The organism is Paraburkholderia sp. RL17-373-BIF-A (genome assembly GCF_046030175.1).
In the GTDB taxonomy this organism is placed as follows: Bacteria; Pseudomonadota; Gammaproteobacteria; order Burkholderiales; family Burkholderiaceae; genus Paraburkholderia.
In genome coordinates this window covers 1-56,380 of record NZ_JARESO010000001.1, presented here as the reverse complement: position 1 = coordinate 56,380, position 56,380 = coordinate 1, and the positions used below count along the sequence as shown (strand labels likewise).

The following is a 56,380-nucleotide window of genomic DNA, read 5'->3' as shown; positions in this document are numbered from 1 at the left end:
GGCACTCGCCGCGTCGAGCTTCGCCACCTGCTCGGGCGTCAGATTCCAGCCCACCGCGCCGAGGTTCTGCCGCAGTTGTTCCTCGTTACGCGCACCGATCAGCACCGTCGATACCGTCGGCCGCTGCAGCAGCCAGTTCAGCGCGATCTGCGGCACGGTCTTGCCGGTTTCGGCCGCGATCTCGTCGATCGCATCGAGCACACGGAACAGATACTCGTCCGGCACCGGCGGCCCCATGTCGGCGGTTTTATGCAGGCGGCTCGAATCGGGCAGCGGCTGGCCGCGCTTGATCTTGCCCGTGAGACGCCCCCACCCGAGCGGACTCCACACCACCGCGCCCACGCCCTGATCGACGCCGAGCGGCATCAACTCCCACTCGTAATCGCGTCCGACCAGCGAGTAGTAGGTCTGATTCGCGACGTAGCGCGGATAGCCGTAGCGATCCGCCACGTCCTGCGACTTCATCAGGTGCCAGCCGGAGAAATTCGACACGCCGGTGTAGCGGATCTTGCCGGCGCGCACGAGATCGTCGAGCGTGGACATGACTTCGGCGATCGGCGTTCTGGCGTCGAAGCCGTGCAACTGGAACAGATCGATGTAATCGGTTTGCAAGCGCTTGAGCGCCGCGTCCACGGCCTGAATCAGATGGAAGCGCGACGAGCCGACGCTGTTCGGTCCATCGTCGAAACGGAAGGTCGCCTTGGTCGAGATGATCGCTTTGTCGCGCTTGCCCTTGAGCGCTTCGCCGAGCACCGATTCGGACGCGCCGCTCGAATAGATGTCCGCGCTGTCGAACATGGTGACGCCCGAATCGAAGCAGATGTCGAGCAGACGCCGCGCCTCGGCGACGTCGGTCGCGCCCCACGCCTGGAAAAACTCGCCCTTGCCGCCGAATGTGCCCGTGCCGAAACTCAGCACCGGCACCTTGAAACCGGATGCACCCAGATGTCTGTATTCCATTGATCAATCTCCGTGGCTTAGCCGTCCATAAACGGACATTCAGTCTACGCGCGTCCGCGCAAACGCGTCGGCCAGCGCGCAGGGAACGTGGCGGGTGCGAACGGGATCGTTATCGTGAATGCGCCACGTCCGTAGCCAATGCGCTCAGCGCGTCACGCGCGGCTTGCATCACACTGTCCCAATCGCCGAGCGCCGGTTGCCGGAACAAGCGGGCGCGCGGATACCACGGCGTATCGGTACGCTCTAGCATCCAGCGCCAACAGGTGTCGAAGCGGTTCAAAATCCAGACCGGCTTGTCGAGCGCGCCGGCCAGATGCGCGGTGGACGTGTCCACGGAAATCACCAGATCGAGGTTCGCCACCAACGCTGCGGTGTCGGCGAAGTCGCTGAGTTCTTCTGTGTAATCGATCACGCGTTCGCCCCACTCGCTGCTTTCGAATTGCTGTGCCGCCGGTCCTTTTTGCAGGCTGAAGAACTGCACGTCCGATACCTCGAGAAGCGGCGCGAGTTGTGCGAAAGCGATCGAACGGCGTGCATCGTTCTTGCGAAGCTCCGCGACATGCGGCCGGTTTCCGCCCGCCCACACGAGTCCGACTTTCAGGCGGCCGTCTGCTTGCGCGTGAATCCGATCGTGCCATTGGCGAGCCACTTCGGCGCTTGCGATGAGATAAGGCGTTGTCGATGGAATGCTGTCGAGGCCAGTCTTGAATGCGAGCGGCAGACTCAGCAACGGACAGTGGCAATCGAACGGCGGCAGCGTTTGGCCGGCTTCGATCAATTGGTCCACGCCATCGAGCGTGGCCATGAGACGCATCAACTCGGGCGGCACTTCGAGCGCGACCTTGGCGCCGAGTTTCGACACCAGCGCGGCGTAGCGGCAAAACTGCAGCGTGTCGCCGAGGCCCTGCTCCGCGTGCAACAGAATGGTCTTGCCGTCGATCGAAAAATCGCCCAACCAAAGGGGTTGCGCAAAACTGCGCCGACTTGCCTTGATGCGGCTGCGCTCCCAGCGCCATTCATATTTTTGCCAGCCGGCCTCGAGCTGTCCCATTTGCAGCAGGCACAGCGATTCATTCCAATGTGTTTCCGCAGCATCTGGATTCACGGCCAACGCGCGTTCGTAACTCGACAGCGCTTGCGCGTGCTGATTGAGGTCGATCTGCGTCAGGCCGAGATTGTTCCAGGCATCGGCGAATGCCGGGGCCAATTCGAGCGCGCGACGGTAGCAGCGTTCCGCTTCTTCCGGCTGGTTCAGGTCACTAAACGCGTTGCCGCGATTGCTCCACGCATCCGGATAATTCGGTTGCAGCGCGAGCGCGTGGTCGCAGCTTGCGAGCGCATCAGCGGGACGGCCCAGATCGCGCAGCACACACGCGCGGTTGTTCCAGGCCGGCGCGAAATCCGGCATCAGGGCAATCGCGCGATCGAAACTGCCGAGCGCATCGAGCGGCCGATTCAGGCCGGCTTGCGCATTGCCGCGATTGTTCAGTGCGTCGGGAAATTTGGGCTGCAAGGCCAGCGCGCGCTCGGCACACGCGAGGGCTTCGTCGAATCGCTGCAAGGCGTTCAACGCATAGGCCAGATTCGAATGAAGCGGCGCCTGTTTCCCGTTGATGGCAAGCGCTTTTCTGAGTAACTCGACGCCCTCTTGCAGGCGGCCCGCTTGCAGCGTCAGCGCGCCCAGCAATTGCAGCGCGTCGAAATGACGGGGCTTGAGTTCGAGAATCTCGCGATAGAGTTCCTCGGCCTCGGCGAATGCGCCGTTGCGTTGAAGCGCGACGGCTTGCTGAAGCATAGAGTCCAACTGTTGCGGCAGATTGGCAGGCTTGCTCATGCGGAGAGCTTTGGTCGAATGCGAGTGAAAGTGGTGGGAGCTTTCGAGGTTCGCGCATCACGCAAGATGAATCGCAAACGATGTATCGCGCGAGACCCTGCGCGTAGCGGACTCGAAAGAGCGAAGCCGATTATCGCCGAAAACCACGCATTCGAACGGCCGCGCGCCACGCCGCAACGTGACGCGCGTTAAACCGCTTACTGCGCGGTCGGCAGATGCTTACGCTTGGCGAGATCCTGCGCCATCGCGTAGTGTTCCTGGATGGTCGGCAATGCCCTCTTCGCCGCGTCCTTCAACTGTTCGTCGCGGCCCGAAGCGATTTCCGCCTGGAACGCCGACAGCGCTTTCTGTTCGCCGGCGAGCGCGACCTGCTCGATATAGGCCTTGTCGAAGTCGGCGCCACGCAGGTTGTTGATGCTCGCGAGCACCGCTGCGTCGGGGTCGTTCTTCGGCACGTCGACGCCGCGCGGGCTCGCCGCGCGCAGCGAATCGGATATTTTCGCGTTGTCGGCGGAGACGCGCTCGGCGAACGCCTTGACGTCGCGATCGGTCGAGCGCGAGGTCGCGATGCGGGCGGCGTCGCGTTGCGTGGCGACGGCCTTGGTGCCGTCCGCGATGAACGTCTGGTCGGCGGCATGCAGACGGCCGGCGTCGGCCGTAGCCGCTGCCGGTGCTGCCGGCGTTGTTTGAGCGTTGGCCGCGCCGGCGACGACGAGCAGGCCAGCCATGCAGGCGCTGGTGATAGTGGCGAGAGGCAAGCGGATCATACGTTCTCCTTGAGGTGGAAGCGAAACAACAGCGATGCGTGTGCGCCTCAGGCTCCTGCCGACTGTGCGGTTACCTTGCGGTCAGCTTGCGAGCCACTGACGGCGCCACGCTTTTATCGCTGTGAATTCTAGAAGGCGCGCTGTGCGCCATGTGATACGACGCTGTCGCTTCTGTAACCTTAGGTAACCTTCATATGAATGCCTTGACAGGGCTGGATTGCGGCCGTTGCGCTTACACCCCTTCCCGCCCTCAATATCGGCTGCGCGTTAACCAGAGCATGCGAGGAAAACGGCGTCGAATCGCTGAACTTTCCGTCCGCCGCGCCGATAACAGAAAGGTAGGGCGCGCGCCAGAATCGAACGCAACGGTTGCATGGCGCATCACACGCAATCCTGGAGAGATTCGATGGCAGTAGAAAACCGCGCGAACGATGAACGCAGCAACCTGACGAGCTCCAACAAGTTCGAGTTGTTGCTGTACCGCTTGGGCGCCGTGCCCGGCAGCGACGCGCATGAGCTTTATGGCATCAACGTCTTCAAGGTGCGGGAAATCTCGACCATGCCGACGGTTACGCCGATCGCCGGTTCGTCGCCGTTTGTGATGGGCGCGGTGGATATTCGCGGGCAGATCATTCCCGTGATCGATTTGCCGCGGCTGATGGGGTGTCAGCCGACGCGCGGGCTGAATATTTTGCTGGTGACGGAGTTTGCTCGGTCGACGCAGGCGTTCGCGGTTGAAGAGGTCGACGATATCGTGCGGCTGGAGTGGAATCAGGTTTTGTCCGCCGAAGGTGCGGCTGGGGGCAATCTGGTTACTAGCATTGCGCGGATCGATGGGAATACAGGTGATTCGCGCTTGGCCCAGGTGATCGATGTCGAGCAGGTGTTGCGGGATGTGTTTCCGTCACAGCATCCTAGTGTGGATCCGACTTCCGTTGGGGAAGCGTTGGGGATTCGGCGTGGGGCGAAGATTCTTGCTGCTGATGATTCGGGGTTTGCTCGGAAGCTCATTGAGCAGGCTTTGAGTGCTATTGGCGCGGATTATGTCATGACCAAGACTGGGGAAGAGGCCTGGAATACGTTGCAGCAGGTTGCGCGCGAGGCGCAGGCTAATGGGACTCGTGTCAAGGATAGTATCGCCCTTGTTTTGACTGATCTTGAGATGCCTGAGATGGATGGGTTTATGCTCACTCGGCAAATTAAGGCTGATGAGCGGACTCGCGATATTCCGGTCATTATTCATTCTTCTCTTACCGGGGCGGCTAATGAGGCGCATGTGAAGAATGCCGGGGCTAATGGGTATGTGGCGAAGTTCGCTGCATCGGAGTTGGCGGATGCTATTCGGAATGCTATTGGGGTTGTGCCTTCTGTTGTTGCTGCTTGAGTTGGGGTTTTTTTCTGTTGCTTCTTGTTGGTTTGTTGGCCTTTCCTTGAATTCGCGGTGGTCTATTAGTGTTGCCCCTGTGCGGGGCGGCACCTACTTTCTTTGCTTGCCGCAAAGAAAGTAGGCAAAGAAAGCGGCTTCACACCGCTAGCCTTTAAGCGGATCCCCCGCGCAGCTACGGTAGTGGCGCATCTGGAATCTGTGCTCTCGCCCAGTCCGCGTTCGTGACACAGCAGTCATTCTTCCGGCGGCGCTGCGCGCGCCGTTGCGGTCGTTCATCGAGTGGCGGCTTCCGGTGCGCGTTGGAGCGCGACCGAATAGGTTATTCGGCTCGTTGGGATGCCCATTGTGTTCAACATCTTCGGTGCGTGAAACGACGCGAGTTTCGCTCGTTGTTCCAGTGTTCCGATGTCTAGCAACGCAAGCAGTTCCGCGACCACCGCGTACAGTATGCCGACGTTGCCGTCCTCGATTTTTACGGCGATGCCCAGTGCGCCTTGCGCGCCCGCCCTCTTCGTCTGCTCCGATGTTCGTACGCCTATCGCGTAGCTGCCGTCCGCGCCCACCTTGCCGACCAGCGCGCCGTCGAAGGCTTGCATCAACTGCGTGCAGAAGCGCCCCTCGCCCGCTACCCATTCCGGATACGTTGTCATCGCGCGGTAGATTCGGGCGAGCGCCGTCGTGCGCGATGTGATGGACTGCGCTTGCGACGATACCTCGTCCTCCGCGGCGGCTAGCTTCGCGAACAGGCGTGCGAGGCGGTCTAGCGGAAACGCAGGGGTCGGTAGATTGCAGCCGTCTGTCGCCCATTGCACCGCGTCGTCGGGCAAATCGCAGACGTCCGCGACCGTGTGTTTTACTCGCACCTGCAACGGATGGTCGGGTCGCTCGTAGCCCGCTATCGCTGCCCCAATCGATTGCGCGCCGGCCAGCATGCCCGCGTGTTTGCCGGAGCAGTTGCTGCATACGGCGCCCGGCTTGAAGTCGCGTTTGAGCCAGTCGATGTAGACGGCGTCGGATAGCGGTGGGTGGCCGCCGCAGCGCAAGTCGGCTTCGCTCGCCTGCGCCTTGGCCAACATCTGTCGCGTGCGTTCGATGTGGCGCGCCTCACTGCTGTGCGAGCCGCACATCAGCGCAAGGTCAGCTTCGTCGAAGCCGAAACGGTCCAGCGCGCCGGTTTCCAACACCGCCAACGCTTGTGCGGGCTTCGCTGCGGAACGTGCGAGCGTCATACGCGATGGATCGCCGAACGATGCCAACAGGCGGCCGCTCGCGTCGACCACCGCGACGTGCGCCAGATGCGTGTTCTCAATCGAAGCGCCGCGATAGACAGTCGCCGCAATCGGTCCGGTTTCGCGCAAGCTCATGCTGTTCTCCTCGTGATCGATCGAATCGCTGGGACTGCATTGAATCATGGATTACGCGGGCGATTCTACTTTCGTCTCGCGTGCGGTGGCTCTCAGGCGGTATCGAGCGTGTCGTGAAGATGCTCGACGAGGTAGTCGATCAATGCCCTCACCTTCGGCGGCAAGAAACGATTCGGCGGATAGAGCAGCCACACCGAGCCGACGTAGGCGCGTGCTTCGAGATTCCAGTCCGGCAGGACCTGCACGAGTTCGCCGCTCTGCAGTGATTCCGAGGCCGCGAATTCCGGTACACACGCAATGCCGAAGTCCTGCAGCGCGGCTTCGAGCCGCGCGCCGGCATGATTGGCGATGTAGCGGCCCTTCACGTCGACGCTCTGTGTCTCCGTGCCGCGGCGAAAGCGCCAGCGGTTGTCGTCGGTAGTCTCGCCGAGGTAGATGCAGGCGTGCTTCTGCAATTCGCGTGGCTGCGCCGGTGTGCCGCGTTCGCGCAAATATGCTGGCGACGCCACCAGCAGCCAGCGCACCGCGCCCAACCGGCGCCCCGCGAGTCCCTGCGGCGGATGCTCGGTCAGGCGGATCACCAGATCGACATCGTCCGCGAGTGGGTCGACGTCGTGGTCGGTGAAGAGGAGTTGCAGGTCGACTTCGTCGTAAGCGTGCAGGAAGCCGGGAATGAGCGGGTGTATCACGGACTTCGCGAACTGGGTCGGCGCGCTCACGCTCACCTTGCCTTGCGGTCTGCCGGCCAATTGCCCGGCGGCGTCCACCGCGCCCGACGCTGCGCTCACCATGTCGCGACAGAATCGCGCCACCTGGGCACCCGATTCCGTCACCCGTACCGTGCGCGTGGAACGCTCCAGCAGACGGGTCGCCAGGGCGTCTTCGAGACGCTTGATCTGACGGCTGACCGTGGACGGCGTGCTGCCGAGTTGCCGCGCCGCCACCGAGAAATTGCCGGCGTCGACGACGCGCGCGAAAACCGCCATGTCCGGTAGCAACGCGAAAAGCTCGGTTGGGGTCATCGTTCCGGGTCCGTGAGTGCGGGCAGGCTATTAATGCATTTGCGACATAAGCGCTGTGCGCCAAGACCCGATTATCACGCCTGGCGCAAAGTTCGACAATACGGTCTCGTTAGCTCGAGGTCCGGCCATGTCGAAACAAGAACGCCTGCTCATGTTGTCCGATCTGATGCTGCTCGCCGTCGCCGTCGTGTGGGGCACCAGCTACGGCGTGGTCAAAAGCGCCTTGGTGTTTTATCCGGTGCTCGGTTTGCTCGCGCTGCGCTTCGGTATCACTTTCGTGATCCTGTCGCCCGCCCTGCGCCACCTGCGCGCCGCCGATGGTCGCACGCTGCGCGGCGTGCTGATCGCCGGCGCGCTGCTTCTCGGCATCTTCCTGTGCGAAACCTTCGGCATCCTGATGACGCGCGCCGCCAACGCCGCGTTTCTAATCAGCTTGTGCGTGGTGCTGACGCCCATCGTCGAATGGTTGTTGCTCAAGCGCAAGCCGAGCCGTGTCGAATGGCTGGCGGTGGCGCTTTCACTGCTGGGCGCATGGCTGCTCGCCGGCGACGGCGCGCTGAGCCTCAATCCCGGCGACGCGCTGATTCTGCTCGCCGCCCTGCTGCGCGCGTTGACGGTGTGCGTGACCAAACGCGTGATGCGTGATTCGGCCCTGCCGCCGCTCTCGGTGACAGCGGTTCAGTCAGGCGTGGTGGCATTCGGCAGCGCGGCGGCCGCCTGGCTGTTTGCGCCACAGCAGTGGCAGCCCTTGCCCTCGATTGCGGGACATGCGGCGTTCTGGGGCTATGTCGGCTATCTGGTGATCGCTTGCACGCTGTTCGCGTTCTTCGCGCAGAACTTCGCGATCAAACGCAGCAGCCCGACACGCGTCTCGCTGCTGATGGGCAGCGAACCGGCGTTCGGGGCGTTGTTTGCCTGCATCTGGCTGGGTGAACGGATTTCGGTGACCGCGTGGGTCGGCGGCGCATTGATCGTCGCGGCATCGATTCTGGCGACGGTGCGATGGACCGCGCTGCGTGTGAGTGCCGCGCAGGCCTGACGCAACGTCTTGCGTCGATCAATGGCTCGGCGCCAGTTCCTCTTCGCGCTCCAGCGAGCGCGTGCGCCGGAGTTCGGGGAAGAAGCGCATCCATAGCAAGGCGACCGCGATGGTCGCTACGCCGCCCACCAGCACGGCGGGTCGCGCGCCCCACCACCCCGCCGACACGCCGGATTCGAATTCGCCCAATTGATTCGACGTCCCGATGAAAAGCGAATTGACTGCACTGACGCGCCCCAGCATTTCATCCGGCGTGCGCAGTTGCACGAGCGACAGACGCACGACCACGCTGATGGTGTCGGAAGCACCGAGCACCATCAGCGCGAGAAGCGACACGAGAAATTGATGCGACAGACCGAACACGACCGTGGCCGCGCCGAACGCGATCACGCCGCCGAACATCGCCGCACCGGGCCGGTTGCGCAGCGGGAAATGCGCGAGCCAGATGGTGCCCGCGAGCGCGCCGATGGCGGTGCCGGAGCGCAACAGTCCGAGACCGAGCGGGCCCGTGTGCAGCATATCGCGTGCGAAGACCGGCAATAGCGCGGTCGTGCCGCCGAATAGCACGGCGAACAGATCGAGCGACAACGCGCCGAGAATCACCGGTTCCTTGCGAATGAAGGCAATGCCCGAGAACACCGATTCAAGCGTGACGGGCGCGCGGTTCGCCGGCTTCGTCTGTAGCGAGATGCCCCACACGGCCGTTGCCGCGGCCGCGAACGACAGCGTGCAGGCGAGATAGGTCGCGCCGGGGCCGATGCCATAGAGCAGACCGCCCAACGCCGGGCCTGCGATCTGCGCGGTCTGATTCGCGGAAGTGGCCCATGCGGTTGCTTTGGGCAACTGCCCGCGCGGCACGACGCCCGGCAACAGCGAAGCCACCGCGGGCGATTCGAAGGCGCGCGCCGCGCCGACGCATGCGGCCAGCACATAGATCACGGGCGCGCTGATCCATCCGCCGAAGGTGCCGAAAGCGAATAACAATGCAGCGACGCTTTCGAGGCTTTGGCAGATGGCCGCGATGCGGCGGCGGTCGTAGCGGTCGGCGACGTGTCCAACGACGAGCGTTAGCACGAACATCGGTAGAAATTGCGCGAGGCCGACGAGGCCGAGCGCGAAGGCGCTATGCGTGAGCGCGTAGATGTGCCAGCCCATTGCCACCGCGAGCATCTGGAACGACAGCGAGGAGAGGATGCGGGTGCACCAGAAACGCTGAAATGCGGGGTGTTTCGGCAAACTAACGGATGAGGAACCGGGTGGCTCGGCGGGCGCTGGAGGCATGGAGTTCTTGCTCTTGACTGGGGGGCTTGGGCGGCCGCTAGTTTAGAGCAAGATGATTTGTTTTGGTTTACCGCCTCGTGCGGCCGGTCTCGCCGCCATACATCAAGTGGCACCCCGCCTTCACGCCAGCACCGCTGGACGCGCCCGGGTGAATCGGGATTCGACGAGCAGATAAGAAAGGCTGCCGAGCACCGCCGTCATCACGACGCCGGCCAATACCGCGACAAGATAGGCAAGCCTGATGTCCGTGAAGTTGTGTTGCGCCACCAGCACGATGGTGGGATAAAAAGGCACGTGCCAGATGTATAGGCTATAGCTTGCGCGTCCTATTGCAGTAAGCGGCTTGAATTCCAGCGCACGCACGATTACCGAGCGCGGCGGGGAATGAATGACCCGGTAAATCATCAACGCGACGGACACCGCTAACAGCGTGTATCCGAACGTCTGAAGCCACGCCAAGGTCTTGAACGGGACATCCGAACAGGCCAACGCAATCCAGACCGCCATGAAAATCACCGCGCCGAGCACGCCCGCCGCTGCGGACTGCCTGGAACGAAGATGGGCAGGCACCAGTGCCAACAAACAACCTACTGCAATCGAGTCGATCCGGCAAAGCGTGAAAGTATAGATACCGTTGTCGGAAACCCCGGCAAAATGGCACACCACCCTGAACGCTATCGCCACCAGCAACAGCGCCACAGCCGGGCGAAAGTACGAATGGAAACGGGCAACGAGAATCGGGAAGACGAGATAAAAATGCCATTCCACAGCGAGCGTCCAGAAATGCGCCATGGTGAAGTGTTGATCGGCCAGCGCAACCCGGTCGCCGAACAGCGATTGCAGACTGGCCGTGAATGTCCATAGCAAATACTCGTTTCTCAGGACTTTGGTATGCGGATCGATGAGCAGCGCGACAAGCGTGAATATCAGCAGGCTCGCGACGTAGGCCGGCAGCAACCGAATTGCCCGGCGCCGAATGAACTTGGAATATGACGCGATTGAATTGACGGGCCGCTTCAATAGCGTTGTGGTGATGAGAAAGCCCGAGATCACGAAAAACACGTCCACGCCTATCCAGCCGGTCGACGCAATACGCACGATGACGGACCAAACGCCGCCCAGTCCGGAAAGGCGACTGGAAAAATAGCTCGTGTAATGAAACAGGACGACCAGCATCATCGAAATGGCACGGAGTCCATCGAGGCCGGTTACGTAGCGCAAAGAACTTGCGTCGCGGATGCTGTGTGTTTCCATCCGCGCATTTTACAGATTACAGAATACCCGCGGCTGCAAGATTCAGAAACGAGCGTAGTCGAGTCGAAATCGAGCCAGACAGGCGAGCGCCGCAAGCGGACGAAACTGAAGCGCTGGTCCTCTGCTTCGCACTACGACAGCAGACGTCCCACGCGCCGCACCACACGATGCAGCCGCGAAGGCACGGCGCGAACCTGAAGCAATGCCGCAGGCTGGTCCGGCGGCAACGGTGCGGCGGCCGCTTCCATGCGCGCCCAACTGGCGCATGCGAATTCGACATCGGCGCACTGCTGCATGTGAACCAGAAACTCGAGTTCGTTTCTTGCGGTGTCGAAGAAGTTCGCGCACGACATGCTCAGCAGGCCGTTTTCGACGAGCAGGCGGCAAATCCGCGCAAACGTGGCTGGCGTGAACACCCAGACGTGCACGTCATGATAATTGCCGTTGGCAAAAGCATCCTGGGCAGCGGCCATGCCCTCCGCGAACGTATGCGCCGGCCGTCCACCGGACGCGAGGCCGGCCCAGATCGCCCCTGCATTCACGTCGTAACGCACATTCACGACATGGTCGAGGATGGCCTGCGGCTGAGGAATGCGTGCCTGCACGATATGAGCGCTCAATACGTCGCTGATGCGCGACTCCTCCCGCATCAGATCGAAAGTAAAGCGCTTGTCGGGCACCGCGAGACGCAGTTGGCCATCCGGTCTGAGGATCGCGCCGATCTCGGCAAACCAGCCGACCAGATCGGGCACATGTTCGACCACATGGGATGCGATCACGTAGTCGACGGATTTGCCACCTAGCGCTTCGGAGAGCGATTGCTTGCCCCAGACGGCGTCGACGTCGACGAGCGCGCCGATGTCGACGTTCGGATCATGTTTATATTTTTCGCGCAGAGCGTCGGTGCTGGCGTGGTCGATGTAATAGACCGTACCGTCCGATCGTGTCACCACCGGCCGGCAGAGTGCGCCGATTTCCGCACCAATTGCAGTAGACAGATTCAGTCCAGATAGCAGATTGACCTTGCGATCCATTGCGCGATCTCCGGGGTGGTTCCGCGGAAGTCTACCGCATCGAAGGTCCGTTGGATTGCGCGTTGCGCTATTGGGTTCGACGTGCGGATACGGCGCGAAGAGCCCAGTTTGACGCTCGGGCGGCAAGCCAAAACAAAAAGCCGCTGAATCCTTACGGATTCAACGGCTTATCATTCGTTCCTGGCGGAGAGAGGGGGATTCTCCGAATTCACCCTCCAATCCCCTGTCAGACTTGATAAGTATGGGAAAGGTGGTAACGTATGGTTCTCATGGAGGAACCGAAAGTTTACGCGCTCAGGTAAACCGCTGTCACGCCTTGTCACTCCGCTCAGCTATTTGCTCCCCTCGAAATACTCCCGATATTGTGCCAGCACCGTCCAGAAAGCATCGCGAAGCCACACCTCTGTTCCATCGACGTCCAGAATGAGAAATTCGGTTCCCAGTGAATCGCCCGCCCTAGCCACTCCAGCGAAAAGGCCTCTCCTACGCTTTTTCGTGTAGGCGGGGCGTTTCTTATTGTTCAGCTCGTGATGTTTTGCGTTGTTTGCTGCGCTGATGACAGCTTGAAATTCCTCCAACGCGTATATCTTCAGCACCAGCTCTTCTTCAGGAGAGCGGTCCTCAGCCCCCTTCGCCTCAATGTCCTTCTTCCCCCGGTCTGAGCTGCCATCCTTCGAGAGCCAATCCAAGAGATGAAACAGTGTGACCGAAACCAAATACGCATTTACTGGCGTCTGGGCGTGGTAGAACTGGTCGTATTGTTGGCATGCGAGCTGAAAAAGATCACGGGCTGTGAGGTCAAAGAAGCCCTCCACTGGATATGTCTGCTCCATCGCTCAAGCCTCCGTGGTCGCAACTTTTTCGCGCAGCCGCATGATGGTCTGGCGGCTCGTATCGAAGTCACGCGCCAGCGCCGCCACGGCATCCCCCTGGGCCAGCCTACGGGATACTTCCACCTGTTGTTCGCTGCTCAGCGCTGATGGCCTACCAAACTGCTTGCCCTCTGCCTTGGCTCGGCTGATGCCTGCGTTGGTCCGCTCAATCAGCAGGTCCCGTTCAAATTCAGCCACTGCGTTAAGAACCTGCATGGTCATCCGCCCAGCCGCGCTGGTCAGGTCAACACCGCCCAATGCAAGGCAGTGCACCTTCACGCCCAGTTCACTCAGCGCCTCAATTGTTGCGCGCACATCCCTTGCATTGCGGCCCAGCCGGTCAAGCTTAGTCACCACAAGGATGTCTCCCGATTCCATGCGGTCCATCAGGCGGGTAAAGCCAGGGCGCTCAGAAGCAGCCACCGAACCACTGAAAGACTCCTCAACAATGCGGCGCTTGTCGATGGAGAAGCCAGCCCGCTCAATCTCCAGGCGTTGGTTCTCAGTGGTCTGGTCCATTGTGGACACGCGGCAGTAGGCAAAGACACGGGACATATCGGACACCTGTACGAAATAGATGTACGAATCTTAGAGCATGTCCGAAAAGTTTACAAGCATATTTTCGTACACCCGCTCCAAGCCCTGTACGAAACCGAACGCTTTTGGACATTCAAGTTGACGCAGAGCCTACCGACAACCAATTACCGGGTGGATGAGCGCAGTGTGCCCCGCCCTATACGAAAACAAACAGACTCCACTTGGGGATAGCGATGCGGAGAGTAGCTGCAATAACGGCGATGGCGCTGTTCATCGCGTGTGGCACGGCCAAAGCACAAGAGTTGCCTAGCGATACAGACCTCAGAGCAGCCTATTGCCTGACGCTCGCCAACACCGATATCGTTATGTATCGGCAAGCCCTGAGCGATGACCAGGCAAAGCCCACGATGGCCGTACAGGGTGTGCGGATGGTTCAACAGCTACTCGCTAGCAGCCAAGAGCGGGCTGGGAGGCTTCAGCGATATCTACTGCCCCGCCTAGGCCATCTGGACCCGCTCCCGATTGCCACGGCTAATTCCCAAGCGAAGCAGGACCAAACAAGCGTCATAGCCTCGACTGATAGATGCATTGCAGCCTGTAATGGAGCTCCTGATGTCTCAGCATGTATGCGAACTTGCGGAGGCGATGCACTCATTCATGTCCAGAGATGCAACCAGCTTGATTGGCTGCCGTACTGATTCCGCTAACAAGATGCGCGCGCCCACGTAAGGGTATCGCGCGTGTTACCTGATGCGCGTCTAAGGGGCTGCACGTAATGGTGGCAGCGTGTGGAAACGGGAGGGCCACTGGGGGAATTCCGCTGCGGGACTTTATCAGATACCCTCTGACAAATTTTTCCAGCACATTTCAGGCCCTCAAACCTGCACTAAACATCGGAACTCCGTCATGCATCGCTCAGTCACAGAAACTCTGAACGCCTCACAGGGAAGCGAGCTTGAATTGCTATGCCCCACGTGCCTGCGCGAGACCGCTCACGAAGTCTGCGTGTCAGTCGAGGTCGCTACTGACTGGGAAGATCATGACTACACCGTGAGCAGCCACGTGCAATATCAGATAGTCAAGTGCAAGGGATGCAAACGGATAAGCTTCAGGCAGGCGGCATCCGACTCTGAGAACATCGTTTATGACGAAAGGGGCGAATCGTTCTACCCAGAAACGGTCCTGCTGTTTCCCGCACGAATAGGCGGTTGGAAAGGCATAGGCGAGGATGCGTGGCACTTACCTCTGACCGTTAAGCGGATATATGAAGAGACAAGTACGGCTCTTGCCAATGACCTCCCTGTCCTCACGGGTATCGGACTACGCGCTTTAATCGAAACCGTTTGCCAAACCGAGGCAGCCAAAGGAGACAACCTGTTCGCCAAGATTGACAACCTTCGGGACAAAGGTGTCTTAACCAAGCATGGCGCTGCCGTCCTCCACAATATAAGGAACTTGGGGAACGCGGCTGCCCATGAGGTCAAGCCTCACAGCACCGCTCAGCTCATGCTTGCGATGGAGGTGGTAGAGCACCTGCTAATGGATGTCTACATCCTGCCCGCAAAAGCTCAGCTTGAATTTGGGAAAGGCAAAGCCGCTGGGTAAGTGATACTCAGCAGAGCAAGAAACAACTGTCTGCCTCGGCCTTGTCAGCCGGAAGAAGCTTGGCCATTGACGTCTAGTGTGGCCAACAAGTAAAGCGCTAGCGCTCCCGAAAATTCACTGCGAGTTCAGCATGCCTTGCCGCAGGCTTTATCGCGCGCTTGCCTGTGCCGTGCGCATCGCTGAGTTTGTTCCGGAGGGCACCCAGCCCTTCCACCACCGATTGGCAGCCGCCCAAGATTTGCTTGAAGACTCCCTCAGTATGCTGACTCGGAGCGAGATTCAATGCCTTGGATGTATGCCTGTAAAGTTCCGGAAGATCAGGAGAGTCCCCGTAAGCCACGCAGCGCTCATCGAGAATATGTTTGCACACAGTCTCCAGAAGGGTTCGTGCCATCGTTATTGCGCCTTCCGGGTCAGCCTGCTTCCTCTCCAATGCTTTGTGCCAAGCTGCTAGAACGTGTTCGCTATCGAACTTCTCAATAGCCGCCGTGACTGCGGGATCAGCAGGGCTCAACCCGCGCCCTTCGATTCGCTCCAAGAGTGGCCGGAACTCATCCCAGATGTATGAGCGCCGCTCTGCGTAAGTCGGAAACTTGTGCTTTATGAATTGCCAGAACTGGCTAAGGTCGCGGCATGTGCGCACGAATCTTGGGACGAGCGGCGCATACTCCGGGCGCGCCAGCAGAGAAGCTCTCAACGCCGCATAGTCGCCATCATAGGCCGGGCCGTTAGTCGCGTGCGATACGAGGATGTTTTGCAGCAGCTCAACTTCATCCAGAAAGGACGCTGATTGGCTCACGCACCGTCTCCTGACGATAGCCTACGTATGGTGGGGATGTGTGGTAAATATGTGTGGTAAGCGAGAATTCGCCAACACAATAAAGCCTTATAAATCAGCTATTTATAGGCAAAGGTGATTCCTGGCGGAGAGAGGGGGATTCGAACCCCCGATAGGCTATTAACCTATACACGCTTTCCAGGCGTGCGACTTAAACCGCTCATCCATCTCTCCGGCGGGGAGCCGAATTATAGCAAACTTCGCGCCCTGCGCCAGACCCACGCGCAAACCGGCCTAAGGATGCCGGATATAGTCCACCAACGCCCGCGTGTAAGCGTCCGGTTTGCGGTCAACCAGACTCACGCCGATCGCCACCAGAAAGCCCGCCGGCACGCCGAATACGCCTGAGCTGATCGGCTCGATCCCGAACCACCGCGCGCCGGCGAAGCCCGTCATCTGCGTGAAGAATGGATACGTGGAGACGATGTAGTAGATGCACACCACCAGCCCCGCCACCATACCCGCCACCGCGCCGAGCCGCGTGGTGCGCTTCCAGAACACGCCCAGCACCAGCACCGGAAACAGGCTCGAAGCCGCCAGCGAAAACGCCGCGCCCACCAGAAACAGAATGTTCCCCGTATTCAGCGACGCTACATACGAGGCAAACAGCGCGACCCCCAGCAACAGAATCTTCGAGATCGTCACGCGCCGCTGGCTCGACGCGTTCGGATCGACCATGTGGTAGTACACATCGTGCGACAACGCATTGGCGATAGTGAGCAGCAAACCATCCGCGGTGGAAAGCGCCGCGGCCAGCGCGCCCGCCGCGATCAGCCCCGACATCACATACGGCAGCCCCGCGATCTCCGGCGCGGCAAGCACGACCATGTCGGGCTGCATCTGAATCTCGCTCCAACGCACGATGCCGTCGCCGTTCGTATCGGCGAGGCTGATCAGGCTCGGCTCCACCTTGCGCCATTGCATGAGCCACTGCGGCAAATCCGAGAAATGATGGCCAACGAGATTGGTCAATATCTCGTACTTGATCAGCACCGCCAGCACCGGCACTGTCAGATAGAACAGCGCGACGAAAAAGAGCGTCCATCCGACAGAACGTCTCGCCGAGGCCACCGAGGTGGTCGTGTTATAGCGCGTCAGGATATGTGGCAGGCTCGCCGTGCCGAGCGACAGGCACAGCAGCAGCGAAAGAAAATTGCGTTCATGGGTGCGCCGGTCTTCATCGTTCACGGCGGGGAACGGCTCATGCATCGGCACGGGTGCGGCGGCGCGCATCAGCATTTCATCGCGTCGCTGGGTCCAGACGATCTGCGCGGCGGCGGCATCGCGTGGAAACTGTTCGAGCGCCCGCTCGCGCTCGTTGATCTCGCGCAGCGGGCCGTTATGGCGGCGTAGATCGGCGACCTCTTGCGTGAGACGCAGCTTCTCGTCGACGAACGATTGCGGCAACGTGTCGAGCCGCATCTGCATCAACGCGGCACGGCGTCGATAATCGTCGCGCACGGTCTGCTCGAGCGGCGCGTCGCGCACCTGCTTCTCGAGGCCTTCGACACGCTCCATCAAACGGCCGTAGTTGAATTGCGGCACCCAGCCCAAGCCGTCCTTGTGCGCGATCATCGACACGGGGATCAGAATCGCCGCGATCAGGATGATGTACTGCGCGACCTGCGTCCACGTCACGGCACGCATGCCGCCGAGAAACGAACACACGAGAATGCCAGCGAGTCCGCAGAAGATGCCGACGGCGAAATCCACGCCGATAAAGCGCGTCGCGATCAGCCCAACGCCCTGGATCTGCGCGACCAGATAAACGAACGAGCACAGGATCGCCGCCAGCGCCGCAAGGCCGCGCACGGCGTTGCTCGAAAAACGCGTGCCGAGAAAATCGGGAATCGTGTAGCGCGCGAGCTTGCGCACATACGGCGCGAGCAGGAACGCGACGAGGCAATAGCCGCCGGTCCAGCCCATCAGATACGCGAGACCGTCATATCCGGTCGCATAGATCGACCCGGCAAGGCCGATGAACGAGGCCGCCGAAAGCCAGTCGGCCGCCGTCGCCATGCCGTTGAAGGCGGACGGCACGCGCCGCCCCGCCACGTAGTATTCGACCAGGTCGGAAGTCCGCGATAGTAGACCGATCACCGCATACACCGCGATTGGCACGAACAGAAACACATAGCCGATCCACACACCGGGACCGGTGGTGCGCTCGATGCGCCACATCACGTAGATGAAAAGCAGAAAGCCGAGTGTGTAAAGGGCGTAGTAGCGGATCAGCCGGTTCGTGAGCTTCATCGGCTCAGTTTCCGAGCGCGGTGAGCGCGTCGGCACCGGCGCTGGCGTCCGCTTCCAAAGCGCGTTGCAGCCGGCGGTCGGCGCGCTGCATCAGCACGATATAGACGACGATGAGCGCCAGATAGATCAGGATCGCGCCCTGCGCGCCGAAATAGAACGGCAGCCTGAAGCCGCCGGCCCGCACCTGCGCCAAAGCCGGCGCCATCAGCGGCAGGACGAACGACACGATGAAGCCCAAGGTCATCAACGTCGCAATCAACGCGAGGTTGAAACGCCAGTACTTTTGATGCGCGCGCGCCATCGCTGCCGAGACCGCGGGCGGTTCGGGCGGCGGATTGAGCGTAGCGTGAGAGGAGTGGTGCGGCGCGGCCATGCGCCTATGTATCAAAAAGCCACCGGGCAGGCAATCGGGATTGACCGCGCGGTGGCTTCAACAACGTGGCTTCTGTAGTGAAGATCTGCGTCGAAGCAAGAGTGTGTCGTTCGACACGCTCTTGCCGTTCACACGGACAAACCCAGGCTCAGAGCGACTCGCCGAGCTGATCGAGAATCGCCGGGTTCTCCAGCGTCGACACGTCCTGCGTGATTTCCTCGCCCTTCGCGAGCGAGCGCAACAGGCGCCGCATGATCTTGCCCGAGCGCGTCTTCGGCAGGTTCTCGCCGAAGCGGATGTCCTTCGGCTTGGCGATCGGACCGATCTCCTTGCCGACCCAGTTGCGCAGTTCGTTGGCGAGCTTCACCGCTTCCTCGCCTTCCGGACGCGCGCGTTTCAGCACGACGAACGCGCACACGGCTTCGCCGGTGGTCGCATCGGGGCGTCCCACCACAGCGGCTTCCGCGACGAGCGGGTTCGACACCAGCGCCGACTCGATCTCCATCGTGCCGAGCCGGTGACCCGACACGTTCAGCACGTCGTCGATACGGCCCATGATCGTGAAGTAGCCGGTGTCCTTGTCGCGCACGGCGCCGTCGCCTGCAAGGTACAACCTGCCGCCGAGTTCTTCGGGGAAGTAGCTCTTCTTGTAGCGGTCCGGATCGCCCCACACGTTACGCAGCATCGACGGCCACGGACGCTTCATCACCAGAATGCCGCCCTGCCCGTTCGGCACGTCCTGGCCGGTTTCGTCGACGACCGCGGCCATGATGCCCGGCAGCGGCAGCGTGCACGACCCCGGTACCAAAGGCGTCGCGCCCGGCAGCGGCGTGATCATGTGGCCGCCGGTTTCGGTTTGCCACCACGTATCGACGATCGGGCAACGGCTGCCGCCGACGTTCTCGTAATACCAGATCCACGCTTCCGGATTGATCGGCTCGCCGACCGTGCCGATGATGCGCAGCGTCGACAGATCGTAACTCTTCGGGTGCACCTTCTCGTCGGCGTCGGCAGCCTTGATCAGCGAGCGGATCGCGGTCGGCGCCGTATAGAACAGCGAGACCTTGTGCTTGGCGATCATGTCCCAGAAGCGGCCGGCGTTCGGGTAGGTCGGCACGCCTTCGAACACGACCTGCGTGCCGCCAAGCGTCAACGGACCATACGTGATGTAGCTATGGCCGGTGATCCAGCCGATGTCGGCGGTACACCAGAACACGTCGGAGGGCTTCCAGTCGAAGGTCCACTTCAGGGTCTGCGCCGCCCACAGCAGATAGCCGCCGGTGCTGTGCTGCACGCCCTTCGGCTTACCCGTCGAACCCGACGTGTACAGGATGAACAAAGGATGCTCGGCGCCGACCCACTCGGGCGCGCATTGATCCGATTCGCCTTGCGTGACCTCGTGCATCCACAGATCGCGGCCTTCGTTCCAGGCGACCTTGCCGCCGGTGCGCTGGTACACGATCACGCTCGTGACTGCTTCGCAGCCGCCCATCGCAAGCGCTTCGTCGGCGATGTTTTTCAGCGGCAATGCTTTGCCGCCGCGCATCTGTTCGTCGGACGTGACGAGCGCGACCGCGCCCACGTCCACCAGCCGCTCATTGAGCGACTTCGACGAGAAGCCGCCGAACACCACCGAATGCGTCGCGCCGATCCGCGCACAAGCCTGCATCGCGACGATGCCTTCGATCGACATCGGCATATAGATCACCACGCGGTCGCCCTTCTTCACGCCGCGCTTCTTCAACGCGTTCGCAAAGCGCGAGACACGTTGCAGCAGATCCTGATAGGTGACGTTGGTGACGGTGCCGTCGTCGGCTTCGAAGATGATCGCGACGCGCTCGCCGTTGCCGGCTTCGACATGACGGTCGATGCTGTTATACGAGGCGTTGATCTGGCCGTCTTCGAACCACGTGTAGAACGGCGCATTCGACTCGTCGAGCACCTTGGTGAAGGGTGTGTTCCAGCTTAGCGTCTCGCGAGCGAGGCGCCCCCAGAAGCCTTCGTAATCGCGTTCCGCCTCGGCGGCCAGCGCCCGGTACGCGTCCATGCCGGAGATCGCGGCGCCTGCCGCTGCTTCAGCGGAGGGCGGGAAAACACGGCGTTCGTGAAGAACCGATTCAATCGCAGACATCGACAACCCCTTGGTGAAGATGAAACGTAAAACCTGGCCGGCGCGCGTCTGGCGCGCCATGTCTTGTTGACGCCGCAACGAGCGGCGCGCTGCCTCCAATCCTCGCGCGTCGTTTCACCGATCATCGCGCCGCGGCCCGTCACTCTGCATCGACCACTCATGCGGCACTGCAACATGAGTGTGTGCCGGACGACGTTCCGCTCTCACGCTCAAACATAAGCGCTGCAACTTACCGGCCACTTACGCGCATGGCGCCGGACTGCCAGCGAAAACCCTAACGCGGCTCATGTGACGCCAGCGTCGTATGAAGATGCAGCGCGAAGCAACGCATGCTACGCGCTCCGTGACGAACATGTGCTTGACCCGCCACCTATATCGTCGAGCTTCCTGCATGCCGCGACACCAGGCGCGCCGTTACGCTGGCTCGCACGGCCTCTTACAATGCTAACTGAACTCGCCGCCTGGATTCCAGCCTGAATCGTTACTCCTGCTTCTCATTACCTCGATGCTGCTGGTCGGCAGCAATGTCGGAATTGGTAAATCGATCGTCGACTTTGTCCCCGTCCCTCTGCTCGCGCTGCTGCACTTCGTGATCGCGATGGCAGTACTGTGGCCGCTTGTGCGCGTGTCAAGACTGCGCCACGTGAAGCGCGATGAATGGTTCAATCTGTTCCTACAGGCACTGTTCGGCACCTTCGGGTTTACGCTGCTGATGCTGGGCGGCGTGCAACGCACGAGCGCGGTCGCGGCCGGTGGCATCACGAGCACGATCCCCGCGGTCGTCGCGCTGCTCTCGTGGCTCATCCTCAAAGAGCGTCCGAACGGTCGGGCACTCGCGTCGATCGCGCTGGCAATCGTCGGCGTGGTTGTCATCCATCTCGCTCACGTGGATCAGAGCGCGGCCGGCGAGACATCGTTCACGGGCAATGCCGCCGGTGGCGTCGTGAGCCCTGAAGCCTGAACGCGCGAGCCGCAATTCGCCACGCGCGCCGCGTGTCGGGCGCCGCCAACCTGCCCGCCGCAACGCAGCAAATTCACCCGACGCTGTACAATAGCGCGCCTGACGCGAGCTTTTCCGGCCTCCCTTGGCCGTGCACCGCGCCGTCTGCGCCTGGTTTGCGTGCCTGATTCGCGTGCGTGCTGAGGAGTATTGCGCGTGCCGGGTCGGCGCATTTGGTCCATGTTCCGTCACCTGCGTTTCATCTGACTCTTGCCCATGTCCGCTCCGCGATCCGACTCCGCCCATCAGCGCCGCCCGATGCGCCCGGTCCCTGCCATCATTTTCATGAGCCGCTGGCTGCAGTTGCCGCTCTATCTGGGCCTGATCGTCGCCCAGGGCGTCTACGTCGTGCTGTTCCTCAAGGAAGTCTGGCATCTCGTCACGGCCTCCATGACGCTCGACGAAACCAACATCATGCTGGTCGTGCTCGGCCTGATCGACGTGGTCATGATCTCGAACCTGCTGATCATGGTGATCATCGGCGGGTATGAAACGTTCGTGTCGCGCCTGGGCGTCGAGGGTCACCCGGACGAACCGGAATGGCTCGACCACGTGAACGCGGGCGTGCTCAAAGTCAAATTGTCGATGGCGCTGATCAGCATCTCGTCGATCCATCTGCTGAAGACCTTCATAAGCCCCGATCAGAACACGACGCATACGATCATGTGGCAAGTGATCATCCACGTCGCGTTCCTCGTCTCGGCGCTCGTGATGGCACTGGTCGACCGCCTCACTACGCATACGCATCCCAAGCATTTCGAAGAGCCCACGGTGCTGCACGCCGTGGGTGCCGTTAAAGGTTCCACTCCCCTGAAGGCGCACGACTGACCCGCACTGCCCCGCGTGTCTGAAAACAAGCGCCACTGTCCCCACTGAGCTAGCCATGACCGTCATCAAACAGGAAGATCTGATTCAGAGCATTGCTGATTCGCTTCAGTACATCAGCTACTACCACCCGCTCGATTACATCCAGGCCTTGGGCCGCGCCTACGAGCTCGAACAGAGCCCGGCCGCGAAGGATGCCATCGCGCAGATTCTCACCAACAGCCGCATGTGCGCCGAAGGCAAGCGCCCGATCTGCCAGGACACCGGCATCGTCACGGTGTTCGTGAAGGTCGGTATGGACGTGCGTTGGGACGGTGCGACGATGGGCGTCACCGACATGATCAACGAAGGCGTGCGCCGTGGTTACCTGAACCCGGACAACGTGCTGCGCGCGTCGATCGTGAGCCCGCCGGAAGGCGGCCGCAAGAACACCAAAGACAACACGCCGGCCGTGATCCACTACGAGATCGTGCCGGGCAATACGGTCGACGTGCAGGTCGCCGCCAAGGGCGGCGGCTCGGAAAACAAGTCGAAGTTCGCGATGCTGAATCCGTCGGATTCGATCGTCGACTGGATTCTGAAGACCGTGCCGACCATGGGTGCGGGCTGGTGCCCGCCGGGCATGCTCGGCATCGGCATCGGCGGCACCGCTGAGAAAGCGATGGTGATGGCGAAGGAATCGCTGATGGATCCGATCGACATTCAGGACGTGATCGCACGCGGCCCGAAAGACTGGATCGAAGAACTGCGCGTTGAATTGCACGAGAAGGTCAATGCGCTCGGGATCGGCGCGCAAGGTCTCGGCGGTCTCGCCACCGTGCTCGACGTGAAGATCATGGCCGCGCCGACGCACGCCGCGTCCAAGCCGATCGCGATCATCCCGAACTGCGCGGCTACGCGTCACGCGCACTTCACGCTGGACGGTTCCGGCGTCGCCAAGCTCGAAGCGCCGTCGCTCGACGCATGGCCGAAGGTGCAGTGGGAGCCGGACACCGAGAAGAGCAAGCGCGTCGATCTGAACACGCTCACGCCGGAAGAAGTCGCTGCGTGGACGCCGGGCCAGACGCTGCTGCTGTCGGGCAAGATGTTGACGGGCCGGGACGCGGCCCACAAGCGCATCGCTGACATGCTCGCCAAGGGCGAGAAGCTGCCGGTCGACTTCACGAACCGCGTGATCTACTACGTCGGCCCGGTCGATCCGGTGCGCGATGAAGCCGTCGGCCCCGCAGGCCCGACCACGGCAACGCGCATGGACAAGTTCACCGAGACGATGCTGTCGCAGACCGGCCTGATCTCGATGATCGGCAAAGCGGAGCGCGGCCCCGTCGCCATCGAGGCGATCAAGAAGCACAAGGCCGCGTATCTGATGGCCGTGGGTGGCGCGGCGTATCTCGTCTCGAAGGCGATTCGCAGCGCGAAGGTTCTCGCGTTCGAAGACCTCGGCATGGAAGCGATCTACGAGTTCGACGTGCAGGACATGCCGGTGACGGTGGCTGTCGATTCGAACGGCACTTCCGTTCATCAGACCGGCCCGAAAGAATGGCAAGCAAAGATCGGCAAGATTCCGGTCGCGACGGTTTGATTGGTATTGACATCCGCTGAGTAATTCAAAGCCGGGGCCTGAAACCCCGGCTTTTTTTATGATGAAATGAGAACGGTACGCATCACGCGAAAAACCCTCTAAAATCAGGCGAAAAACTGATTTTTTGCCTTGGCTTTTTGCGTTTCGCCGTTTATTGTTCTGGGAAATTCAAAGCCCCTACAAGGACACACCATGCAAGGCGACAAAAAGGTCATCGAATATCTCAACTCGCAGTTGAAAAACGAACTGACCGCCATCAATCAGTACTTCCTGCATGCGCGGATGTATAAACACTGGGGCCTCGAGAAACTCGGCAAGCATGAATACGATGAATCGATCGGCGAAATGAAGCACGCCGACTGGCTCATCGAACGTATTTTCATGCTCGACGGTCTGCCGAATCTGCAAGACCTGCACAAGCTGCTGATCGGTGAGGAAACGAAAGAAATCCTCGAATGCGATTTGAAGCTCGAACAGATTTCGCAGAGCACCTGTAAAGAAGCCATCGCATATTGCGAAACGGTTCGCGATTTCATCTCGCGTGAAATCTTCACGAAGATTCTCGACGACACCGAAGAGCATATCGACTGGCTCGAAACGCAAATCGACCTGATCGGCAAGGTCGGCATCCAGAACTACCAGCAATCCGCAATGGGCTCGGTCGAGTCCTGATCGAACCAGGTTGCAACCGTCCGCGCGCCCGTTCATGGGTCAGCTTATTTGCGATGGCCCTGGCCGCGCGGACGATATACTTGCGCACTTTCCTGTTTTTCCGAGTTTCCCTTGAGTGCTGTGCCGCACGCGTCCTCTTCGCCTATGCCCGCAGAATCACCGTCCATGAATGCAAGAATGTTCACGTCTGGCGCCGGATCGCGCGCACCGGTCGGCATTTTCGATTCGGGGCTCGGCGGTTTGTCGGTGTTGCGGGCGGTCCGGGCACAACTGCCTGACGAAGCGATTCTGTACGTCGCCGACTCGCTCTACGCCCCGTACGGCGAGCGCGACGACGACTTCATCGCCGACCGCACGCTTGCGATCGGCGAATGGCTGGTCAAACAAGGCGCAAAGGCGCTGGTGGTCGCCTGCAATACAGCAACCGCGCAGTCGATCGCGCTGGTTCGCGAAAAGCTGCCTATTCCGCTGGTCGGCGTCGAACCTGGCGTCAAACCCGCCGCGCTCCAGTCGAAAACGCGTGTCGCCGGCGTGCTCGCCACGCAAGTGACGCTGCGCAGCGCCCGCTTCCAGGCGCTGCTCGAACGCTACGCCGCGGATTGCCGCTTTCTTTGCCAGCCTGGCCACGGGCTCGTGCAGGCCGTGGAACGCTGCGACGTCGGCTCCGCCGAATTGCGGGCGCTGCTGCGCGGCTACCTGCAACCCATGCTCGACGCCGGCGCGGATACGCTGGTGCTCGGCTGCACGCACTACCCGTTTCTGGATGCGGCGATTCGCGACATCGTCGGCGAACGGCTGATGCTGATCGACACGAGCGTCGCTATCGCGCGCCAACTGGAACGAGTGCTCGACCAGCACGGTTTGCGCGCGGCGCCCGAAAACACGACCACTGTTCTGCCCCGCTTTTATTCGACCGGCGACGGCTCGCATCAGCAGCAGCTGGCCGCGACCCTGTTGCATATCGACGCCACCGTCGAACAGGTGTCGATCCCCTCGCGCCGCACGGCAGCGCCGGACTCCCAAGCCGCATAAACTGCCACCCAAGCGCCGTTTTTGGCCCGTTGCGCGGCCTTCTGTGCGCTTTTTAGGCGCTTTTCCGCGCCGCCCGCCGCTGGCACCAGATTCCGTCTCATAGACGAAACCCTTCTAAGAGTCTGGTTTTGTTACAAAAAATCAAGCAGGACGCTTGCCAAACGGACCAAACAAAATGATAATAATTCGCATTAACGTTAGCTATGACGCCCGCCATGATTGTCTGTGTCTGCAAGTCTGTTTCTGACCGAAAGATCCGTGCTTCGATCGAGGAAGGCATGGATTCGTTTGACGAGCTTCAGTTCGAGCTCGGCGTTGCATCCTGCTGTGGCAAGTGCGCCGACTCCGTGCGCGACGTCATGATGAAAAGCGGCGTCTGCGCGAGCCGCTGTGGTTTCGAGCATCACCCGCAAGCCGTACCGCTGACATTTTACGAACGCAAGGCCGCCTGAGCCAGGTTCCAGGGCGCGGTTCACGCCGCGCCTCGAGCGCTCTTACCGCTCCTGCCGTTTTCGCTGTTCAAGCGTTATCCCACTGCCGTCAGCAAGCCAGTATTCGTACCAGCCAGCTACCCGCTCACCCGTCACAGGAGTTCGAGATGGAATTGCTGATTGGTTTCGTGACTACTTTGTTCATTTCGCTGCTGATTTTTCGAACATGACGATGTCTTGTCTGACGCGCTGCATCGACAGCGCGCCACCACGCTAACATGCAGGCTTCGCATACCGCTTCAGCCGGCGCCATGCCGGCTTCGTCCACTCGCACGAACTCCCGCGTCCTGACCGCAACCGCCGTGGTTGCAGCGATTCACGTCGCGTTGCTTGCCGTCGTGATGACCTTGCGTCACGACCCCGTGCAGCCGGCCCTCGAATCGCACGTCATGACCGCGCAGTTGCTGCCGCCGGCGCCGGTTGCCGCGCCGGTCGCGATGCAGTCGATCGCGCCGCCGCCACCCACGCCGACGCCGCCGGTCCATACCAAGCCGAAGGTCCAGCCGAAGCCGACTCCGACGCCCAAGCCAACGCCTACGCCTCTACCGGTGGCCGCCGCGCCGTCGCCGACGCCCGTGGCGGCGCCCGATCCGACGCCGCCCGCGCCGGCTGCACCCGTTGCGCCGCCCGCGCCTGCCGCGCCGGCGATCGGCCATCAGACGATGGAGATCAGCGCGCCCAAGAACGTCTCGCACCTCGACTGCAACATCGCCAAGCCCGAGTACCCGTCGCTCTCGAAGCGCCGCGGCGAAACCGGCACCGCGTACGTGAAGTTCGTGGTCGGCCTGACCGGCAAGCTCGAAAACATCGAATTGAAGAAAAGCAGCGGCTTCAGCCGCCTCGACGACGCCGCGCTCGCCGCCGTGCACGGGAGCGCCTGCAAGCCTTATCTCGAGAACGGCCAGCCGATTCGGGCCGCCTACACCCAGCCTTACGACTTCAATCTGAACGATTGAGGCAGATTTTAAAAAAAGGAATTGCAATGCAAAACTACGGACTGGCGCACGTCTGGGCGCAAGGGGATTTCGTGACGCGCGGAATCGCGCTCGCGCTGTTGATCATGTCGGTGATGTCGTGGAGCGTGATCGTCATCAAGGGCTGGAACGTAATGCGCCTGAACCGCCTCACGAAGAATGCCGAGCAGGCATTCTGGCATTCGGACGACCTCGCCGACGGCGTGAAGAAGCTCGGCGCAGGGTCGTCGACGCCGCAGGACAATCCGTTCCTCGCGCTGGCGCTGTCGGGCCAGGAAGCGGCCGATCATCATCATCAGACGCAGCCGCATCTGCACGACCGCATGGACGTGTCGGACTGGGTCACGCGCTGCCTGAAGGACACGATGGACGAAAGCGTCGCGCGCATGCAGAGCGGTCTCGCGGTTCTCGCGTCGATCGGCAGCACGGCGCCGTTCGTCGGTCTGTTCGGCACGGTGTGGGGCATCTATCACGCGCTGCTGGCCATCGGCGCGAGCGGCCAGTCGTCGATCGATCAGGTGGCCGGTCCGGTCGGCGAAGCGTTGATCATGACCGCGTTCGGCCTCTTCGTCGCGATTCCGGCGGTGCTCGGCTACAACGCACTGACGCGCGCCAACAAGGCGGTGGTCGCCAAACTGAGCCGTTTTGCGCACGGCCTGCATGCATTCTTCGTGACGGGCGCGCGCCTGTCGTCGTCCAAGCGCGGCGACGGCCTGCGTCTTGCCGCGCGCACGAACTGATCGACGAGGCACTCCGATGGCAATGAGCCCCTTCGCCGGCGACGATGACGACGGCCTGATGAACGAAATCAACATGACGCCGCTCGTCGACGTGATGTTGGTTCTCCTGATCGTCTTCATGGTGACGATTCCGGTGATTCGTCATGCGGTCAAAATCGATCTGCCGCACGCAAGCAGTCAGAAGGAAGACACCAAGCCCGCGCAGGTGACGGTCACGGTCGACGCGGACGGCAACGTCATGTGGGACGACAAGAAGCTCGACGACGCCGCACTGCGCGCGAAGATTGCAGAGGCCGCGCAAGCGAACCCGCAACCCGAGCTGCATCTGGATGCGGACCGCAAGGTTCCGTACGAGAAAGTGGCGGAAGTGATGTCGGCGGCACAAGCCGGCGGCCTTACGAAGATCGGCTTCGTTACGCAACCGAAAGCCAGGTGACGCCGTAAAAAGCCCTTGAAACAAGGGCCAAAAAGTAAAAGGCCTTCATCGTCAGATGAAGGCCTTTTTTTGTGCGCACTCGGCGCCTTCGGGCGGCGGGATCATTTGCCATCGTTCGAAGATTGATAGCTCGTCGAATCACCGCATGCGACAGCCGTGATCGACACGGACAGCGCGGTCAGCCCTATCAGGCCCGCTATGATAGCGGCCATGAGTTTCCGCATAAGAGACTCCTTAGCGAAGGGATTTCACTATAGGCCCGTCCGCGCGCGCATTCAAGCAAACGGCCATTGAAAGTACTCATGACAGGCCACGCTTAAATGCTAAAAGCGATGTTGCGGTCCGTAACAAGTGCTATGGCGCAATTGCGAACATCGGCTGCGCGGCAACGACATTTACCTCGCGCGCGGGACACTCGCCCGCGATGTGTTTACCGTCGTCAGGATCGAGCATCTCGACCAGATAATCGACAAAGGCGCGCACGGCCGGCACCATCCCCTGCCGCGACACGAATACGGCGTACAACTGCGGCGTCGGAAACGTCCAGCCCGGCATAACCGGCGACAATTGGCCGGCTCGCAGCGCGGCGCCATACATCATCTCCGGCAGCGCGGCGATGCCGACGCCGGCGAGCACCGCTTCACGAATCGTCATCAGATCGGCGGTCACGAGGCGCGGCTCGTGTTCGTGCGCATGACGCGTGCCGTCGGGCGCGATCAGGTTGTAGACGTGGCGTCCGTCGCCGGTCGGCACGTCGAGCGTTTCGAAACCGTTCAGATCGGCTGGCAGCAATGGCGGCGCATTCTGTTGCAACAGGCTCGGCGCGCCGACCAGCATCTGCTGCGTGCGCCACAGCGGCCGCACCACGATATTGGCGTTTTCCGGCGGATCCGAGCGCACCCGCAGCGCGACGTCGATCGAATCCTCGAACAGATCGACCACGCGGTTCGTCACGCGCATCACCACCCGCACTTCCGGATAGCGATGCATGAATTCGGGCAGGATCTGCGACAGAATGGTCTGCGAGATCGTGACCGGCACGCTGACACGCACTGTGCCGCGCGGCGACGAGCGCAGCTGCTGGACAACGTTCACGGCCGCCTGCGCCTCGCTCAGCATCGCCTGGCAATGCTGGTAGAACAATTGCCCGGCTTCGGTCAGCGCCAGCTTGCGCGTGGATCGCTGCAACAGCCGCACGCCGAGCGACGCTTCCAGTTCGGTCAGACGGCGCGACAGGCGCGACTTGGAAATCCCCAGCACGCGTTCGGCGGCCGAAAACCCGCCGTGTTCGACAACCTGCGAAAAATACATCAGGTCATTCAGATTATGTGAATCGATCTTCATCTCATCGTTCCAGTAATAGAACAATCCATTGCGTGAGGGCGGCTGGCACCCCGGAAAACGGTCCCTATAATAGCTCCATGTTTCAAAAATAACGCTATTCCCCATTTTTTGAGGTGACTTTGATGAGCACGACCCGCACGATCGAACGCACGTTCCCGGCCGTTCGCACGACCGAGGGTGGCGGCTTTATCGTCCACCGCCCGTTTCCCACCCGCCTGCTGATGGACTTCGATCCGTTCCTGCTGCTCGATGAAATGGGCCCGATCGACTACGCGCCGGGCGAGGCCAAAGGCGCGCCCGACCATCCGCATCGCGGCTTCGAAACGGTCACGTATGTGCTCGAGGGACAGTTCGGCCACAAAGATTCGGCCGGCCATTCCGGCACCCTGCACGCCGGCGACGTCCAATGGATGACCGCGGGCGCGGGCGTCGTGCACAGCGAGATGCCGGACCCGTCGTTCATCCGCACCGGCGGACGCGTGCACGGCCTGCAACTGTGGGTGAATCTGCCGCGCCGCGACAAGATGATCGAGCCGCGCTACCAGGAAATTCCGTCGTCGAGCATTCCCGTGGCGACCTCCGCGGACGGCAAAGTGCGCGTCAAGGTGATCGCCGGCGAGGCGCTCGGCGTCAAAGCGGCAATCGAAACGCGTACGCCGATCCTGTACCAGCATTTCTCGCTGCAACCGGGCGCGACGATCCGGCAGCCGGTACCGGCCGACTATCGCGTGTTTGCCTATAGCCTGTCCGGCAAGGGCTTCTACGGTGAAGGCGAAGCGCGTCAGGAAATCGACGCGCAGAAAATGGTCGTGTTTCAGAACGATGGCGACTCCGTGACGCTCACGGCCGGCGCGGAGCCACTCGAGGTGCTGCTGCTAGGCGGCGTGCCGCTGAAGGAGCCTGTGGTGCGCTACGGCCCGTTCGTGATGAATACGGAAGACGAGATTCGCCAGGCTGTCGTTGATTACCAGGCGGGGCGCATGGGCGCGATCACGCATTGAGTCGTCGACGGGCGCGGCACGGCCCGTCCGCGGCGCAACCCGAGGCGCGAAGGCCGGTAAATTCGTTCACAATAGCAATTCAGGCCGCGCGCCACGCCGTTCACTGATAACGGGCCGTGGCGCGCGGCGATTTCCGTCCCTGTTCAGGAGCGCGCATGGCAGAGTCCACCGTCACCGCACACATCGGTTCGACGAATTTCCAGGTTCTTTTCGACGACGGCACGCACACATGGCTTGCCGACGAACCCGAGTCGCTCGGCGGCGGTGATCGCGGGCCGACACCCGTCTCGCTGCTGCTGTCGAGCCTCGGTGCTTGCACGTCGATCACGCTGAAGATGTACGCCCAGCGCAAGGACTGGCCGCTCGCCGACGTGCGCGTGACGCTCTCGCTCGAAACCGGCGACGCGGGCACGACCATCGATCGCAGGATCGTGCTCGAAGGCGATCTGTCCGACGAACAGCGGGAACGGCTCTTGCAAATCGCCAATCAGTGCCCGGTTCACAAGATCCTCACGCATTCGATCACGATCCGTTCGGGGCTCGCCGTCGCTTAAACGCTTTCATAGGAAGCCGTCGTTTTGAATTTCGAACACCTTATCCAGATCAACGACCCGTTGAATCCGTTTGTCGAATCGATGACCCGCGAGCAGTTGTGGGAGGGTCTCGTGCTGCGTGCCGAACAGCCGCAACTGTTCGTGATGGGGCTCGATAGTTGCACGATTCTTTCGCGCGAAGGCAACGTCCTCGAACGGGAGTTGCACTATGGCCAGGCCACGGTGCGCGACCGCGTCACGCTGGAGGAGAGCCAGAGCGTGCGCTACGACATTCTGCCGACGGCCGATCACGTCGGCGGCTCGCTCACCATGACGATCGAGCAACCGGACGAACTGCAACTGTTCCTGCGCTTCGAGTACGCGACCACGCTGCCCGAATCGACCGATCCCGACGCGCATCAGACGCAGGAGATCGTGAAGTCGGCATATCGGGAGAACGATATCGATACCGTTCGGCTGATTCGCCAGTATGTGCAAACGAAACAGGAGCCCGGCACGCTGCATTGAATGTCGCGCGGGCACGCTGCTCGCCATTGAGCGCAAGACCGCCGAACGAGCTGGCGGTCTTGCTGCAAACTCCTCCGCCGTTCCGCCTCTCCTCCCCACAGACTATCGAAAATCAAATCCGATCAATTTCTCTTCCTTGTAAATGGGAATAGTTATCATTTAGAATTAATCCATCGAATCGACCAACAGCTAAAACGAATGACCGATCCCACGCGCCCTTCCACACTCAGCCTGCGCCGCCCGGCGGCCGCGCTGACCAGCCGCCCGAAAACGTCGACGGCAACGGCATCGGCAACCGGCCAGAAACCTGGCGCGGATCGGACTAACGGTTCGGGTGAGACGTCGGAGCGAGTCGTACGGAGCGACGCTCTGTTGCAAGGACATAGCCACGTCAGCATCGTGCATAACGGCGAGACCTATCAGTTGCGGGCAACGCGCTTAGGCAAGCTGATCCTGACGAAGTAGGAACGAATAGCAGTCAGTACCGGGTATTGTGGGGACCACCTCCCAGAGAGGTGTTGGGCAGTAGCCAGCCACGACGGCTTGCACGTGAGAACTAGACCCCTTCGTGCAGACACCAAGCCAGCCGTCGCAGCAAGCCAGGCCGCTTTTTTTGGTTCTCACTCGATACGGCAGCACGCAACGCCGTGTGCCGATCATGCGGAAAATGGAAAAGCCGTGGGATGTTGTCATCTCCACGGCTTTTTGTTTTGTGCCGGCGCTAACTACTGCGACCGTAAGCGTTGAATGCGCTACTTCGAAGCCCAGCCCCAGAACATCAACCACCACGCGCTATCGACCACGGCCAGTGCCGCGGCAAACCACACCATCGCGAGGCCGCGTTGAACGAAACGCTCGCTATAGCGGCGCGTGACGAGCCAGGCGAGCCATGCGCTCCACAGATTGGCAATTGCCAGAATCGCGATGCGCATATCCGACGCCCACCACAACGACACATGCTCCGCGCGCAACAGCGACAGCGTGGTAGCGGACAGGCCGAGGAACACGCCCGCGCCGGCAATCGGAATCAGCCCTTGCGTCAAATGATGCAGACGCACGGTATTGAAGCGCCCCAGCATGCGCGTCGCGCCCATCAGCAGCACTAGCAGCGCGGTGCCGTACACCAGTGCCGTGGCGAGGATGTAGCCGATCACCATCGTGCCGTCGAGCCACGAGAACACGTCGTTCTGTTCAGGGTAATGCGTGAACAGGAACCACGGCGCGTTGGTGTCGAGCGGCCAGGTGATGTCGTGATCGACCAGCCAATTCGCGAAGAACATCTTCAGATCGATGAACCAGCGCGACGCGGTCCAGTGGAACGCGCCGATCGCGATGCCGAGCAGGCCATAGAGGATCAACGCGGTATCCCACGCATTGGCCTGCTTGTCGCCCAACTGGACCACTTCCGACGACGGCGCGCGCCACGTCAACGCAATCGCGTCGCGGTGGCCGCTGCATCGTCCGCACATATGGCAGTCCGACGCGCCCTTCATATTGCGCAACGGCACGAGCGGCGCGCAATTGATTGGAATCACGCGATGCCCATGCTCGCCGTTCTTGTAGGAGCGGCGCCATGCATCTTCATCGACTTTGTAGTGGAACGGCGCGAGGCGCGCCAGAAGCGAAAAAACCCCGTTGACGGGGCACAGATACTTGCACCAGACACGCTTCTCACGTCCGTATAGCAAGCCGATGATCATCGCCGCGAAAGTCGAGCCGCCCAACACCAGCAGCACGGCCTTCGGATACTGGTAGACGCTCACCATCTGTCCGTAGATGGTGGTGATGCCGAACGCGACGAACGGCCAGCCGCCCCAGCGCATCCAGCGTGGAATCGCCCAGCCTCGCCCGTATTTGCTGGCGAATTCGGCGAGCGCGCCTTCGGGGCACAGCACGCCACACCAGACGCGGCCGAGCATGACCATCGAGAGCAAGACGAACGGCCACCAGATACCCCAGAACACGAACTGCGCGGCGAGCGTCAGGTTGTTCCACAGGTGCGCCGTGTCGTCTGGCAGCGGCATCACGGCCGGCACCAGAATCAGAAACGCGTACACCGCCACCACGACCCACTGAATGCCGCGAATCGCGGCACCGTGACGTTGCATCCACTGCCCGGCCGCCGCGAGGCGCCCCGGACGGGTCATGACCGTGCTCATGCCGTGCGCCCGGCGGCTTGCGGCGCCGGCTTGCGATTCGCGCGGCGCACCAGCAGATAGACGACCGCCCAATACGCCACATAGGCGATCAGATTCATCAGCGCCGGGTGAGCGCGATAGCCGGTGAGCGTGGCGACCAGCGAACCGAAGGTGCTCGAATCATCGAGGATCGCCGATGAATTCCACATCTGGTCGACGATCGTCGGCAGGATTTCCTTGTCGATCAGCTTGTCGACACCGGTCTGGAACAGACCCGCGCCGAGAAACAGCAGCATGATTTCCGTGATGCGGAAAAAGAGCCGCCACGAGAAGATCTTGCCGCCCAGTTGCAGCACGTAGAAGGTCAGGAATGCGAGCGCCAGGCCGATCACGACCGCGAGCGTCTGGCTGGCGTCCACGTGACCCGACTGGCCGAAGCCGAGCCCGTACAGAAAGATCACCGTCTCGCTGCCTTCACGCGCAATGGCCAACGCCACCAGCAATGCGACGCCCCACCAGTTCGAATCGCGCTGGCTCTTTTGCAGCGACTGTTCCATGTCGCGCTTGAGCGTGCGGCCGTGCCGCTTCATCCACAGCACCATTTGCACGATCAGCACGCAGGCGACCAGCACCATCGCGGTCTGGAAATAATCCTGCGCGTCACCGGAGAGCACTTCGGTGAAGCCGACCAGCGCGGCGCCGAGCGCCACCGCCGCTATCACGCCAGCCGCCACGCCGCCCCACAGGTACGGCAAACCGCGGCGCGCGTCGTCGTCGCCATTTTTCAGCCACGCGTACAGGATGCCGACGACCAGCAACGCCTCGACACTTTCCCGCCATACGATGAATAGAATCTGACCCATCAAGCTCTCCCTCTACCTGCTTCTGCTTCCAGCGAACGCGGACCTGATGACGGCCGGCGCTCGCGTCCCAAGCCACTACTTCGCGACGATGACGCCCTGCGCCTGCTGGTGGAAATCGTCGAAAAACTTGTATTCGCCCGGCTCGAGCGGCGCGATCACGACGAACGAATCCGCGCCCGGCGCCAACACCTTTTCTTTGCGCAACTGCACACTTTCGAATTCGGCCGCGCCTTTGCCGGTGTTGCGCACTTCGATCTTGATACGCTGCCCCGCCGGCACTTCGATGCGGGCCGGGTTCAGCTTGCCGTCGTTCATTTCCAGCTTGAAGGTCGGCAGGTCGGCTGCGTGGGCCGCGCCCGCCAGCAAAGCCGTGGCGGCGAAGATCGCGATCTTTCGGTTGATTCTCATTAGCCCTTCCGGAAAACGCGGCGCGTTGGCATTCAACCGCCGACGCGCCGCCTGCTGCATTGGCTCGCTCAGCTCATTCGGTCATTCACTCACGCGCGGCGATCAGTAGCCGCCCTTCTTGCCGATTCCGGCGAAGGTGAAGTCGTATTCGAGTGTGATCGGCTTGAACCACGGACCCACGCCGGTTTCCTTGTCGACGTGGCGGCCGAAAGCCATATGGCCCGTTTGCATCGGCGCCTCGACGATCATCTTCAGGTGATATTTGCCCGGGCCTTGCAGCTTGACGTTGTCGCCATAGTGCGGACCGTCGTTGGCGACCATCGCCATCAGGTCGCCCTTCTGCGTCTGGGTCGAACCGGCTTTCGTCAGTTCATAGTGCACTTGCAGATACGGCATCCAGTCGCCTTCGGCGAAACCGGTCGGGTTGTTCTTGACCGCGTGAATGTCCGCTTCGAGGTGGATGTCCGAATCCGAGGCTTTGCGCATCATGCCTTCGGGTTCCATCGTGATCGGCTGCAGATAGACCGCGTTGATTTCCATGCCGCCATGAATCTGCTGCTTGCCGATCGGATATTCCGCCGCCGCTGCCGAGAAAGCCGCCACTGCGGCCAGCGCTGCTGCGCCACCGCGCACAAATGAAGAAATCCGCATTGAAACTCCTTGTTTTTATCAGACTGGAATCGAACCCATTGGAACAGTGCGTCGCGCATACCTCGATGCAGCGGTCGCGGGCGTTGAGCACCGCGATCGATCGCCAGCCAGGCGGCAGTACGAACGTTAATGCGAACCATTCTCAATATTGGTCGAGTTTATCATCGATCGCAAGGGAGAACAAATCAGAACGCACGCAAAGCCTTGTGGCAGCAGGGTCTTAAGGCGGTCTTAAGAAAGTGCTGGAATGGAATGATGCGAGGCCGGGCGAGTGCCCGGCATTGATCGACAGGGCGCGGCACGTTGCCGCGCCCCGAGGCGGAAGGACGACTAGTCGACGCCCGACACGTGGTCGCCGACGTTCGCGCCGAACACGCGCTGGCGCAGCAACGCGAGTTGGTCGCGGGTCTGCGCGGCCTTCTCGAACTCGAGGTTCTTGGCGTGCTCCATCATCTGCTTTTCGAGGCGCTTGAGTTCCTTGGCAAGCTGCTTCTCGGACATGTCCTCGAATTTCGCGCGCGCCTGCTGTTCCTTCAGTTCGGCGCGAGCATCGTCGACGTTGTACACGCCGTCGATAATGTCGCGAATGCGCTTGACCACCCCGCGCGGCGTAATGCCGTTCTCGAGGTTGAAGGCGATCTGCTTGTTACGCCGCCGCTCGGTTTCGTCGATCGCGCGACGCATCGAGTCGGTGACCTTGTCCGCGTAGAGAATCGCTTTGCCGTTCACATTCCGCGCCGCCCGTCCGATGGTCTGGATCAGCGAGCGCTCAGCGCGCAGAAAACCTTCCTTGTCCGCATCGAGAATCGCGACCAGCGACACTTCCGGAATATCCAGCCCTTCGCGCAACAGGTTGATCCCCACCAGAACGTCGAAGGTGCCGAGACGCAGATCGCGGATGATTTCGACGCGCTCCACCGTGTCGATGTCGCTGTGTAGATAGCGCACCTTGACGCCGTGATCAGCCAGAAACTCCGTCAACTGCTCGGCCATGCGCTTGGTCAGCACCGTGACCAGCACGCGGTCGCCCACCTTGACGCGCTCGTTGATCTCGCCGAGCACGTCGTCGACCTGGCTGCGCGCCGGCCGCACCTCGATTTCCGGATCGACGAGGCCAGTCGGACGCACCAGTTGCTCCGCCACCTGCCCTGCCGTCTTCTGCTCGTAGTCGGCCGGCGTGGCCGACACGAACACCACCTGGCGCATTTTGCGTTCGAACTCGTTGAACTTGAGCGGCCGGTTGTCGAGCGCCGACGGCAGACGGAAGCCGTAATCGACCAGATTCTCCTTACGCGCACGGTCGCCGTTGTACATGCCGTTCAACTGGCCGATCAGCACGTGTGATTCGTCGAGCATCATGATCGCGTCCGACGGCAGGTAGTCGACCAGCGTAGGCGGCGGCTCGCCGGGCGCGGCGCCGGAGAAGTGCCGCGAATAGTTTTCGATGCCTTTGCAGAAGCCCAGCTCCTGCAACATTTCCAGATCGAAGCGCGTGCGCTGTTCGAGCCGCTGCGCTTCAACCAGCTTTCCGCCGCTATAGAAGAATTCGAGCCTCTCGCGCAGTTCGTTCTTGATCGTTTCGACCGCGCGCACCACGGTATCGCGCGGCGTCACATAATGCGACGACGGATACACCGTGAAACGCGGAATCTTCTGACGCACGCGGCCGGTGAGCGGATCGAACAGTTGCAGCGTTTCGACTTCGTCGTCGAACAGTTCGACGCGCACCGCCATCTCGGCGTGCTCCGCCGGGAAAATATCGATCGTGTCACCACGCACGCGGAACGAGCCGCGCTGGAAGTCGGCTTCGTTGCGGTTGTATTGCATGGCGATCAGCCGCGCGATGATGTCGCGCTGACCGAGCTTGTCGCCGGTGCGCAGCGTCAGAATCATCTGGTGGTATTCGGATGGATTGCCGATACCGTAAATGGCCGACACGGTCGCCACGATCACCACGTCGCGCCGCTCCATCAGGCTCTTGGTGGCCGACAGCCGCATCTGCTCGATATGTTCATTGATCGACGAGTCCTTCTCGATGAACAGATCGCGTTGCGGCACGTACGCTTCCGGCTGGTAGTAGTCGTAGTACGAGACGAAGTACTCGACCGCGTTGCGCGGGAAGAACTCACGGAACTCCGAATAGAGCTGCGCGGCGAGCGTCTTGTTCGGCGCGAACACGATGGCCGGGCGGCCGAGCCGCGCGATCGTGTTGGCCATCGTGAAGGTCTTGCCGGAACCGGTCACGCCGAGCAGCGTCTGGAACGCGAGGCCGTCCTCGACGCCTTCGACGAGCGTGTCGATCGCCGTGGGCTGATCGCCGGCGGGCGGATACGGCTGGTAGAGCTGAAACGGCGAGCCTTCGAACCTGACGAATTTGGATTCGTCGAGCGTCTCTTCGGCTTCAGTCAGATGTTGTTCGGACATGGGGGGCGGCACCGGGCCTTGGGCAAAGAACTATTCTAACGGGTTGCGGGAATCGAAGACCGAGCGGGTCTGCGTAGGGTTTGGGGCCGCTCGCGTGGGTAGGGTCCGACGCGATGGTACGGCCCTTTGGAGCAGCCGCGCGGCTTCTCGCGGCTTCTGGTCATGGCAGCCGACGCTCACTACAAGCCTTGGCCACGCTTGGTTGCGTGCCGCTCGCTTGGCTTCTCCGCGCCGCCTGCCAGGCAGCGCCGCTATTGCCAGGTGGCGCCGGAGTGCCTGTTTTTCAAGCAAAAAAACTCTACGAACGGCGTTGGCGTCCGAAAAACGGTCGCGAATTCGTTACAATGCGAAGTTGCGCTCGCTCGCCGTTGTCCGCCGCCCGTCCGCGTTTTGCGTCGGACGTCGCTGGGCCGGCCGTCCGCGATCGAAGCCGCCCTCTTCTCACTACTGCTGCCCACCCATCATGTCTCTGTTCTCCGCCGTCGAACTTGCTCCCCGCGACCCGATTCTGGGCCTGAACGAAGCCTTCAACGCCGATGCGCGCACCACCAAGGTCAACCTTGGCGTCGGCGTGTACTTCAACGAAGAAGGCAAGATTCCGCTGCTGCGCGCCGTGCGCGACGCCGAAAAGGCTCGCGTCGAAGCCGCGCTGCCGCGCGGGTATCTGCCGATCGAAGGCATTGCCGCTTACGACGCCGCCGTGCAGAAACTGCTGCTCGGCAACGACTCGCCGCTGATCGCAGCGGGCCGCGTCGTGACGGCGCAAGCATTGGGCGGCACCGGCGCGCTGAAAATCGGCGCGGACTTCCTGAAGCGCCTGAACCCGAACACCAAGGTCGCGATCAGCGATCCGAGCTGGGAAAACCACCGCGCGCTGTTCGAAAGCGCAGGCTTCGAAGTCGTGTCGTACCCGTACTACGATGCGCACACGCACGGCGTGAATTTCGACGCCATGTTGAGCGCGCTGAACAGCTACGCCGCCGGCACTGTCGTCGTGCTGCACGCGTGCTGCCACAACCCGACCGGCGTGGACCTGAGCGTCGAGCAATGGAAGCAGGTTGTCGAAGTGGTCAAGGCGCGCAATCTGGTGCCGTTCCTCGACATCGCGTATCAAGGGTTCGGCGACAACATCGAAGCGGACGCTGCGGCAGTGCGTCTCTTCGCTGCATCGGAACTGAACGTGTTCGTGTCGTCGTCGTTCTCGAAGTCGTTCTCGCTGTACGGCGAGCGCGTCGGCGCGCTGTCGATCATCACGGCAAGCAAGGAAGAAGCCGCTCGCGTGCTGTCGCAACTCAAGCGCGTGATCCGCACGAACTACTCGAACCCGCCGACGCATGGCGGCTCGGTGGTCGCGGCAGTGCTCGCGTCGCCGGAACTGCGCGCCACGTGGGAAACCGAACTGGCCGAAATGCGTGACCGTATCCGCGCCATGCGCAACGGTCTGGTCGAGCGTCTGAAGGCGAGCGGCGTGGATCGCGACTTCAGCTTCGTGAACGCGCAGCGCGGCATGTTCTCGTACTCGGGTCTGACGGCACCGCAAGTGGACCGTCTGCGCGAAGAGTTCGGCATCTACGCCGTGAGCACCGGTCGCATCTGCGTGGCTGCGCTGAATACGCGCAACCTCGACGTAGTGGCTAACGCGGTCGCTCACGTGTTGAAGTAAGGTATTGGCGGGCGCGGGCATTCATTGCACCCGCTCCGCTGGAAATGCTTGTGAAAACGGCGCCCTTTTTAGGGCGCCGTTTTTGTTTGCGGCCTGATTGCGTTTGCAACTTGCTTGTTGCCTGTTGCTCGAGCAAGGCCGCTTTCGACACAAGCAAGGACTGCCACAATTGCCGCGACCCACTTCATTCAGTCATGCGCCACTCGGACCCGTGGCTCTTTCAGCGCGAATCCCGATGGATATCGTGCGTAACAAAACCCGCATCGTTATCCGGCATGTCGAGCCAATCCGGTTGCGCAAGCGAATGGCGGATATCTTCCAAACCGCTTTGCCAATGTTCTCGCATTGTCGACAGACCGAACTGGAAGTCCTTGTAGTGCCCTTCGTACTCCTTGTGCCGGTAGATAAGATGGATCACGTTGTAGCGCTTCGAACACGACAGATCTTCGGCAAGCTTGCACCACGGATCGTCACGCTGATCGGACGGCACGCGATCCAGCACCTCGCGCAACACGTGCCGGAACCGCTGCGACCGTTGCAGCATATCGGTCACGAGACGCGTGCGGCTCGAATACTGGATGTCCTTCACGCGCCCTTGCACGTCGGTGATGTTGTCCGGCACCGGCCCGATCGCGCTCCAGAGATCGACCTGGAAGGCGAGCGTGTCACGACGCGGCGTGGACTGGATCACTTCGTAGAGCGGCGTGTTCGACATCAAGCCACCATCCCAGTAGTACTGGCCGTCGATCTCGACCGCCGCGAAGCCGGGCGGCAACGCGCCTGACGCCATGAAATGCTCGGGCCTGAGCGTCGTATGCGTGTTATCGAAGTACGCGAAATTCCCCGTGCCGCAATTGACCGCCCCCACTGAGACGCGCATTTCCTTCGAATTGATCCGATCGAAATCGCAGAACGCTTCGAGCGTGGCCTTCAACGGCGTGGTGTCGTAGTAGCTGGCCAGTTGCGGCGGCCCGGACACGGTGGGCAACGGCGGCGGAAAGCGCGGTACGAAAAAGCCCTTTTGCCCTTCGACGATGGCGCCGATTGCCTGCGTTGCCGTAAAGGCCTTACGCACGGCATCGCTGGAATTGAAGAGGGCGTGTTCGATAAACGCGGGCAACGGCGGCCCGAAGGCCGGCTGGCAGATCGTCTCCCAGAATTGCAACAGCCGTTCGACCCGCTTTTCGGGCGGATTGCCGGCAATGATCGCCGTATTCAACGCGCCGATCGAAATGCCGGCCAGCCAGTTCGGCTCGATGCCGGCTTCGTAAAGTCCCTGAAAGACGCCAGCCTGATAGGCGCCCAATGCGCCGCCGCCTTGCAGCATCAAGGCAACGGTTTCGTAGTTGGGCAAATGGAGGTGCCGGCCGGGATGCGCGGCGGGCGCCGGACCGGCGCCCTCGCCTTCCCCGTCGCCGGGCGCGCCGACGCGCGCCCGCTTGAGATTGCGTTGCGCCATAGGCACCTCCTTATTGCATATACCAGCCGTGGCTCACAATAAAGGACTGGCCGGTCAGCGCCGCCGTCGGGAAGGTGGACAGGAACAGCACCGTTTGCGCGACGTCTTCCACCGTGGTGAAGACACCGTCGACCGTGCCGCCCAGCATGACGCGCTTCACCACGTCTTCCTCGCTGATGCCCAGTTCCTTGGCCTGTTCGGGAATCTGCTTGTCGACGAGCGGCGTGCGCACGAAACCAGGACACACGACATGCGAGCGCACGTTGTGCTTTGCGCCTTCTTTAGCCAGCACACGCGCGAGACCCAGCAGCGCGTGCTTGGCCGTCACATAGGCCGATTTGAGCGGCGACGCTTCGTGCGAGTGGACCGAGCCCATGTAGATCACGATGCCGCCGCGATCGTCCTTGTACATGTGCTTGAGCGCGGCCTTGGTGGTCAGGAAGGCGCCGTCCACGTGGATCGCCTGCATTTTTTTCCAGTCTGAAAACGAATAGTTTTCGATCGGGTTAACGATCTGGATGCCGGCGTTGGAAATGAGAATATCGACCGAACCGAGTTCCGCGGCCACTTTGTCGATGCCTTGATTGACGGCGTCTTCGTTCGTGACGTCCATCGCCACGCCGATTGCCTTGCCGCCGCCCTTCTTGATTTCTTCAGCAACGGCGTTCGCTCCGTCCTGATTCAGGTCGGCGATCGCGACAGCCGCGCCCGCCGCGGAAAGAGTCAGCGCAATCTGCTTGCCGATGCCGCTTGCGGCGCCAGTAACCACCGCAACCTTGCCATTCAGATTCGTGTTCGTTGACGACATCTAGAACCTCCATGCAGTTGATGAGCAATGAGACCACGGGCCGCGGGCGGCGTGAAGTCAGCCAAACGGCATAGGCCGTTCGGCCGAATGCTGCACTGCGGCCAACGCTGCTATTGTGCATGAACCGTGTGAACTCCATCGGTTAAAAGCACATCGAAGCGTATCTCTTTAAACTGGACGTTTTCGGCGGGATTCCGGTGGCATCACCAACAAGGAGCAATGCATGAATTATCGACGTCTGGGCCGTTCCGGCCTGCAAGTCAGCGAGCTGTCCATCGGCTCGTGGGTCACCTACGGCAATCAGGTGGACACCCACGCGGCGCGCGAATCGCTCGCGGCCGCGCGCGACGCGGGAGTCAACTTCTTCGACAACGCCGAGGTCTATGCCGGCGGCAAGTCCGAAGAGATCATGGGCCAGGCGCTCAAGGAGCTGGCGTGGCCGCGCGTGAGCTACGTGGTGTCGACGAAATTCTTCTGGGGACTCGCGGAAGCGCCGAACCAGTACCACACGCTGAACCGCAAATATCTGCTGAACGCGATCGACGCGTCGCTCAAACGGCTGCAGCTCGACTATGTCGATCTGGTGTTCTGTCATCGTCCCGACCCGAACACGCCGGTGGAGGAAACCGTCTGGGCCATGAGCGACATGATCACTCGCGGCAAGGCGCTGTACTGGGGCACGTCCGAATGGAGCGCCGATGAAATCCGCGCTGCTTACGACATCGCGGAACGGCATCATCTGCACAAGCCGGTCATGGAGCAGCCGCAGTACAACCTGTTCCATCGCAACCGCGTCGAGCAGGAATACAAGCGGCTTTACGAGGATATCGGCCTCGGGCTGACCACCTGGAGCCCGCTTGCATCCGGCCTGCTGACCGGCAAATACCGCGACGGCGTGCCGGCCGACAGCCGCGCGCAATTGCAGGGCTACGACTGGCTGCGCAAGCAGGTCACCGACGCCGGCAAGAACAACGTGGTCGGCAAGCTCGGCGAAGTGGCGGATGAGTTGGGCTGCACCGTCGGTCAGCTCGCCATTGGCTGGATTCTGAAGAATCCCAATGTGAGTACGGTGATCACAGGTGCGTCGCGGGTTGAACAGATCGGCGAGAACATGAAGTCCGCCGAGGTGGCCGAGCGGATCACACCGGAGATCAAAACCCGAATCGAGGAAATTATCGGCGACGCCCACGACTGACCGGACTCGCGCGACCGCGTAACATTGCCGTGGCGGTAGCGCGGCTGTGTTACGCGTGGAGCTCGCTGCAATGCGCGGGGCGCGACGCGGCGTCGCGTACAATACGCGACCGCGCTGCACACCGGCGCTATATGTCCGCGTTGTGCAGCCACATTGCAGCCGCATCGCCGAATCCGCCCTGGAGCGGCACGCCCTCTTTCAGCGTCTCCTCATCATGCTCAGCTACCGCCACGCCTTTCATGCAGGCAATCACGCCGACGTTCTGAAACACGCCGTCGTGTTGCAGCTCCTGCGCTACCTCGGTCAGAAGGACAAGTCCTACTGGTATATCGACACGCATGCGGGCGCCGGCGTCTACTCGCTGAAGGAAGGTTACGCGACCAAAACCGGCGAGTTCCAGACCGGCATCGGCAAACTGTGGGGACGCAACGATCTGCCGCCGATGTTCGCCGACTACGTCGACGAAGTGAGCGCGCTCAATCCGGACGGCCAGCTGCGCTTCTATCCCGGCTCGCCGTATATCGCGTGGCGGCAGATGCGCGAACAGGACCGCATGCGTCTGTTCGAGCTGCACACCACCGAAATCGACGTGCTGCGCCACAATTTCCGCGACGCGGGCCGCCGCGCCATGCTCTATGCGGGGGACGGCTTCGACGGCATTCTTGCCTTGTTGCCGCCGGCCCCACGCCGCGCGCTGGTGCTGCTCGATCCGTCGTATGAGGACAAGCGCGACTACACGCGCACACTGCGCTGCGTCGAAGAAAGCCTGAAGCGGTTTCCGACCGGTACGTATGCGGTCTGGTATCCGCAGGTGAGACGCCCTGAGTCGCAGCGCTTCCCCGATCAACTGAAGAAGCTGCAGGACCGGAACTGGCTGCACGTGAGTCTGACTGTCAGCAATCCGCCAGAAGATGGTTTTGGACTTTTCGGCAGCGGCATGTTCATTCTGAACCCGCCGTATACTCTGGCAAAAACGTTGAAGGACCAGATGCCCTGGCTCGTCAAGACGCTTGGCGAGGACAAGGCCGCGCAGTTCAAGGTGGAGTATCGCGGCGACTGAGCTTCTTGTGGTGGGAAGCGAGCTTTTTCGGCTCTGAGCTTTTGTCGGCTACGAGTTTTTGTGGCCTCCGAGCTTACGCGGTTCGTCGAGCCGTCCTAACGTTGTCACCGGCCACGCGCGCACGACGCGCGCAGCCGGTCCGGCTCCTCAGTCAGTCCGGGCCGCCGCCTACTTGAGTTGCGCGTCAGCCTTCCGCGCGAAGTCGTTGGTATAGGTCGCGTTCAGGTCGATCTTTTTCGGATCGAGCCGGCTATCGAACGAAGACAACGCGCGCAATGACGTCGCCGGACCGTCCGCGGGCATCAAGCCGTCCGGAGAATAGGCGTCGCGCACGTTGTGGAAGGCCTCCACATACAGCGCCGAGTCGTTGAGCAGATAAGCCGGCGGCACCATCTTCAGCAGATCGGCATCGCTTGCGGTCTGCAGCCAGTGATCCGCGCGCACGATTGCATTGGCCAGCGCCTGCGTCGTCTTCGGATACTTCTGGATGAAATTGTCCGAGGCATAGAGCGTCGCCGCCGGCATCGTCCCGCCGAATACCTCTTGCGTGCCCTTTACCGTGCGCGTATCGACCAGCACCTTGATCGCGCCACTGCGCGTCAGTTTGGTCATCATCGGATCGACGTTGGAGAGCGCGTCGATCTGGCCGCCGCTTACCGCGGCGAGCACGGAGGCGCCGCTGCCCACGCCGATCGCCGAAATCTCGTTGCGCTGCACGCCGGCTTTGCGCAAAGCCACGGTGAGCACGAGATCCGTCGACGATCCCGGCGCGCTCACGCCGACTTTCGCGCCTTTGAAGTCCGCCAAAGTCTTGAGCTGGTCCGCCTTCGACTTCAACACGGCAACGACGATCTGCGGCGCGCGTCCCATCAACACGAACGCCCGGTAGTGCTGCCCTTTCTCCTGCATGAACAGCGTGTGCTCGAATGCGCCGGCACCCACGTCGGCGCTGCCGCCTACCACCGCTTCCAGCGCCTTCGATCCGCCCGCGAAATCCTCGAGCGTGACGTCGAGGCCTTCGTCCTTGAAGTAGCCCAACTGTTGCGCAGCGAGCACCGGCAGATAGTAGAGGCCCGGCAGACCACCGACTGCCATCGTCAGCGTGGGCTTTTCCGGTGTGTCTTTGGCGAGCGCGGCGCTAGGCAGCGCGGCCAGTGCAAGCAGCGTGACGCAGGCGCCGGCGGCTTGCCGCATCCAGTGAGTCGGCATTCGATGTCTCCTTATTCTGTTTTTCGTTCGATACGGTGGCGCCGGGCTTGATGTGTGGCCCGCGTCGCTAGCGAGAGACCGCGCGATGATTGTCGTCGGACGGTTTCGCACGCGCCATGCGCCCAAACCCCAATGGCGCACGCAGCGAGTCGGCACATATGTCCGATCCCGTGCCTGTGCTCACGCCCAGCAATCACGCGCTGCCGTCGTCGGCGTGTAAGGCGGGCCGCGTTCATCGCGGGCGTGCTCGCGCAGGCGTCCACGAGGCGGTGGGATTAGCCGCGCACCCGAAGGATCAACGGATATGGAACAGAGCTGGCGGGAACGGCCGCGTCGCGAGCACTTATTGCGGCCGAGGCACTGGACGAGGCTGCGGTTGCGGCAGCGGCATGCCTCCGCCCGCAGGCAACTGGATATAAGGCGCAACGACGATCGGGATTGTCGAATTCGGCGCCAGTTCGGCCGGCGTCGCGATCGGCTGCGCTTCGACGATCGGCTGATGCGAAAGCGGCGCGGTCTGCAGCACGGTGCCGCTCTGGCCGTCGTTGATGCCGTTCTGCGAGTCGAGAATCACCGGCTTGCGCGCACTGGTCGACGCAGCACAAGCGCTCGACATGGCAAAAACCGTGGTCAGCGAGGCTGCAATGGTCACGGCCAGGAGGGATTTGAGCGGGCGGACAGGTGACATGGGCGGACCGGTTGAGTGTGGGAAAGCCGGATTTCGCAGAAAACGCTTTACCATACCGCGACGGTCGCCGCGAGGCTAGTCGATATTCGCCACAAATAGCCCGCAGACGCCGTCGGATTGAAATTTTCGACGTGCAGATGTGACAAAGCCCCGCATGGACGGGGCTTGACGCTTTTGCTGCCGTGGCTGCGCGACAAGCGCTGCCGGGTCAAACTTGATGGTGTTGAAACTTACAGCGAGTAGCCGTTGGTTTCGAGCGAGCGGATGCGCTGTTCGAGCTGGACGATATCCGACGACGACGCCAGATAGGCTTCGCGGCGGGTGCGTTCAGCGGTTTCAAACCAGGTGCTCAGCTTTTCAAGTACGTATGCAAACATGATGTTCTCCAAGGATCAGATTGAATCCCCGGTGGATTGGGCATCAGGGATTTCCCGTAAAAGGGTTAACCCGGATTATAGCCTTATAGCGCAGTCTGACTAGTGAAATGCCCGCATGACGTGCATTCCGTTTTGGAATGGTGCACGAGTACGGTGCACGTAACTAGTTGATTTGGCTTAAATTGAGACGGATTTTTGGCGACAATCAATACCGCCCCATATTTTAACGCACGATATTGGTGCAAATGTCAATTAGGTCGCAACTAACCCAGCTGCTAGGTTGCGCCGAACGCCAAAAAGACCATCTCAAATTGGATGACAACCCTGTCCTGAGACCAGATCGGTATCCGCGAGTCGCTCGATGATCGGACAATCGGGGCGGTCGTCGCCGTGACAATGGTCGGCCAGGTGCGCCAGTGTGTCGCGCATGTCGGTCAGTTCAGCGATGCGGCGATCCAGTTCCGCAACGTGTTCCAACGCAATCGTCTTCACTTCGGCACTGGCGCGCGAGCGGTCGTGCCACAGTGCCAGCAGCCGTCGAATGTCTTCGACCAGAAAGCCGAGCCGGCGCGCCTGGCGAATGAAGCGCAACGAATGCACCTCTTGCGGGCCGTATACGCGGTAACCGGCGCTCGTGCGCGATTTCGCCGCCAGCAAGTCAACGCTTTCGTAGTAGCGAATCATTTTCGCCGTGACGCCCGACGCGCGGGCTGCTTCACCGATATTCATGGCTCTTTCCCCCAGTCTATGTACGTCGATCGTACACCTTCCCATGATGGGAAGGTGTACCACTCAATTGCGGATCGGCAGGCATAATTCAACCATCGCACTATCCATTTTCCCGAGGCAATCCCGATGACAATCGAATTCCAGGTAGAAGGCATGAGCTGCCAGCACTGTGTGGCGGCGATTACGAACGCAATCCGCGAACACGATGAAGCCGCGAAAGTCCACGTCGATCTGGCATCCGGGCGAGTGGCGGTCGAATCGGCGCAACCGGCTGAGACGCTGAAGGCCGCCATCGACGAGGCCGGATACACGGTGACGGGCATCGCGAATGGCGCAACAAACGCCACGACAAACGGCGCGTCCGGCGCCGCCCGGTGAGCGAGCTCACGTCATGTTCAAAGTTGCCGTCATTGGTGCCTCAGGGCTGCTTGGCCGCGCGCTCGTCGACGAACTGGCGCAGCAGACCGGCTGGCAAGTCGTCGCCACAGCTTTCAGCCGGCTGGCGCCGGGCACGGTCGCGCTGGATATTCGCGACGCGCAGGCAGTCGAGCAGTTCGTCGAGCGCGAAGCGCCGGACGCGCTCGTGATTGCCGCGGCGGAGCGTCGGCCGGACGTGTGCGAGCATGATCCCGCACTGGCCCGCGCGCTGAACGTCGACGCGGTGCGCACCCTTGCCGCGGCGGCGAACCGGCGCGGCGCATGGACGCTGTCGATCTCCACCGATTACGTGTTCGACGGCACGCACCCGCCCTACCAGCACGATTCCGCGCCCGCGCCACTCAATGCCTATGGGCGCAGCAAGCTCGAAGGCGAGCGTGCGTTGACTGAATCGACCGACCTCGGCTGCGTGCTGCGTTTGCCGTTGCTGTACGGGCCGATCGTCAGTTGGGCGGAGTCTGCCGTGACGAGTCTCGTGCCGGCGATCGCCGCGTCGGCCGCGCCCGATGGCAAACCCGCCGTCATGGATGCATGGGCGATCCGTTATCCCACCTTCACGCCGGACGTCGCTTTCGTGATCCGGCAAATGCTCGAACGGCATGCGCGGGGCGACGCGATCCGCGGCATCGTGCAATGGTCCGGCGACGAACCGATGAACAAGTACGAAATCGCCGTGCGCCTTGCCGAAGCGTTGCAAGTCGGCGCGCATCTGACGCCGCAACACACGCCGACCGATGCGACGCCGCGCCCGCATAACTGCCACCTGGCTTCGAGCCGGCTCGAGGCGCTCGGGATCGGCCGCCGCACACCGTTCGATGCGGCGATCCGGCAAGTGTTAGCCGTGTTTCCGTGGCGAGGTGCTGCGTAGGCGTAGAACGTCTCGTCGGGTAGATAGGGCTGGCCACGGCGGGTCACCCGTGTTGCCATGAATGCGATGCGCCGGCACGACAGCCTGATGGCGGTCGTGCGGGTTTAACAGCCGCAAGCCGCCCTCAATGAAAATCGCGGCTCGCCGTGGCCAGTTCACCCAGCCATTCGCTGTGGTCCTCGAGGCGATGGGCGACGAGATGGATCACCTCGCCTTTGTTTTTCCGTTTCGCTTTGCCTGCCTGGTTTGCGCTCACGCCATTTCCGGCATTGTCGCCGCCGGTCGCCACGCCGTCGTCGCGCTGCAAAACGCCGTAGACCGCGAGCAACGACGAGCCCAGCAAAACCTTGCGCTGCTTTTCCACTAGCGACGGCCAGACGATCACATTGATCGACCCGGTCTCGTCTTCGATGGAAACGAACACCGTGCCGTTTGCCGTGCCCGGCCGCTGCCGCACGGTGACGATGCCGCACGCTCGCGCCAGCGTGCCGTGCTGGCACGCGGCGAGTTCGGCGGCCGTGCGAAAACGATGGTGAGCAAGGCGTGCGCGCAACAACGCGAGCGGATGGCGATTGAGCGTGAGGCCGAGGCTCGCATAGTCGTCGACGATTTCGCGGCTTTCGGCTGCCTGCGGCAAGAGCAGCGGCGCTTCGGCGATCGGTGCGTCGCGCAGCAGTTTGGGCACCGTGTGCTGCGCCGTCACGGCCCACCATGCTTCGCGCCGATGTCCCGCGATACTGACCAGCGCGTTCGCCGCGGCAAGCGCTTCGAGATCGCGCCGCGTCAAGGCCGCACGGCGTGCCAGATCGTCGACATCGGTAAACTGCGCCTCGTCGCGTGCCGCCATGATGCGTTCGGCGGCCCCTTGTGCCAGCCCCTTGATCAGATGCATGCCGATGCGCACGGCGGGACCGCGAGCGCCATAGGTATCCGACGATTGAAACACGCGGGCAGTCAACCGCTGTGCCGCGCGCCGGACCGTCCTGCTCACCGTCAGGCGCCGCAGCGAAAGATCGCGCAATTGCTGCGCGGATAGTACGGCCTGTTGACGATGCAAACAGGTTTCGTCCGCTGAGATCCGCTGTCCTTCATGACCGCGTCTTTCGAATGTCGACTCCCAATCGCTCAGGGTCACGTCGGGCGGCAATACCTTGACGCCGTGACGCTTCGCATCCTGAACGAGTTGCGACGGCGAATAAAACCCCAACGGCTGACTGTTCAACAAACCTGCCAGAAAAGCAGCCGGTTCATAGCGCTTCAACCACGCGCTGAGATAAACGAGCAACGCAAAGCTCGCCGCATGGCTCTCCGGAAAACCATACTCGCCGAAGCCTTCGATCTGTTTGCAGATACGGTCGATGAACTCCTGTTCATAACCGCGCGCCGACATGCGGTCGCTCAAATCCTTCTGATACTTCGCCAGGTTGCCGCTGCGCCGCCATGCGGCCATCGCGCGCCGCAACTGATCGGCCTGCTCACCGGTATATTTCGCCGCAACCATCGCCAGATGCATGACCTGTTCCTGGAAAATCGGCACGCCGAGCGTACGTTCGAGTACGGGACGCAACTCATCCTTCGCGTAGTCAACCGGTTCGAGCCCCTGCTTGCGGCGCAGATAGGGATGCACCATGCCGCCCTGAATCGGCCCGGGCCGCACGATCGCCACTTCGATCACGAGATCGTAGTACTTGTTGGGCTTCAGGCGCGGCAGCATGCTTTGCTGCGCACGCGATTCGATCTGGAATACGCCGATCGTATCGGCATGGCCGCACATTTCGTAGACGGCGCGATCCTCGCGCGGAATATCCTGCACCCTGAACGTCGGAAAACCGCGCCTCAATGCGACGAATTCCAGCGCGCGCCTAATCGCCGACAACATGCCGAGCGCCAGCACGTCGACTTTCAGCAGCTTGAGCGCGTCGATATCGTCCTTGTCCCATTCGATTACGCTGCGGTCTTTCATCGTCGCGTTCTCGATCGGCACGAGTCGCGACAGCTTGTCTTTCGCGATCACAAAACCGCCGACGTGTTGCGACAGATGACGCGGAAAGCTGCGCAACTCCTGGGTCAAACGAATCAGGTTCCGCGTGATGTGCGAGTTGGCATCGAAGCCCGCTTCGGCCAGATATTTGGCGACTGCATCCGTGCCGTCCCACCATTGTTGCGACTTGCTGATCCGCTCGATCAACGACGCCTCGAGACCCAGCGCCTTGCCGACGTCTTTCAGCGCACTACGCGCGTGATACGTAATCAGCGATGCAGTCAGGGCCGCCCGATGACGGCCGTACTTCGTGTAGATATATTGAATGACCTCTTCGCGCCGCTGATGCTCAAAGTCGACGTCGATATCAGGCGGCTCGTTGCGCGCGCGAGAGATGAAACGCTCGATCAGCATGTTCATATGCACCGGATCGATTTCCGTCACGTGCAGGCAATAACAGACGATCGAATTCGCCGCTGAACCTCGCCCCTGGCAGAGAATGTTTCTGGAGCGCGCGAAACTCACGATATCGTGCACCGTCAGAAAATACTTTTCGTATTTCAGATCGGCGATCAGCCCCAACTCCTTTTCGATCTGACCGATTCGCTTCAGGTCCATGCCTTTGGGCCAGCGCTCCATCGCACCGGCCATGACCAGCTTGCGCAGATAACTCGACGGCGACTCGCCGGCGGGCACCAGTTCTTCGGGATACTCGTACTTGAGTTCGTCGAGCGAGAAGCGGCATAGCGCGGCGATACGCAGCGTTTCTTCCAGCGTATCGCGCGGATACAGTTTGCCGAACCGCACGCGCGTACGCATGTGCCGCTCCGCATTCGCCTCGAGCGCGTGGCCGCATTGCGATAGCGGCGTAACGAGGCCGATGGCTGTCATTGTGTCCTGCAAAGGCTTGCGCGATCGGGCATGCATGAGAACGCCGCCCGCCGCGACCAGCGGCAAACCACTCGCTTTTGAAATCATGCGCAGGGCGTCGATCTGAAGATCATCGCTGCCCGTTTGCCAGAGTTCGAGCGCGATCCATGCCCGTTGTGCAGCGAACGATGCGAGCCAATGCGCGCAACGCAGCGTATGCGAGAGCGTCGCCGCGCGCTGCGGCACGAGCATCAGGACGCAATCGGGCAACGTCTTCAGATGTGCCAGATGGGGCAAGGAATCGGTGAAGTCGGACGGACCGAGGCGATAACTGCCTTTGTCCGCACGCGAGCGGGCTAGCGTAATCAGCTCGGAAAGGTTGCCGTAACCGTTGCGGTTGGTTGCTAGCGCGACCAGGGTGCAGAAAGGCTCGCCGGTTTCGTCGGTCAGATTGAGTTCGCTGCCGATGATCAGTTGAGGGAGGGGTTTTAGTGCCTCGGTTTCCGAGGCTTCCACGGTTTCCTGTTGCAACGTTCCGGTTTTTGTCGCGTCTTCCAAAGGCGCTTCCGGTTGCGCAGCCTTGGCCTTTTCCTCGCGCTCTTTCTGCTGACGGTCCCGCTCCGCTTTGATTTCCCTCAACGCCGTGTGGGCGCGCACGACGCCTGCCAATGAGCATTCATCGGTGATGGCGAGCGCGCTGTAGCCGCGCGACATCGCCTGCTCGACGAGTTCATGAGGATGCGACGCGCCACGCAGAAAAGAGAAATTAGTCAGGCAATGCAATTCCGCATACGCCGGCAACTGGGTGGCGAGCGGCGGCTGCGCGAGGAATGATGGCTGGATTAGAGGCATGATGGTCAGCCGAACAAACCCTGCAAATACCACTCGCCGCTGAGGCGTTCGCGGTATACCCAGAACATGTGCCCGCGGTCGTCGGCTGCAACGTAGTAATCCCGCTCGACACGGTTGCCGTCCCACCACCCTGCTTCGATCCGTTCGGTACGCGTGAGCATTTTCAGCGGCCGGCGATAGATCGGCCGCTGGTCGCGCATCATCAGGCGCAGCGGTTTGTCGAGCATCCAGACCGGGCGAGGCTGGGAAGGTAATGCGCTGTCAGGTAGGTCAAGGGATGCCTGTGCGTTGCCGGGTTGCGGTGCGGATGTGCTGGTGTTTTTGGCGTCGTTTGTTTTGGATGGGCGTTGGGGTGCCTGGGTCGCCTCAGCCGCCTCGATCGCGTAGGCGAGCGCCTCACTGTCTTCGCGCCCTTCCTCCGCGGCAGCGTGCCGCAACTCATCGGTCAGCCAGGTTTTGTCCGCTTTGATCTTCGACCGGGACTTCGCAGGCGAACGCTTCTTGCGCGAAAACGCTTGCGCCTGGTAGGCTTCGACGCGCATTGCCCGCTCGGGACGATGATCGTCCTGCACCGACATCTGCAGCACATTCTCCGGCCCTAATCGAGCGCTCAGGCGCTCCAGCAGACGCGCAATCGAATCGCCATCCGATTCGGGCATGGGAAACAAGGTGTCCGACTGCCCGGCATATTCACCGATCTGCTCAGCGACCAGCTTCAATTCGATGACCGGTGCCGCCAGCACGGTCTGATTCAACTTTTCCCGCAACAACCAGATCAGATGCTCGGCATCACGCGACGGTATGGCCCATGCGACCTTCAGGCTCGATGTCTTCTGTGCATGACGGGACGCCAATTCATGCTCGAGCAGCAACGTATAACCGCTGAGCGCTGCATGATGCGCGCTCAGCCAGCCGGCCAACTGCACGATCAGCCGACGCGCGGCGAACAGCAATGCATCCGCGTTATCGACCCGCGAGGGCAACTCCAGTTGCGCATGAAACGACGCCGGCGCGCGAAACGATTCGCGTGGATCCGGGCGCGTGCCATACGCCTGCGCCAGCAGATCCAGAATGCCGCTGCCGAAACGTCGCACGACACCCGAACGTGGCAATTGACGCAAATCGGCCAGCGTCGTACAGCCGACGTGCGAAAACGCATCGCGATGCGCCTGCGTGACCGGCAGCAGCGAGACGGATAAGCCATCGAGGACGCGCGCAAGCGACGTCTCCTTGACCACGTGCCAGCGATGGCCCTGCCGAACGGCGCGCGCCTGCGCCAACAGCCACGCTCCCCAGGCGGTCGGCGCACAGGCGATGCGCGCCGTATAGCCGAATTCCGCCACCGTGGCAGACACCCGCGACAACAACGCGCGCAAGCCGCCGAACAATCTCAAACCCGAGCCGACTTCCAGCAACAGGGTGTGCGCGTCGGCAAGCGACACTTTCGGCGTGTATGTCAGCAAGGCAAGCGCTATGGCTTCGAATGCCTGAGTTTCGCGGGCGGCATCGGCGGCAAGCAGTTCAAGCCCCGGTGCCAACGCCAAGGCGTACGAACGCGAATGACCCGCATGCACGCCGGCACGCAGCGCGTCGAGATCCGGCATCAGGATGTGCGCGTGATCGGCTAGGGCGTAACAACGCCCTCCACCGATGTCTTCGGCATCGTGAAGTTGGCTTGTCTCGTCGCGCGACTCACGCCGATTCGGCTTCGCGAGCGAACCATCCTGGAGCGGCGCGAGAGGCTTCACCGCTTCCAGCGACAAGAGTGGCAATGTGACTGCGATCCACAGCATGTTTGATCTCTGGCCCTTGATGACGGTCGACTCCGTCTTCCGGCAACAAGACGCTTTGTAAAGGCAAAACGAGACGAAGAGGCTCGGCTAGCGGCGGCCCGCGACGCTTGAAGATGTCGATCGACAAACCAATCTCCTGCAGCCATTGACGACGGTTGATCGTCTGCGCATTGGCCGGCAAAAGCGGCTCGCAGATCATTCGCAATGGCGCTGGGGAAGATTGCGTGGCGGCCTCGACAGGCCGGATCAAAAATGCCAGCGATGCCGACTCCTGAGCCGCCACTTGCAGGCGTCGGACCTTGTCGGCACGCGCATTCGGCAGCCAAACCAGGACCGCGCCGATGCCATCCTGCTTCAAGGCCTGAGCAGCGGCCCACAGGGCCTGGTCTTCACTCGAGCGCACCCATAAGACTCGCTCGACATCGACACCCCAAGCTCTCAATGCGGCAGCGCATGGCTGATACGGAGGCGCCACGAGCATGACATGCCGCCCGGCTTGCTTCGTCAGATGACGCAGCGCATGAGCTAGCAGCCGTACTTCACCCACTCCACCATGCTCAACCAACAACTCTGTCAGACCGCCAGCCGACCAGCCTTGTCCCGGCAACAACTGATCCAGCGTGGCATAGCCGCTGGAAATTACACGCGAGTCCGCCTCGGCAAGCTCATTGCCCTGCCACACCTGACGCCGTAATTTAGACGACAGCGCGGTCGTCGCAAGCTGAATCGCTGCTGCCATAGACACGCTCTTGAATAGGGAATGCTCCGCCCTGCCCGGCATCGAGCAAGCATGAGGTGACGAGTTTTTACTGTATATTTATACAGTATTTTGGGATGGATGTTAAGACGGAGGGATACAGCCCGGTGGGCGCAGGAAGGGGCTTGAGGAAGTGATGAATGCTGTTTTTAGGACAGCCTTTATATCTGTTGAAACAGCTATTTTTATGCTTCAGGTTGGGCTGTTGTGAAGGGATGGGAGGAGTCGAGGTAAGCGCCCGGTCATCCCGTCTTGAGTTGGGCTGAGGGTCTTGGGAGCATCGTATCCACTTAAAATAGGTGGACACGTGAACACTATCGAAGAAGCGCCAATTGGAAGGCGGCGGCGTCGCCGCTTCAGCGTGGAGTTTAAGGCTCAGGTTGTTGCGGCTTGTCAGGGCCCGGGAGTGTCGCTCGCGGCCATCGCCCTGCACCACAAGTTGAACGCAAATCTGCTCCGACGTTGGGTGGAACAGGCCGAAGGGAGCGCCCGGGTGGCGGTCGCGTCCAGCGAAGTGGCTGTGCAGTCCGCAGAGGCGCCGGCATTCGTGCCGGTACCGCTCGACACGATGAACGTTCGCCCGGCCGAGATCCGCGTCGAGGTGCGTCGCGCGCACCAGTCGATCACGGTTAGCTGGCCGACATCAGAGCGCCGCCTGGCTGCGTGAGTGGCTCGCGTGATCCGCATTGATCAGGTGTGGCTGGCGGTCGAGCCGCTGGACATGCGGGCCGGCTTTGATACGGCACTGGGCCGGGTGATAACCGTATTCGGCGCCGCGCATCCACATCATGCTTATCTGTTCGCCAACCGGCGGGCCAACCGTCTGAAGGTGCTGGTTCACGACGGGATTGGAATCTGGCTGGCAGCGCGACGGCTGAACGAGGGACAGTTTGTCTGGCCTTACCCTGGTAGCGAGCCGAAGCATCACGCGCTGACGCAGGAGCAACTCGCCGGTCTGGTGGTGGGTTTGCCGTGGCAACGCATCGGTCCTGACGGCGTGATCCGTGTCGTATGACGCCCGCAATGACGTAAACGGTTGCGCTTTCGCGCTCTCCGAGGTTCTGGCAGACTCGTCCGCATGGACCTGCCCGCCGATCTCAACGCCCTCAGCCCGGAACAGTTGCGCGCGCTCGCCGCGCAGCTGATTGCCCAGGTCGAGGACAGAGACCGGGAGATTGATGAGAAGACCCGGGAAGTCGGCGAGAAGGAACGGGAACTGCGTTACCGGCAGACCCGTATCGACCAGTTGACCCACGAGATATCGATCCTCAGGCGCCAGCAGTTCGGCCGACGCAGCGAACAGCTCAGCAGCGATCAGATGAACCTGCTGGATGAAGCGATCGACACGGATCTGGCCGCCATTGAAGTGGAGCTCGAGCAGCTTCAACCACAAGCCACAGCCGAGCTGTCACCCCAGCAACCGAAGCGCGCAGCGCTGCC

At 61.5% G+C, this 56,380-nt stretch carries 53 protein-coding genes, 1 tRNA gene and 1 pseudogene (1 of these 55 cut by a window edge); 24 read left to right on the top strand and 31 right to left on the bottom strand.

Annotated features, from left to right (window positions below; genetic code table 11):
- From P0D80_RS00275 to P0D80_RS00265, 3 genes are all read right to left on the bottom strand, one after another.
- Nucleotides 1–960, bottom strand: the 5' portion of a protein-coding gene (locus P0D80_RS00275) for an aldo/keto reductase (RefSeq protein WP_132375157.1). It extends 66 nt beyond the left edge of the window; only the first 960 of its 1,026 coding nucleotides appear in the window; it begins with the start codon at nt 958–960; its stop codon lies beyond the left edge, outside the window.
- A gap of 109 nt (nt 961–1,069) precedes the next feature.
- The gene (locus tag P0D80_RS00270; protein ID WP_408280085.1) at nt 1,070–2,794 is read right to left on the bottom strand and encodes a tetratricopeptide repeat protein; all 1,725 of its coding nucleotides are present in this window, start codon (nt 2,792–2,794) and stop codon (nt 1,070–1,072) included.
- 197 nt (nt 2,795–2,991) lie between these two features.
- The gene (locus tag P0D80_RS00265; RefSeq protein ID WP_408182656.1) at nt 2,992–3,561 is read right to left on the bottom strand and encodes a DUF4142 domain-containing protein; all 570 of its coding nucleotides are present in this window, start codon (nt 3,559–3,561) and stop codon (nt 2,992–2,994) included.
- Nucleotides 3,562–3,967: 406 nt separating this feature from the next.
- Between P0D80_RS00265 and P0D80_RS00260 the strand changes: the two genes are divergently transcribed.
- Entirely contained in the window at nt 3,968–4,945 is a 978-nt protein-coding gene (locus P0D80_RS00260) for a chemotaxis protein (RefSeq protein WP_132375160.1), read from the top strand.
- A gap of 275 nt (nt 4,946–5,220) precedes the next feature.
- On the opposite strand, the gene P0D80_RS00255 is transcribed toward P0D80_RS00260, so the two are convergent.
- On the bottom strand, nt 5,221–6,312 hold the full coding sequence (locus P0D80_RS00255) for an asparaginase (RefSeq protein ID WP_408280081.1): 1,092 nt from the start codon (nt 6,310–6,312) through the stop codon (nt 5,221–5,223).
- A 92-nt stretch (nt 6,313–6,404) separates the two neighbouring features.
- Nucleotides 6,405–7,334, bottom strand: a complete 930-nt coding sequence (locus P0D80_RS00250) for a LysR family transcriptional regulator (protein ID WP_408280078.1) — start codon at nt 7,332–7,334, stop codon at nt 6,405–6,407.
- 127 nt (nt 7,335–7,461) lie between these two features.
- On the opposite strand from P0D80_RS00250, the gene P0D80_RS00245 reads away from it, so the two are divergent.
- Nucleotides 7,462–8,373 carry a DMT family transporter gene (locus P0D80_RS00245; protein WP_408182066.1) on the top strand — a complete coding sequence of 304 codons (912 nt, stop codon included), beginning with the start codon at nt 7,462–7,464 and terminating at the stop codon, nt 8,371–8,373.
- 18 nt (nt 8,374–8,391) lie between these two features.
- Here the strand turns inward: P0D80_RS00245 and P0D80_RS00240 are convergent, their stop codons facing one another.
- From P0D80_RS00240 to P0D80_RS00220, 5 genes are all read right to left on the bottom strand, one after another.
- Nucleotides 8,392–9,654, bottom strand: coding sequence for an MFS transporter (locus tag P0D80_RS00240; RefSeq protein WP_408280071.1), 1,263 nt, complete (start codon nt 9,652–9,654; stop codon nt 8,392–8,394).
- A gap of 120 nt (nt 9,655–9,774) precedes the next feature.
- Nucleotides 9,775–10,908, bottom strand: a complete 1,134-nt coding sequence (locus tag P0D80_RS00235) for an acyltransferase family protein (RefSeq protein ID WP_408182069.1) — start codon at nt 10,906–10,908, stop codon at nt 9,775–9,777.
- A 131-nt stretch (nt 10,909–11,039) separates the two neighbouring features.
- Nucleotides 11,040–11,942: a methyltransferase domain-containing protein gene (locus P0D80_RS00230; RefSeq protein ID WP_408280067.1), complete on the bottom strand. Its 903-nt coding sequence runs from the start codon at nt 11,940–11,942 to the stop codon at nt 11,040–11,042.
- 332 nt (nt 11,943–12,274) lie between these two features.
- Nucleotides 12,275–12,775 carry a hypothetical protein gene (locus tag P0D80_RS00225; protein ID WP_408280065.1) on the bottom strand — a complete coding sequence of 167 codons (501 nt, stop codon included), beginning with the start codon at nt 12,773–12,775 and terminating at the stop codon, nt 12,275–12,277.
- Nucleotides 12,776–12,778: 3 nt separating this feature from the next.
- Nucleotides 12,779–13,369: a recombinase family protein gene (locus tag P0D80_RS00220; RefSeq protein WP_408280062.1), complete on the bottom strand. Its 591-nt coding sequence runs from the start codon at nt 13,367–13,369 to the stop codon at nt 12,779–12,781.
- Between the two features lie 987 nt (nt 13,370–14,356).
- On the opposite strand from P0D80_RS00220, the gene P0D80_RS00215 reads away from it, so the two are divergent.
- On the top strand, nt 14,357–14,956 hold the full coding sequence (locus P0D80_RS00215; RefSeq protein ID WP_408280059.1) for a DUF4145 domain-containing protein: 600 nt from the start codon (nt 14,357–14,359) through the stop codon (nt 14,954–14,956).
- Between the two features lie 97 nt (nt 14,957–15,053).
- Here the strand turns inward: P0D80_RS00215 and P0D80_RS00210 are convergent, their stop codons facing one another.
- From P0D80_RS00210 to acs, 5 genes are all read right to left on the bottom strand, one after another.
- Nucleotides 15,054–15,755, bottom strand: coding sequence for an abortive infection family protein (locus P0D80_RS00210; RefSeq protein WP_408280056.1), 702 nt, complete (start codon nt 15,753–15,755; stop codon nt 15,054–15,056).
- A 122-nt stretch (nt 15,756–15,877) separates the two neighbouring features.
- A tRNA-Ser gene (locus P0D80_RS00205) sits at nt 15,878–15,968 on the bottom strand.
- Nucleotides 15,969–16,028: 60 nt separating this feature from the next.
- Nucleotides 16,029–18,047, bottom strand: a complete 2,019-nt coding sequence (locus tag P0D80_RS00200; RefSeq protein WP_132375191.1) for a sodium:solute symporter family protein — start codon at nt 18,045–18,047, stop codon at nt 16,029–16,031.
- Between the two features lie 4 nt (nt 18,048–18,051).
- The gene (locus P0D80_RS00195) at nt 18,052–18,420 is read right to left on the bottom strand and encodes a DUF4212 domain-containing protein (protein ID WP_408280052.1); all 369 of its coding nucleotides are present in this window, start codon (nt 18,418–18,420) and stop codon (nt 18,052–18,054) included.
- 148 nt (nt 18,421–18,568) lie between these two features.
- Nucleotides 18,569–20,551, bottom strand: a complete 1,983-nt coding sequence (gene acs / locus P0D80_RS00190) for an acetate--CoA ligase (RefSeq protein WP_408280049.1) — start codon at nt 20,549–20,551, stop codon at nt 18,569–18,571.
- Between the two features lie 473 nt (nt 20,552–21,024).
- Here acs and P0D80_RS00185 point away from each other — a divergent pair.
- From P0D80_RS00185 to P0D80_RS00145, 9 genes and pseudogenes are all read left to right on the top strand, one after another.
- Nucleotides 21,025–21,479, top strand: a pseudogene (locus P0D80_RS00185) (DMT family transporter); the annotation flags it as partial.
- Nucleotides 21,480–21,767: 288 nt separating this feature from the next.
- Entirely contained in the window at nt 21,768–22,379 is a 612-nt protein-coding gene (locus P0D80_RS00180) for a TIGR00645 family protein (protein WP_132375194.1), read from the top strand.
- 55 nt (nt 22,380–22,434) lie between these two features.
- The gene (locus P0D80_RS00175) at nt 22,435–23,958 is read left to right on the top strand and encodes a fumarate hydratase (protein WP_012432444.1); all 1,524 of its coding nucleotides are present in this window, start codon (nt 22,435–22,437) and stop codon (nt 23,956–23,958) included.
- A gap of 192 nt (nt 23,959–24,150) precedes the next feature.
- Nucleotides 24,151–24,630, top strand: a complete 480-nt coding sequence (gene bfr / locus P0D80_RS00170; RefSeq protein WP_132375196.1) for a bacterioferritin — start codon at nt 24,151–24,153, stop codon at nt 24,628–24,630.
- Nucleotides 24,631–24,774: 144 nt separating this feature from the next.
- Nucleotides 24,775–25,662 carry a glutamate racemase gene (gene murI / locus P0D80_RS00165; protein WP_408280044.1) on the top strand — a complete coding sequence of 296 codons (888 nt, stop codon included), beginning with the start codon at nt 24,775–24,777 and terminating at the stop codon, nt 25,660–25,662.
- Between the two features lie 215 nt (nt 25,663–25,877).
- Complete coding sequence (locus P0D80_RS00160) at nt 25,878–26,114, top strand: (2Fe-2S)-binding protein (protein ID WP_012432441.1); 237 nt, start codon at nt 25,878–25,880, stop codon at nt 26,112–26,114.
- A 257-nt stretch (nt 26,115–26,371) separates the two neighbouring features.
- Nucleotides 26,372–27,109, top strand: a complete 738-nt coding sequence (locus P0D80_RS00155) for an energy transducer TonB (RefSeq protein WP_132375198.1) — start codon at nt 26,372–26,374, stop codon at nt 27,107–27,109.
- Between the two features lie 26 nt (nt 27,110–27,135).
- Nucleotides 27,136–27,867: a MotA/TolQ/ExbB proton channel family protein gene (locus tag P0D80_RS00150; RefSeq protein WP_408280041.1), complete on the top strand. Its 732-nt coding sequence runs from the start codon at nt 27,136–27,138 to the stop codon at nt 27,865–27,867.
- A 16-nt stretch (nt 27,868–27,883) separates the two neighbouring features.
- The gene (locus P0D80_RS00145) at nt 27,884–28,303 is read left to right on the top strand and encodes an ExbD/TolR family protein (RefSeq protein ID WP_132375200.1); all 420 of its coding nucleotides are present in this window, start codon (nt 27,884–27,886) and stop codon (nt 28,301–28,303) included.
- Between the two features lie 354 nt (nt 28,304–28,657).
- On the opposite strand, the gene P0D80_RS00140 is transcribed toward P0D80_RS00145, so the two are convergent.
- Nucleotides 28,658–29,647 (bottom strand): LysR family transcriptional regulator, encoded by a 990-nt coding sequence (locus P0D80_RS00140; RefSeq protein ID WP_132375201.1) that lies wholly within the window; start codon nt 29,645–29,647, stop codon nt 28,658–28,660.
- Nucleotides 29,648–29,769: 122 nt separating this feature from the next.
- On the opposite strand from P0D80_RS00140, the gene P0D80_RS00135 reads away from it, so the two are divergent.
- The 4 genes from P0D80_RS00135 to P0D80_RS00120 all read left to right on the top strand — a co-directional run bounded on the left by P0D80_RS00135 (nt 29,770) and on the right by P0D80_RS00120 (nt 32,174).
- Complete coding sequence (locus P0D80_RS00135; protein WP_132375202.1) at nt 29,770–30,648, top strand: pirin family protein; 879 nt, start codon at nt 29,770–29,772, stop codon at nt 30,646–30,648.
- Between the two features lie 155 nt (nt 30,649–30,803).
- A complete protein-coding gene (locus tag P0D80_RS00130; protein ID WP_408182080.1) occupies nt 30,804–31,202 on the top strand; it encodes an OsmC family protein in 399 nt (132 codons plus the stop codon).
- 24 nt (nt 31,203–31,226) lie between these two features.
- The gene (locus tag P0D80_RS00125) at nt 31,227–31,709 is read left to right on the top strand and encodes an SRPBCC family protein (protein ID WP_408182081.1); all 483 of its coding nucleotides are present in this window, start codon (nt 31,227–31,229) and stop codon (nt 31,707–31,709) included.
- A gap of 198 nt (nt 31,710–31,907) precedes the next feature.
- Nucleotides 31,908–32,174: a hemin uptake protein HemP gene (locus P0D80_RS00120; RefSeq protein ID WP_408182082.1), complete on the top strand. Its 267-nt coding sequence runs from the start codon at nt 31,908–31,910 to the stop codon at nt 32,172–32,174.
- Between the two features lie 287 nt (nt 32,175–32,461).
- Here the strand turns inward: P0D80_RS00120 and P0D80_RS00115 are convergent, their stop codons facing one another.
- The 5 genes from P0D80_RS00115 to uvrB all read right to left on the bottom strand — a co-directional run bounded on the left by P0D80_RS00115 (nt 32,462) and on the right by uvrB (nt 38,193).
- On the bottom strand, nt 32,462–33,868 hold the full coding sequence (locus P0D80_RS00115) for a 4Fe-4S binding protein (RefSeq protein ID WP_132375206.1): 1,407 nt from the start codon (nt 33,866–33,868) through the stop codon (nt 32,462–32,464).
- A complete protein-coding gene (locus tag P0D80_RS00110) occupies nt 33,865–34,710 on the bottom strand; it encodes an FTR1 family iron permease (RefSeq protein ID WP_132375207.1) in 846 nt (281 codons plus the stop codon). Before P0D80_RS00110 ends, P0D80_RS00115 begins: the two co-directional genes overlap by 4 nt.
- Nucleotides 34,711–34,785: 75 nt before the next feature.
- Complete coding sequence (locus P0D80_RS00105; RefSeq protein WP_132375208.1) at nt 34,786–35,118, bottom strand: cupredoxin domain-containing protein; 333 nt, start codon at nt 35,116–35,118, stop codon at nt 34,786–34,788.
- Between the two features lie 102 nt (nt 35,119–35,220).
- On the bottom strand, nt 35,221–35,769 hold the full coding sequence (locus tag P0D80_RS00100) for an iron transporter (RefSeq protein WP_408256007.1): 549 nt from the start codon (nt 35,767–35,769) through the stop codon (nt 35,221–35,223).
- Between the two features lie 330 nt (nt 35,770–36,099).
- A complete protein-coding gene (gene uvrB, locus P0D80_RS00095; protein WP_408182086.1) occupies nt 36,100–38,193 on the bottom strand; it encodes an excinuclease ABC subunit UvrB in 2,094 nt (697 codons plus the stop codon).
- A 463-nt stretch (nt 38,194–38,656) separates the two neighbouring features.
- Between uvrB and P0D80_RS00090 the strand changes: the two genes are divergently transcribed.
- Entirely contained in the window at nt 38,657–39,856 is a 1,200-nt protein-coding gene (locus P0D80_RS00090) for an amino acid aminotransferase (RefSeq protein WP_408182087.1), read from the top strand.
- A 220-nt stretch (nt 39,857–40,076) separates the two neighbouring features.
- Here the strand turns inward: P0D80_RS00090 and P0D80_RS00085 are convergent, their stop codons facing one another.
- Nucleotides 40,077–41,315, bottom strand: a complete 1,239-nt coding sequence (locus P0D80_RS00085) for a DUF3734 domain-containing protein (RefSeq protein WP_408182088.1) — start codon at nt 41,313–41,315, stop codon at nt 40,077–40,079.
- 10 nt (nt 41,316–41,325) lie between these two features.
- The gene (locus tag P0D80_RS00080; protein WP_132375213.1) at nt 41,326–42,123 is read right to left on the bottom strand and encodes a 3-hydroxybutyrate dehydrogenase; all 798 of its coding nucleotides are present in this window, start codon (nt 42,121–42,123) and stop codon (nt 41,326–41,328) included.
- Between the two features lie 223 nt (nt 42,124–42,346).
- On the opposite strand from P0D80_RS00080, the gene P0D80_RS00075 reads away from it, so the two are divergent.
- Nucleotides 42,347–43,318, top strand: coding sequence for a potassium channel beta subunit family protein (locus tag P0D80_RS00075; protein WP_408182089.1), 972 nt, complete (start codon nt 42,347–42,349; stop codon nt 43,316–43,318).
- A 127-nt stretch (nt 43,319–43,445) separates the two neighbouring features.
- On the opposite strand, the gene P0D80_RS00070 is transcribed toward P0D80_RS00075, so the two are convergent.
- Nucleotides 43,446–43,589: a hypothetical protein gene (locus P0D80_RS00070; RefSeq protein WP_408280672.1), complete on the bottom strand. Its 144-nt coding sequence runs from the start codon at nt 43,587–43,589 to the stop codon at nt 43,446–43,448.
- Here P0D80_RS00070 and P0D80_RS00065 point away from each other — a divergent pair.
- A complete protein-coding gene (locus tag P0D80_RS00065; protein ID WP_408280032.1) occupies nt 43,533–44,378 on the top strand; it encodes a 23S rRNA (adenine(2030)-N(6))-methyltransferase RlmJ in 846 nt (281 codons plus the stop codon). The two genes, P0D80_RS00070 and P0D80_RS00065, sit on opposite strands and share 57 nt — an antisense overlap.
- A gap of 168 nt (nt 44,379–44,546) precedes the next feature.
- Here P0D80_RS00065 and P0D80_RS00060 read toward each other — a convergent pair whose 3' ends face one another.
- The 4 genes from P0D80_RS00060 to cueR form a co-directional block, all read right to left on the bottom strand.
- Nucleotides 44,547–45,587 (bottom strand): ABC transporter substrate-binding protein, encoded by a 1,041-nt coding sequence (locus P0D80_RS00060; RefSeq protein WP_408280030.1) that lies wholly within the window; start codon nt 45,585–45,587, stop codon nt 44,547–44,549.
- 343 nt (nt 45,588–45,930) lie between these two features.
- The gene (locus P0D80_RS00055) at nt 45,931–46,275 is read right to left on the bottom strand and encodes a hypothetical protein (protein ID WP_132375217.1); all 345 of its coding nucleotides are present in this window, start codon (nt 46,273–46,275) and stop codon (nt 45,931–45,933) included.
- Between the two features lie 230 nt (nt 46,276–46,505).
- Nucleotides 46,506–46,652 (bottom strand): DUF3563 family protein, encoded by a 147-nt coding sequence (locus P0D80_RS00050; RefSeq protein ID WP_012432419.1) that lies wholly within the window; start codon nt 46,650–46,652, stop codon nt 46,506–46,508.
- Between the two features lie 306 nt (nt 46,653–46,958).
- On the bottom strand, nt 46,959–47,381 hold the full coding sequence (gene cueR / locus P0D80_RS00045) for a Cu(I)-responsive transcriptional regulator (protein ID WP_132375218.1): 423 nt from the start codon (nt 47,379–47,381) through the stop codon (nt 46,959–46,961).
- Nucleotides 47,382–47,507: 126 nt separating this feature from the next.
- Here cueR and P0D80_RS00040 point away from each other — a divergent pair, with 126 nt between their 5' ends.
- Nucleotides 47,508–47,759, top strand: a complete 252-nt coding sequence (locus P0D80_RS00040; RefSeq protein ID WP_408280026.1) for a heavy-metal-associated domain-containing protein — start codon at nt 47,508–47,510, stop codon at nt 47,757–47,759.
- 13 nt (nt 47,760–47,772) lie between these two features.
- A complete protein-coding gene (locus P0D80_RS00035; protein ID WP_408280023.1) occupies nt 47,773–48,687 on the top strand; it encodes a dTDP-4-dehydrorhamnose reductase family protein in 915 nt (304 codons plus the stop codon).
- 124 nt (nt 48,688–48,811) lie between these two features.
- On the opposite strand, the gene P0D80_RS00030 is transcribed toward P0D80_RS00035, so the two are convergent.
- From P0D80_RS00030 to imuA, 3 genes are read right to left on the bottom strand one after another with little or no spacing between them, the layout of a single operon-like run.
- The gene (locus tag P0D80_RS00030; RefSeq protein ID WP_408280021.1) at nt 48,812–52,390 is read right to left on the bottom strand and encodes an error-prone DNA polymerase; all 3,579 of its coding nucleotides are present in this window, start codon (nt 52,388–52,390) and stop codon (nt 48,812–48,814) included.
- Nucleotides 52,391–52,395: 5 nt separating this feature from the next.
- Entirely contained in the window at nt 52,396–54,183 is a 1,788-nt protein-coding gene (locus P0D80_RS00025; RefSeq protein ID WP_408280018.1) for a Y-family DNA polymerase, read from the bottom strand.
- Complete coding sequence (gene imuA / locus P0D80_RS00020) at nt 54,083–54,922, bottom strand: translesion DNA synthesis-associated protein ImuA (protein WP_408182099.1); 840 nt, start codon at nt 54,920–54,922, stop codon at nt 54,083–54,085. The genes P0D80_RS00025 and imuA overlap by 101 nt, the downstream gene beginning before the upstream one ends.
- Nucleotides 54,923–55,247: 325 nt before the next feature.
- Between imuA and tnpA the strand changes: the two genes are divergently transcribed.
- The 3 genes from tnpA to P0D80_RS00005 form a co-directional block, all read left to right on the top strand.
- Nucleotides 55,248–55,607, top strand: a complete 360-nt coding sequence (gene tnpA, locus P0D80_RS00015) for an IS66-like element accessory protein TnpA (protein WP_408280014.1) — start codon at nt 55,248–55,250, stop codon at nt 55,605–55,607.
- A 9-nt stretch (nt 55,608–55,616) separates the two neighbouring features.
- Nucleotides 55,617–55,955: an IS66 family insertion sequence element accessory protein TnpB gene (tnpB, locus tag P0D80_RS00010; protein WP_408280011.1), complete on the top strand. Its 339-nt coding sequence runs from the start codon at nt 55,617–55,619 to the stop codon at nt 55,953–55,955.
- 63 nt (nt 55,956–56,018) lie between these two features.
- A partial coding sequence (locus P0D80_RS00005) for an IS66 family transposase (RefSeq protein ID WP_459252754.1) occupies nt 56,019–56,380 on the top strand: 362 nt, incomplete at its 3' end.

What these genes read in the sequence shown, in the direction of transcription:
- P0D80_RS00270 (WP_408280085.1), bottom strand. Translation starts at nt 2,794, where the DNA reads ATGAGCAAGCCTGCCAATCTGCCGCAACAGTTGGACTCTATGCTTCAG.
- P0D80_RS00265 (WP_408182656.1), bottom strand. Translation starts at nt 3,561, where the DNA reads ATGATCCGCTTGCCTCTCGCCACTATCACCAGCGCCTGCATGGCTGGC.
- P0D80_RS00260 (WP_132375160.1), top strand. Translation starts at nt 3,968, where the DNA reads ATGGCAGTAGAAAACCGCGCGAACGATGAACGCAGCAACCTGACGAGC.
- P0D80_RS00255 (WP_408280081.1), bottom strand. Translation starts at nt 6,312, where the DNA reads ATGAGCTTGCGCGAAACCGGACCGATTGCGGCGACTGTCTATCGCGGC.
- P0D80_RS00250 (WP_408280078.1), bottom strand. Translation starts at nt 7,334, where the DNA reads ATGACCCCAACCGAGCTTTTCGCGTTGCTACCGGACATGGCGGTTTTC.
- P0D80_RS00245 (WP_408182066.1), top strand. Translation starts at nt 7,462, where the DNA reads ATGTCGAAACAAGAACGCCTGCTCATGTTGTCCGATCTGATGCTGCTC.
- P0D80_RS00240 (WP_408280071.1), bottom strand. Translation starts at nt 9,654, where the DNA reads ATGCCTCCAGCGCCCGCCGAGCCACCCGGTTCCTCATCCGTTAGTTTG.
- P0D80_RS00235 (WP_408182069.1), bottom strand. Translation starts at nt 10,908, where the DNA reads ATGGAAACACACAGCATCCGCGACGCAAGTTCTTTGCGCTACGTAACC.
- P0D80_RS00230 (WP_408280067.1), bottom strand. Translation starts at nt 11,942, where the DNA reads ATGGATCGCAAGGTCAATCTGCTATCTGGACTGAATCTGTCTACTGCA.
- P0D80_RS00225 (WP_408280065.1), bottom strand. Translation starts at nt 12,775, where the DNA reads ATGGAGCAGACATATCCAGTGGAGGGCTTCTTTGACCTCACAGCCCGT.
- P0D80_RS00220 (WP_408280062.1), bottom strand. Translation starts at nt 13,369, where the DNA reads ATGTCCCGTGTCTTTGCCTACTGCCGCGTGTCCACAATGGACCAGACC.
- P0D80_RS00200 (WP_132375191.1), bottom strand. Translation starts at nt 18,047, where the DNA reads ATGAAGCTCACGAACCGGCTGATCCGCTACTACGCCCTTTACACACTC.
- P0D80_RS00195 (WP_408280052.1), bottom strand. Translation starts at nt 18,420, where the DNA reads ATGGCCGCGCCGCACCACTCCTCTCACGCTACGCTCAATCCGCCGCCC.
- acs (WP_408280049.1), bottom strand. Translation starts at nt 20,551, where the DNA reads ATGTCTGCGATTGAATCGGTTCTTCACGAACGCCGTGTTTTCCCGCCC.
- P0D80_RS00180 (WP_132375194.1), top strand. Translation starts at nt 21,768, where the DNA reads ATGTCCGCTCCGCGATCCGACTCCGCCCATCAGCGCCGCCCGATGCGC.
- P0D80_RS00175 (WP_012432444.1), top strand. Translation starts at nt 22,435, where the DNA reads ATGACCGTCATCAAACAGGAAGATCTGATTCAGAGCATTGCTGATTCG.
- bfr (WP_132375196.1), top strand. Translation starts at nt 24,151, where the DNA reads ATGCAAGGCGACAAAAAGGTCATCGAATATCTCAACTCGCAGTTGAAA.
- murI (WP_408280044.1), top strand. Translation starts at nt 24,775, where the DNA reads ATGCCCGCAGAATCACCGTCCATGAATGCAAGAATGTTCACGTCTGGC.
- P0D80_RS00160 (WP_012432441.1), top strand. Translation starts at nt 25,878, where the DNA reads ATGATTGTCTGTGTCTGCAAGTCTGTTTCTGACCGAAAGATCCGTGCT.
- P0D80_RS00155 (WP_132375198.1), top strand. Translation starts at nt 26,372, where the DNA reads ATGCAGGCTTCGCATACCGCTTCAGCCGGCGCCATGCCGGCTTCGTCC.
- P0D80_RS00150 (WP_408280041.1), top strand. Translation starts at nt 27,136, where the DNA reads ATGCAAAACTACGGACTGGCGCACGTCTGGGCGCAAGGGGATTTCGTG.
- P0D80_RS00145 (WP_132375200.1), top strand. Translation starts at nt 27,884, where the DNA reads ATGGCAATGAGCCCCTTCGCCGGCGACGATGACGACGGCCTGATGAAC.
- P0D80_RS00140 (WP_132375201.1), bottom strand. Translation starts at nt 29,647, where the DNA reads ATGAAGATCGATTCACATAATCTGAATGACCTGATGTATTTTTCGCAG.
- P0D80_RS00135 (WP_132375202.1), top strand. Translation starts at nt 29,770, where the DNA reads ATGAGCACGACCCGCACGATCGAACGCACGTTCCCGGCCGTTCGCACG.
- P0D80_RS00130 (WP_408182080.1), top strand. Translation starts at nt 30,804, where the DNA reads ATGGCAGAGTCCACCGTCACCGCACACATCGGTTCGACGAATTTCCAG.
- P0D80_RS00120 (WP_408182082.1), top strand. Translation starts at nt 31,908, where the DNA reads ATGACCGATCCCACGCGCCCTTCCACACTCAGCCTGCGCCGCCCGGCG.
- P0D80_RS00115 (WP_132375206.1), bottom strand. Translation starts at nt 33,868, where the DNA reads ATGAGCACGGTCATGACCCGTCCGGGGCGCCTCGCGGCGGCCGGGCAG.
- P0D80_RS00110 (WP_132375207.1), bottom strand. Translation starts at nt 34,710, where the DNA reads ATGGGTCAGATTCTATTCATCGTATGGCGGGAAAGTGTCGAGGCGTTG.
- P0D80_RS00105 (WP_132375208.1), bottom strand. Translation starts at nt 35,118, where the DNA reads ATGAGAATCAACCGAAAGATCGCGATCTTCGCCGCCACGGCTTTGCTG.
- P0D80_RS00100 (WP_408256007.1), bottom strand. Translation starts at nt 35,769, where the DNA reads ATGCGGATTTCTTCATTTGTGCGCGGTGGCGCAGCAGCGCTGGCCGCA.
- uvrB (WP_408182086.1), bottom strand. Translation starts at nt 38,193, where the DNA reads ATGTCCGAACAACATCTGACTGAAGCCGAAGAGACGCTCGACGAATCC.
- P0D80_RS00090 (WP_408182087.1), top strand. Translation starts at nt 38,657, where the DNA reads ATGTCTCTGTTCTCCGCCGTCGAACTTGCTCCCCGCGACCCGATTCTG.
- P0D80_RS00085 (WP_408182088.1), bottom strand. Translation starts at nt 41,315, where the DNA reads ATGGCGCAACGCAATCTCAAGCGGGCGCGCGTCGGCGCGCCCGGCGAC.
- P0D80_RS00080 (WP_132375213.1), bottom strand. Translation starts at nt 42,123, where the DNA reads ATGTCGTCAACGAACACGAATCTGAATGGCAAGGTTGCGGTGGTTACT.
- P0D80_RS00075 (WP_408182089.1), top strand. Translation starts at nt 42,347, where the DNA reads ATGAATTATCGACGTCTGGGCCGTTCCGGCCTGCAAGTCAGCGAGCTG.
- P0D80_RS00065 (WP_408280032.1), top strand. Translation starts at nt 43,533, where the DNA reads ATGCTCAGCTACCGCCACGCCTTTCATGCAGGCAATCACGCCGACGTT.
- P0D80_RS00060 (WP_408280030.1), bottom strand. Translation starts at nt 45,587, where the DNA reads ATGCCGACTCACTGGATGCGGCAAGCCGCCGGCGCCTGCGTCACGCTG.
- P0D80_RS00055 (WP_132375217.1), bottom strand. Translation starts at nt 46,275, where the DNA reads ATGTCACCTGTCCGCCCGCTCAAATCCCTCCTGGCCGTGACCATTGCA.
- P0D80_RS00050 (WP_012432419.1), bottom strand. Translation starts at nt 46,652, where the DNA reads ATGTTTGCATACGTACTTGAAAAGCTGAGCACCTGGTTTGAAACCGCT.
- cueR (WP_132375218.1), bottom strand. Translation starts at nt 47,381, where the DNA reads ATGAATATCGGTGAAGCAGCCCGCGCGTCGGGCGTCACGGCGAAAATG.
- P0D80_RS00040 (WP_408280026.1), top strand. Translation starts at nt 47,508, where the DNA reads ATGACAATCGAATTCCAGGTAGAAGGCATGAGCTGCCAGCACTGTGTG.
- P0D80_RS00035 (WP_408280023.1), top strand. Translation starts at nt 47,773, where the DNA reads ATGTTCAAAGTTGCCGTCATTGGTGCCTCAGGGCTGCTTGGCCGCGCG.
- P0D80_RS00030 (WP_408280021.1), bottom strand. Translation starts at nt 52,390, where the DNA reads ATGCCTCTAATCCAGCCATCATTCCTCGCGCAGCCGCCGCTCGCCACC.
- P0D80_RS00025 (WP_408280018.1), bottom strand. Translation starts at nt 54,183, where the DNA reads ATGCTGTGGATCGCAGTCACATTGCCACTCTTGTCGCTGGAAGCGGTG.
- imuA (WP_408182099.1), bottom strand. Translation starts at nt 54,922, where the DNA reads ATGGCAGCAGCGATTCAGCTTGCGACGACCGCGCTGTCGTCTAAATTA.